Origin of the sequence: Marinobacter sp. CHS3-4, from assembly GCF_030053415.1 — a bacterium.
Taxonomy (GTDB): domain Bacteria; phylum Pseudomonadota; class Gammaproteobacteria; order Pseudomonadales; family Oleiphilaceae; genus Marinobacter.
In genome coordinates this window covers 1,557,080-1,614,750 of sequence record NZ_JASGBJ010000001.1, presented here as the reverse complement: position 1 = coordinate 1,614,750, position 57,671 = coordinate 1,557,080, and the positions used below count along the sequence as shown (strand labels likewise).

Annotated in this window: 48 protein-coding genes and 3 tRNA genes (2 of these 51 running past the window's edge); 13 read left to right on the top strand and 38 right to left on the bottom strand. The window is 54.8% G+C overall.

Annotation, left to right across the window (positions count from 1 at the left end):
• On the top strand, positions 1 to 46 hold the 3' end of the coding sequence (locus QLQ17_RS07425) for an inactive transglutaminase family protein (RefSeq protein WP_283208906.1). It extends 1,475 nt beyond the left edge of the window; only the last 46 of its 1,521 coding nucleotides appear in the window; the start codon falls outside the window, past its left edge; its stop codon occupies positions 44 to 46.
• Complete coding sequence (locus QLQ17_RS07420) at positions 46 to 1,005, top strand: alpha-L-glutamate ligase-like protein (protein WP_283208905.1); 960 nt, start codon at positions 46 to 48, stop codon at positions 1,003 to 1,005. Before QLQ17_RS07425 ends, QLQ17_RS07420 begins: the two co-directional genes overlap by 1 nt.
• Positions 1,006 to 1,073: 68 nt before the next feature.
• Here QLQ17_RS07420 and QLQ17_RS07415 read toward each other — a convergent pair whose 3' ends face one another.
• The gene (locus QLQ17_RS07415; RefSeq protein WP_283208904.1) at positions 1,074 to 2,663 is read right to left on the bottom strand and encodes a BCCT family transporter; all 1,590 of its coding nucleotides are present in this window, start codon (positions 2,661 to 2,663) and stop codon (positions 1,074 to 1,076) included.
• Positions 2,664 to 2,881: 218 nt separating this feature from the next.
• Here QLQ17_RS07415 and QLQ17_RS07410 point away from each other — a divergent pair, with 218 nt between their 5' ends.
• Positions 2,882 to 4,528, top strand: a complete 1,647-nt coding sequence (locus QLQ17_RS07410; protein ID WP_283208903.1) for an FMN-binding glutamate synthase family protein — start codon at positions 2,882 to 2,884, stop codon at positions 4,526 to 4,528.
• 123 nt (positions 4,529 to 4,651) lie between these two features.
• Positions 4,652 to 4,728 (top strand) — tRNA-Pro (locus tag QLQ17_RS07405).
• Positions 4,729 to 4,764: 36 nt separating this feature from the next.
• Here QLQ17_RS07405 and QLQ17_RS07400 read toward each other — a convergent pair.
• From QLQ17_RS07400 to QLQ17_RS07290, 23 genes are all read right to left on the bottom strand, one after another.
• On the bottom strand, positions 4,765 to 6,048 hold the full coding sequence (locus QLQ17_RS07400) for a GGDEF domain-containing protein (RefSeq protein ID WP_283208902.1): 1,284 nt from the start codon (positions 6,046 to 6,048) through the stop codon (positions 4,765 to 4,767).
• A complete protein-coding gene (locus tag QLQ17_RS07395; RefSeq protein WP_283208901.1) occupies positions 6,041 to 8,512 on the bottom strand; it encodes a sensor domain-containing phosphodiesterase in 2,472 nt (823 codons plus the stop codon). The genes QLQ17_RS07400 and QLQ17_RS07395 overlap by 8 nt, the downstream gene beginning before the upstream one ends.
• Positions 8,513 to 8,720: 208 nt before the next feature.
• Positions 8,721 to 9,086 (bottom strand): MerR family transcriptional regulator, encoded by a 366-nt coding sequence (locus QLQ17_RS07390; RefSeq protein WP_283208900.1) that lies wholly within the window; start codon positions 9,084 to 9,086, stop codon positions 8,721 to 8,723.
• Positions 9,067 to 9,369 (bottom strand): integration host factor subunit alpha, encoded by a 303-nt coding sequence (ihfA, locus tag QLQ17_RS07385; protein WP_007151838.1) that lies wholly within the window; start codon positions 9,367 to 9,369, stop codon positions 9,067 to 9,069. The genes QLQ17_RS07390 and ihfA overlap by 20 nt, the downstream gene beginning before the upstream one ends.
• Positions 9,370 to 9,372: 3 nt before the next feature.
• Positions 9,373 to 11,745, bottom strand: coding sequence for a phenylalanine--tRNA ligase subunit beta (gene pheT / locus QLQ17_RS07380; RefSeq protein WP_283208899.1), 2,373 nt, complete (start codon positions 11,743 to 11,745; stop codon positions 9,373 to 9,375).
• Between the two features lie 53 nt (positions 11,746 to 11,798).
• On the bottom strand, positions 11,799 to 12,797 hold the full coding sequence (pheS, locus tag QLQ17_RS07375) for a phenylalanine--tRNA ligase subunit alpha (RefSeq protein ID WP_283208898.1): 999 nt from the start codon (positions 12,795 to 12,797) through the stop codon (positions 11,799 to 11,801).
• A gap of 135 nt (positions 12,798 to 12,932) precedes the next feature.
• Positions 12,933 to 13,286: a 50S ribosomal protein L20 gene (gene rplT / locus QLQ17_RS07370; protein ID WP_283208897.1), complete on the bottom strand. Its 354-nt coding sequence runs from the start codon at positions 13,284 to 13,286 to the stop codon at positions 12,933 to 12,935.
• A 50-nt stretch (positions 13,287 to 13,336) separates the two neighbouring features.
• Positions 13,337 to 13,528: a 50S ribosomal protein L35 gene (gene rpmI / locus QLQ17_RS07365; protein WP_088828864.1), complete on the bottom strand. Its 192-nt coding sequence runs from the start codon at positions 13,526 to 13,528 to the stop codon at positions 13,337 to 13,339.
• Between the two features lie 93 nt (positions 13,529 to 13,621).
• Entirely contained in the window at positions 13,622 to 14,158 is a 537-nt protein-coding gene (gene infC, locus QLQ17_RS07360; RefSeq protein WP_283209059.1) for a translation initiation factor IF-3, read from the bottom strand.
• Between the two features lie 2 nt (positions 14,159 to 14,160).
• The gene (gene thrS, locus QLQ17_RS07355) at positions 14,161 to 16,086 is read right to left on the bottom strand and encodes a threonine--tRNA ligase (RefSeq protein ID WP_283208896.1); all 1,926 of its coding nucleotides are present in this window, start codon (positions 16,084 to 16,086) and stop codon (positions 14,161 to 14,163) included.
• 142 nt (positions 16,087 to 16,228) lie between these two features.
• Complete coding sequence (locus QLQ17_RS07350) at positions 16,229 to 18,826, bottom strand: TRAP transporter permease (RefSeq protein ID WP_283208895.1); 2,598 nt, start codon at positions 18,824 to 18,826, stop codon at positions 16,229 to 16,231.
• 81 nt (positions 18,827 to 18,907) lie between these two features.
• Entirely contained in the window at positions 18,908 to 19,891 is a 984-nt protein-coding gene (locus QLQ17_RS07345; RefSeq protein ID WP_283208894.1) for a TAXI family TRAP transporter solute-binding subunit, read from the bottom strand.
• Positions 19,892 to 20,071: 180 nt separating this feature from the next.
• Positions 20,072 to 22,456, bottom strand: a complete 2,385-nt coding sequence (locus QLQ17_RS07340) for an efflux RND transporter permease subunit (protein WP_283208893.1) — start codon at positions 22,454 to 22,456, stop codon at positions 20,072 to 20,074.
• Between the two features lie 45 nt (positions 22,457 to 22,501).
• Positions 22,502 to 23,650, bottom strand: a complete 1,149-nt coding sequence (locus QLQ17_RS07335; protein WP_283208892.1) for a WD40/YVTN/BNR-like repeat-containing protein — start codon at positions 23,648 to 23,650, stop codon at positions 22,502 to 22,504.
• A gap of 152 nt (positions 23,651 to 23,802) precedes the next feature.
• Positions 23,803 to 25,191, bottom strand: coding sequence for a DUF1329 domain-containing protein (locus QLQ17_RS07330; RefSeq protein ID WP_283208891.1), 1,389 nt, complete (start codon positions 25,189 to 25,191; stop codon positions 23,803 to 23,805).
• Between the two features lie 180 nt (positions 25,192 to 25,371).
• Positions 25,372 to 28,011 carry an aminopeptidase N gene (gene pepN / locus QLQ17_RS07325; RefSeq protein WP_283208890.1) on the bottom strand — a complete coding sequence of 880 codons (2,640 nt, stop codon included), beginning with the start codon at positions 28,009 to 28,011 and terminating at the stop codon, positions 25,372 to 25,374.
• A 44-nt stretch (positions 28,012 to 28,055) separates the two neighbouring features.
• Positions 28,056 to 28,859, bottom strand: a complete 804-nt coding sequence (locus QLQ17_RS07320) for a DUF2797 domain-containing protein (RefSeq protein ID WP_502867367.1) — start codon at positions 28,857 to 28,859, stop codon at positions 28,056 to 28,058.
• A 35-nt stretch (positions 28,860 to 28,894) separates the two neighbouring features.
• Positions 28,895 to 29,191, bottom strand: coding sequence for a YeaC family protein (locus tag QLQ17_RS07315; protein WP_283208888.1), 297 nt, complete (start codon positions 29,189 to 29,191; stop codon positions 28,895 to 28,897).
• Between the two features lie 138 nt (positions 29,192 to 29,329).
• Positions 29,330 to 30,205, bottom strand: a complete 876-nt coding sequence (locus QLQ17_RS07310; protein WP_283208887.1) for a rhomboid family intramembrane serine protease — start codon at positions 30,203 to 30,205, stop codon at positions 29,330 to 29,332.
• Between the two features lie 3 nt (positions 30,206 to 30,208).
• The gene (locus tag QLQ17_RS07305; RefSeq protein WP_283208886.1) at positions 30,209 to 31,222 is read right to left on the bottom strand and encodes a metallophosphoesterase; all 1,014 of its coding nucleotides are present in this window, start codon (positions 31,220 to 31,222) and stop codon (positions 30,209 to 30,211) included.
• 2 nt (positions 31,223 to 31,224) lie between these two features.
• Complete coding sequence (locus tag QLQ17_RS07300; RefSeq protein WP_283208885.1) at positions 31,225 to 32,109, bottom strand: NAD(+) kinase; 885 nt, start codon at positions 32,107 to 32,109, stop codon at positions 31,225 to 31,227.
• 128 nt (positions 32,110 to 32,237) lie between these two features.
• A complete protein-coding gene (locus QLQ17_RS07295; RefSeq protein WP_283208884.1) occupies positions 32,238 to 33,509 on the bottom strand; it encodes a DNA repair protein in 1,272 nt (423 codons plus the stop codon).
• A 197-nt stretch (positions 33,510 to 33,706) separates the two neighbouring features.
• Positions 33,707 to 35,773: an NADPH-dependent 2,4-dienoyl-CoA reductase gene (locus tag QLQ17_RS07290; protein ID WP_283208883.1), complete on the bottom strand. Its 2,067-nt coding sequence runs from the start codon at positions 35,771 to 35,773 to the stop codon at positions 33,707 to 33,709.
• Positions 35,774 to 35,908: 135 nt separating this feature from the next.
• Here QLQ17_RS07290 and QLQ17_RS07285 point away from each other — a divergent pair, with 135 nt between their 5' ends.
• Positions 35,909 to 36,967, top strand: coding sequence for an AraC family transcriptional regulator (locus tag QLQ17_RS07285; protein ID WP_283208882.1), 1,059 nt, complete (start codon positions 35,909 to 35,911; stop codon positions 36,965 to 36,967).
• 52 nt (positions 36,968 to 37,019) lie between these two features.
• On the opposite strand, the gene QLQ17_RS07280 is transcribed toward QLQ17_RS07285, so the two are convergent.
• From QLQ17_RS07280 to QLQ17_RS07260, 5 genes are all read right to left on the bottom strand, one after another.
• Positions 37,020 to 37,096: transfer RNA gene (locus tag QLQ17_RS07280), tRNA-Asp, on the bottom strand.
• Positions 37,097 to 37,170: 74 nt separating this feature from the next.
• Positions 37,171 to 37,246 (bottom strand) — tRNA-Val (locus QLQ17_RS07275).
• Positions 37,247 to 37,347: 101 nt separating this feature from the next.
• Positions 37,348 to 37,548, bottom strand: coding sequence for a hypothetical protein (locus QLQ17_RS07270; protein WP_283208881.1), 201 nt, complete (start codon positions 37,546 to 37,548; stop codon positions 37,348 to 37,350).
• 71 nt (positions 37,549 to 37,619) lie between these two features.
• The gene (locus tag QLQ17_RS07265) at positions 37,620 to 38,537 is read right to left on the bottom strand and encodes a DUF2846 domain-containing protein (protein WP_283208880.1); all 918 of its coding nucleotides are present in this window, start codon (positions 38,535 to 38,537) and stop codon (positions 37,620 to 37,622) included.
• A gap of 109 nt (positions 38,538 to 38,646) precedes the next feature.
• The gene (locus QLQ17_RS07260) at positions 38,647 to 39,549 is read right to left on the bottom strand and encodes a GumC domain-containing protein (RefSeq protein WP_283208879.1); all 903 of its coding nucleotides are present in this window, start codon (positions 39,547 to 39,549) and stop codon (positions 38,647 to 38,649) included.
• Positions 39,550 to 39,695: 146 nt separating this feature from the next.
• On the opposite strand from QLQ17_RS07260, the gene purE reads away from it, so the two are divergent.
• The 6 genes from purE (at position 39,696) to QLQ17_RS07230 (ending at position 47,081) form a co-directional block, all read left to right on the top strand.
• A complete protein-coding gene (purE, locus tag QLQ17_RS07255) occupies positions 39,696 to 40,187 on the top strand; it encodes a 5-(carboxyamino)imidazole ribonucleotide mutase (RefSeq protein WP_283208878.1) in 492 nt (163 codons plus the stop codon).
• Positions 40,188 to 40,353: 166 nt separating this feature from the next.
• Complete coding sequence (locus QLQ17_RS07250) at positions 40,354 to 41,472, top strand: 5-(carboxyamino)imidazole ribonucleotide synthase (protein ID WP_283208877.1); 1,119 nt, start codon at positions 40,354 to 40,356, stop codon at positions 41,470 to 41,472.
• 71 nt (positions 41,473 to 41,543) lie between these two features.
• Complete coding sequence (locus QLQ17_RS07245; RefSeq protein ID WP_283208876.1) at positions 41,544 to 42,122, top strand: superoxide dismutase; 579 nt, start codon at positions 41,544 to 41,546, stop codon at positions 42,120 to 42,122.
• Positions 42,123 to 42,383: 261 nt separating this feature from the next.
• Positions 42,384 to 44,450 (top strand): putative bifunctional diguanylate cyclase/phosphodiesterase, encoded by a 2,067-nt coding sequence (locus tag QLQ17_RS07240; RefSeq protein ID WP_283208875.1) that lies wholly within the window; start codon positions 42,384 to 42,386, stop codon positions 44,448 to 44,450.
• A 43-nt stretch (positions 44,451 to 44,493) separates the two neighbouring features.
• Positions 44,494 to 45,081, top strand: a complete 588-nt coding sequence (locus QLQ17_RS07235) for a LemA family protein (RefSeq protein WP_283208874.1) — start codon at positions 44,494 to 44,496, stop codon at positions 45,079 to 45,081.
• A gap of 11 nt (positions 45,082 to 45,092) precedes the next feature.
• Positions 45,093 to 47,081, top strand: coding sequence for a M48 family metallopeptidase (locus QLQ17_RS07230; protein ID WP_283208873.1), 1,989 nt, complete (start codon positions 45,093 to 45,095; stop codon positions 47,079 to 47,081).
• Between the two features lie 20 nt (positions 47,082 to 47,101).
• Here the strand turns inward: QLQ17_RS07230 and gspD are convergent, their stop codons facing one another.
• The 6 genes from gspD to QLQ17_RS07200 all read right to left on the bottom strand — a co-directional run bounded on the left by gspD (position 47,102) and on the right by QLQ17_RS07200 (position 53,604).
• Positions 47,102 to 49,054, bottom strand: coding sequence for a type II secretion system secretin GspD (gene gspD / locus QLQ17_RS07225; RefSeq protein WP_283208872.1), 1,953 nt, complete (start codon positions 49,052 to 49,054; stop codon positions 47,102 to 47,104).
• 31 nt (positions 49,055 to 49,085) lie between these two features.
• Positions 49,086 to 49,934, bottom strand: coding sequence for a type II secretion system protein N (locus QLQ17_RS07220; protein WP_283208871.1), 849 nt, complete (start codon positions 49,932 to 49,934; stop codon positions 49,086 to 49,088).
• Between the two features lie 13 nt (positions 49,935 to 49,947).
• Positions 49,948 to 50,745, bottom strand: a complete 798-nt coding sequence (gene gspN / locus QLQ17_RS07215; RefSeq protein WP_283208870.1) for a type II secretion system protein N — start codon at positions 50,743 to 50,745, stop codon at positions 49,948 to 49,950.
• Positions 50,746 to 50,889: 144 nt separating this feature from the next.
• Entirely contained in the window at positions 50,890 to 52,542 is a 1,653-nt protein-coding gene (groL, locus tag QLQ17_RS07210) for a chaperonin GroEL (RefSeq protein WP_283208869.1), read from the bottom strand.
• 64 nt (positions 52,543 to 52,606) lie between these two features.
• Positions 52,607 to 52,894 (bottom strand): co-chaperone GroES, encoded by a 288-nt coding sequence (groES, locus tag QLQ17_RS07205; protein WP_283208868.1) that lies wholly within the window; start codon positions 52,892 to 52,894, stop codon positions 52,607 to 52,609.
• A 161-nt stretch (positions 52,895 to 53,055) separates the two neighbouring features.
• Positions 53,056 to 53,604 (bottom strand): FxsA family protein, encoded by a 549-nt coding sequence (locus tag QLQ17_RS07200; protein WP_283208867.1) that lies wholly within the window; start codon positions 53,602 to 53,604, stop codon positions 53,056 to 53,058.
• Positions 53,605 to 53,710: 106 nt separating this feature from the next.
• On the opposite strand from QLQ17_RS07200, the gene QLQ17_RS07195 reads away from it, so the two are divergent.
• A complete protein-coding gene (locus QLQ17_RS07195) occupies positions 53,711 to 54,472 on the top strand; it encodes an SDR family oxidoreductase (protein ID WP_283208866.1) in 762 nt (253 codons plus the stop codon).
• Positions 54,473 to 54,638: 166 nt separating this feature from the next.
• On the opposite strand, the gene QLQ17_RS07190 is transcribed toward QLQ17_RS07195, so the two are convergent.
• The 3 genes from QLQ17_RS07190 to QLQ17_RS07180 all read right to left on the bottom strand — a co-directional run bounded on the left by QLQ17_RS07190 (position 54,639) and on the right by QLQ17_RS07180 (position 57,006).
• Positions 54,639 to 54,947, bottom strand: a complete 309-nt coding sequence (locus QLQ17_RS07190) for an MGMT family protein (protein WP_283208865.1) — start codon at positions 54,945 to 54,947, stop codon at positions 54,639 to 54,641.
• Positions 54,948 to 55,101: 154 nt separating this feature from the next.
• A complete protein-coding gene (locus QLQ17_RS07185) occupies positions 55,102 to 56,484 on the bottom strand; it encodes an AmpG family muropeptide MFS transporter (protein WP_283208864.1) in 1,383 nt (460 codons plus the stop codon).
• Between the two features lie 39 nt (positions 56,485 to 56,523).
• Entirely contained in the window at positions 56,524 to 57,006 is a 483-nt protein-coding gene (locus QLQ17_RS07180; protein WP_283208863.1) for a YajQ family cyclic di-GMP-binding protein, read from the bottom strand.
• A gap of 160 nt (positions 57,007 to 57,166) precedes the next feature.
• Here QLQ17_RS07180 and QLQ17_RS07175 point away from each other — a divergent pair, with 160 nt between their 5' ends.
• A protein-coding gene (locus QLQ17_RS07175) for a response regulator (RefSeq protein ID WP_283208862.1) crosses the window boundary here: on the top strand, positions 57,167 to 57,671 show its 5' portion. The gene runs 467 nt beyond the window's last position; only the first 505 of its 972 coding nucleotides appear in the window; it begins with the start codon at positions 57,167 to 57,169; its stop codon lies off the right edge, out of view.

Here is a 57,671-nt window from a genome sequence, read left to right as displayed (position 1 = left end):
GCTCAGTGAGCTGCGGCGCTTCAACCCGATGAAGGTCTACGACTGATGGGCTGGATATCGCCGTTCAAGCTCAACAGGCTGGGCATGCTGAATATGAACCGGCGCAATGTCGATTATATTTCCCGCTACAACAACAGAGCGTCTTACCCTCTGGTGGACAACAAGCTGAAAACCAAACTGGTCGTGGCAGAGTACGACGTGCCAACGCCAAAGCTATTGCAGGTTGTCCGCCACCAGCACGAAATATCCGGTTTCCGCTCTATGGCCGAGGGCATCAATGGTTTTGCTGTAAAACCGGCGAAAGGTTCGGGTGGTAAAGGCATTACCGTCATCTCGGGCCGGGACGGCGAGCAGTTTGTGAAAGCTTCGGGAGCCAGAGTGCCTCTCTCCTATCTGGAGCGACACCTCTCGAATATTCTGGCTGGACTCTACTCACTAGCGGGCAGCCCCGATGTTGCCATCGTGGAAGAGCTGGTGAATTCCATTCCAGGCCTTGCCAGGTACTCGTTTCAGGGTGTTCCTGATATCAGGATCGTGGTTTTTCAGGGCTATCCGGTAATGGCCATGCTTCGTCTGGCCACGCGGGCATCCGACGGCAAGGCCAATCTGCATCAAGGCGCGATTGGGGTTGGTTTAAACATCACCAATGGGCGGGGACTGAATGCGGTGCAATTCAATCGTCCGATTACGGTTCATCCGGATTTGGGTTTGGCGCTGGAAAACATTGCCATAGATGATTGGGATCAGATGCTGTCCATGGCCGCCCGATGCTATGAGGCAACGGGGCTGGGTTATATGGGTGTGGACCTGGTGGTTGATGCCGTTCGCGGACCGCTACTTCTGGAGCTCAACGCAAGGCCAGGGCTCGCAATACAGATGGCGAATGGCTGCGGTTTGTTGCCGCGCCTGAAAACCATTGAATCACTACGTCGGCCCCATTTCACACCGGATGAACGGGTAAAATTTGTAAAGGACGCGTTCGGCAACGGCCAGCGTGCAGCCTGACTCTTTGATCAAGCGCCCATAAAAAAACCGGAGCCAGAGGCTCCGGTTTTTTTTAACGCTAAAAGGGACTACATCTGACCTTTGGCGATCAGCAGCTTCCGTTCGTGGGAAAGCCCCTTCAACAGACCCCAGGTCATCACCAGCAAGATGACTGTGAAAGGCAAGCCAGCACTGATGGCGGTCGCCTGTATTGCACCCAGGGCGTCTTCGCCGCCGCCGAAGATCAGCGCCGCAGCAATGGCACCTTCCATAACAACCCAGAACACACGCTGGGCAGTCGGCGCATCGGTCTTGCCACCAGCCGTGATGCTGTCGATAACCAGCGAACCGGAATCCGAAGAGGTTACGAAGAACACCAGTACCAGGATAATGCCCACGAAAGACAGAATCTCGGAGAACGGCAGGTTAGTGAACATCTGGAACATCGCCAGCGACACATCCGTCAGGCCATTTTCGGCCAGTGCACCAATGCCATTCTGAATCTGCTGAAGTGCAGTGCCACCGAAGCCACTCATCCAGACCACTGTGATCAGAGTTGGAATCAGAAGAACCGCGGTGATGAACTCGCGAACCGTTCGACCGTTAGACACGCGCGCAATGAACATGCCGACGAACGGTGACCAGGAGATCCACCATGCCCAGTAGAAGACAGTCCAACCCTGGAACCAGGCTTCGTCTTCACGACCAAACGGGTTACTGAGAGGAACCACGTTTGCAACGTAGCTTGAAGTCGTGGTCCAAAGCGTTTGGAGGATGGCCATTGTGGGGCCCGCGAAGATCACGAAAAACAGCAGCACACCGGCAAGAGCCATGTTTACGTTACTCAGGATCTTTACACCACCGTCCAGGCCACGCAGAACGGAGATCAGCGCCAAGGCGGTGACACCCACGATGATTGCCATCTGGACGTTTGTGCCGGAACCGGTTTCAAACAGATAGTTCAGACCGGATGCTGCCTGCTGAGCACCAAAGCCAAGAGACGTTGCCAAGCCAAAGATGGTTGCTACGACGGCCAGTACGTCAATGATGTGACCGGGCCAACCCCAGACTTTGTCTTTCAAAAGCGGGAAAAAAGCCGACCGGATAGTCAGAGGCATGCCTTTGTTGAATGCAAAGAACGCCAATGACAGTGCTACGATCGCATAAATGGCCCAGGGGTGGAGACCCCAATGGTACATGGTGCCGCCCATTGCCAGGCGTTCTGCCGCCGGCGTATTGGCAGCGACGTTAAACGGTGTTTCATACCAGCCGGTGTAGTAGGCGACCGGTTCCGCAACACCCCAGAACATCAGGCCGATACCCATACCCGCGGCGAACAGCATTGAGAACCATGACAGGGTCGAGAATTCTGGCTTGGCGTCTTCGCCGCCTAGCCGAATCTTACCCATTGGCAGGAAAATCAATGCAAGACACACGATCACGAAGATGTTGGCACTTAGAAGAAAGAACCAGTCAAAAGTCGCGATAATGTCCCACTTGGCCCCATCCAGCATCTCCTTTGCCTCACCGGGGTAAATGAGAGTTCCAACCACAAACAGCACGACCAGCACTGCCGTAATCGGGAAGACGGGCGCATGGAGGTCCAATCCAAATTTCTGGATGTTATCCTGCCCCGCGACGTAGTCCGTCGAGTATTCGTCTTTCACTACTTCGCCCACGTTCTGAGCCTCCTTTAATAGCTACGGATTTGCATTCATGCTCTTTCGCTAAGTATTACAAAGCGTTTATCTTATTGGTTTGAGTTCAAAACATCAAAGCATCGCTATACTACGGATCGTCTTTAATCATAGACCAATTTCATAAATATGATTGAGTTACTGTATTAAACAGGGCCCGCTCTCAGTTCCGAATCATTTATCCCTGACCAGAGGTCGTCATGGCAAAAACAACCACCTTTCCCTTCCGCTACACCGTGTTTGTGGCCAGCGCGGCAGGACTACTGCTCTCAATACCGCTGAGCTTCTATCTAGGCGGATGGTATCTGGTACCTCTGGCATTTGCTGCGCTGACACTTCTGGGAACCTGGGATATGTTGCAGACCAAACGGACGGTGAGCCGTAACTACCCGATACTGGCCCATTTCCGTTATTTCTTTGAATCGATCGGGCCGGAAATTCGCCAGTATTTCATTCAGTCCGACACCGAGGAGCATCCTTTCTCAAGGGAGCAACGCGCGATCGTTTATCAGCGGGCGAAAGACGTGCTGGACAAGCGCCCTTTCGGCTCACAGCTTGGCATGTATGACGAAGGCTATGAGTGGATCAATCATTCAATGCGCCCCACCGAAATTGAGAACATCGATTTTCGCATTGAAATCGGCAAGCACTGCGAAAAACCCTACAACGCCAGCGTTTTCAACATTTCAGCGATGAGCTTTGGTTCGCTGTCTGCCAACGCCATTCTCAGTCTTAACGAAGGTGCCAAACTCGGCAATTTCTACCACGATACAGGCGAAGGTTCGATCTCCCGTTATCACCGCAAACCTGGCGGTGATCTGGTCTGGGAGATTGGTTCAGGATACTTCGGTTGCCGCCATCAGGACGGCACCTTCAATGAAGACATGTTTCAGCAGAATGCCACCCTTGATCAGGTAAAAATGATAGAGATCAAACTCTCTCAAGGCGCCAAGCCCGGCCATGGCGGCATTCTGCCCGGCGAGAAAGTGACGCCCGAAATCGCAGAAGCACGGGGCGTTCCTGTAGGCGAAGACGTGGTATCGCCGGCCAGTCACTCAGCGTTCTCCACGCCCCGTGAACTTCTGGAATTCATCGAGAAACTCAGGGATCTTTCAGGAGGTAAACCCGTCGGCTTCAAACTGGCAATCGGGCAGCCCTGGGAGTGGTTTGCGATCGCCAAGGCCATGCTGGAGACCGGCAAAAAACCGGACTTTATCGTTGTTGACGGCGGCGAAGGTGGTACCGGCGCGGCACCTCTGGAGTTCATTAACCGCCTGGGCACGCCCATGACAGAATCCCTGCTGCTTGTTCACAACACACTGGTCGGCATCAACCTTCGCGAGGACATCGCCATAGGCGCTGCCGGAAAAATCACGTCTGCCTTCGACATTGCCCGTACCCTGGCGCTCGGTGCTGACTGGTGCAATGCAGCAAGGGGCTATATGTTCTCCCTGGGATGCATTCAGGCGCTAAACTGCCATACCGGGCGGTGCCCCAGCGGCGTTGCCACACAGGACCCGAGGCGCGGAAATAAACTCGACGTGCAGGATAAGAGCCAACGAGTCTACAACTACCACAACAATACGCTTGAGGCACTGAGAAACCTGCTGGCGGCGTCCCGCCTCAATCATCCGTCCGAGTTAGGACCTGAGCACATCATCCGGCGCACGTCGAAAACCGAGGTCCACTCCTACCTCGACCTCTACACTTTTCTTGAACCGGGTGCCCTGCTCAAAGACGCGGAAACCGGCGACCGCACCTACGATACCTACTGGCCGGTCGCCCAAAGCGACAACTTTGAACCACCCCAGTTCATCAAAGATTTGCGAAAGACGAAATTGCACTAAAAATGGCGGTTGAGAGCGGCCGTGATGTTTATTTTTTCAGGAGGCTGGTGTAGACTTCGCTTCCGCTAAGCCACTGAGATTTCTCTCAAGTTTCCAAAGAGTATCGATGTGGCCCAAGCATTTCGGGGCGTGGCGCAGTCTGGTAGCGCACCTGTATGGGGTGCAGGTGGTCGCAGGTTCAAATCCTGCCGTCCCGACCAAACATCTAAAAAGCCAGAGGGAATCCTCTGGTTTTTTTATGGCTGATAGGTCACGGCGCGGTTCCTGCCTTCATGTTTGGCCTGATACAGCGATTTATCGCAAGCCAGCAGAAGATCTGCGACCGTCGCTAATTCGGGCCCGGAACATTCCAGTACGCCCGCGCTCAGCGTCACATGATAAGACTGCTCTTCTGAGGGTTTCAGCACGTGGTTTTGAAAGGATTCGCGAAGATCCTCCGCTAGCGTGTAAGCATCATTCAATCTGGTGTGAGGCATCAGAATCAGAAACTCTTCTCCGCCAATTCTGGCAAAACTGTCCGTCTCCCGAATCCGCGATTGAACAATCTCGGCAAACGCCCTGAGCACTTCATCACCAAAGACATGTCCGAAGTTATCGTTGGTCGATTTGAAGTGGTCAATGTCGATCGATATCAGCGAAAACGGCTGATCATAACGATGGTGGGCCTGCAATTGAGCTTCCATTTCCTTGAGAATGTATCGACGGTTAAAAGCACCTGTAAGTTCATCCGTCACAGACAGTCGCTTGAGCTCTTCCTCCAACCGCTTTTGTTGGTCGATATTGATGACCATGCCGTGCCACGTGACCGTTCCATCGGGGTCTTTTTCAGGGGTGGAAATGCCCCTTACCCATGAAGCTTTATTGCCAACAAGGACTCGGTAATCACACACCCATTCTGTCAAAGACTCGTAAGACTGCGTAATGGTTTGATTGACCATATCCAGATCTTCCGGATGTACTGCCTCGAAGACCTTGTCGGGATTCCTCACCCCGACCTCGGGCGGAAACCCATAGAAATCCTCGGTTTTCCGACTCATATAGGCGAAACTTCTTGAGCCATCAGCTTTCTGTACAAAGGTATAGATGATTCCAGGTAGCGATTCAGCGAGTTGGTCAAGCTGTTGCTGAGCTTGCTTGTATTCAGTGATGTCGCTGTGGCTTCCTACAAACCACTGATGACCGTCGTTGGGGTCGTTAAATATGACTCCTCGCGTGTGGATCCACCGCCAATCCCCTGACTTATGCCTCAATCGGACGACACAGTCATATTGGTCAGTCTTCTGTTCAAGCATGTCGGTGATCTTCTCAAGATTGGAATGTCGGTCCAGGGGGTGCAGAAGCTCCTCCCACCTCTTAACCGACATGGGGGCGACTTCGGACCATTCGTATCCGAGCATCTGAGCCCAGCGCTCGTTGATGTGAAATTCACCGGTGTCGATGTTCCATTCCCAGAGTCCGACGTTCGTGCTCTCCAGAAACGCGGCCAACCTTTCCCGGCTTTCCGACCTGACTTCAATCACCTTTTCTCACCATTGGCTCTGAATCGTTATCTGCAACCGCATCCGCGGAAATCTCCGAGGCCACTGGCGCTGGCCGATACCGGCTGAAATCCACGCCGGAAGCCCATTCCATGGCCAGATGGAACGGCAGGGGTGGACTGAATAAAAAACCCTGAAGAAAACGACAACCCATTTGCATGAGTCTTTCAGCGACTTGTACATTCTCGACCCCTTCTGCGACCACCTGCCGAGAAAAACTTTGTGACAATCCGACAATTGCCTTAACGATCAATTCGTCGTCTTCATCCTCCAGCATATCCATCACAAACGATCTGTCGATTTTAATTTCATTCACTGGTAAACGCCGAAACTGATCCAGAGAGGACACCCCGGTGCCAAAATCATCGAGTGAGATACTAACGCCCAGATCCCTGCATCGTTTCAGTTTGCCAATCACCTCGTCTGCCTCGTCCATTGCCGTGGTCTCAAGCACCTCGAGAACAAGAAGACTTCTCTGCTCCTTGGATAATGGGTTCATCGCCTGGGAGAGGTCACTGATAAACTGCCGTCCGAGAAAATGAGTCGGGCTAAGATTGATACTGATCGAATAGGATAGATTCTGCTCACTTAGCCATAGAATCTTGTTCACCGCATCAGCAATCACAAATCGACCCACCGCCGAGGCGTACTCGGTGTATTCAAGGTAATCAAGAAAGTGAGCGGGAGAAAGCAACCCCTGCTCGGGATGATTCCAACGGATCAGCGCCTCAAAACCCTCAACCGATCCGTTCAGAAGGTCTATTTTCGGTTGATAAAACATTTCCAGTTCGGCTTCCGACAGCGCCAAATCCATCTGCTCAAGCACGGTTGTCTTGAGTTTTCTGCTCTGATGCTCCTTGAGATCAAACACCTTGTAGCAATTCTTGCCAGCGTCCTTCGCTGCGTACATCGCCTGGTCTGCATGCCTCAAAAGCAAATCGGGATCCACGTTATCATCGGGGTAAATGGCAATGCCCATGCTGCCGGATAGATTCAGCACCTTTCCTTTGATCGTGATCGGTTTACAAATCGCCTCCAGGACTCGTCCATAAATTCGCTCGTCGTCAATATCGCGCATGATCGTGACGAATTCGTCGCCGCCGAGTCGCGACACAACGTCCTCGTCTCTGAGCACGCCTCTCAATCGCTCTGCGACGATCTTCAAAACGGCGTCACCGATGGAATGACCATATTCATCGTTTATGGCCTTGAAACCGTCCAGGTCCAAGAAACAGACCGAGACCCGGCCCTGGCGGTCGTTCGCCTCGGCTAACTCCTGAATAAACAACTCAGTGAGCCGTCTGCGATTAGGAAGACCGGTCAGCTCATCGAAGTTGGCTGCTTCCTCAAGTTTGCTGTGGTGAGCCAGCTTCTCCGAATACAGCTGGCTTCGATCGATGAGCAGTCCGACCGTCTGAACTAAAGGCTCAAGCTCGGCGACCAGTTCGTGGGAGTATCCGGCAACGCGATTAGCCAGGCCCACCATCCCGACGTGCTGATTGCCGCTGTATACGGGAATCGACAGGTAGGATTCCAGCGGCGGGTGTCCTGGGGGCAGTCCGCCTCTTCGAGGATCATGCCCCGGATCGTCGGAGATGAGCACCTCCCCGCTGATCATCGGTTTACCAATTAGAGTGTCAGTGCGGTCGAAAATTAGCCCACGGCGCTTCAATTGCTGATAAAGCGCCTCTGTTTCCGGACTCCAGGCAATGTTTGTTATCGCGCCAATTTTAAGAAATGGAGAGCCCTGCTGCTTTTTATGGATCTCGCCAATAAAGCCGAATTGGCTGCCCGTTAGCGACAGAAAATCCTCCAGCATGATCTCATACGCAGCCTCTTTATCTTCGCTGGTTAAGTAAACCGTCTGCGCTCTTCGAATGGCGCGACTCAAGGCCGACACCTCGACAAACTCGTTGGGTGACGCTCCCCATAACGAACGCTCCAGCTCGTCTTCCACAATGCTGGCCAGGTTCCTGAGCACATCGAGATCAACCTGAGACGCATCGCGGGGCTTGTCATCGATAATGCAGAATGAGCCGATTTTGAATCCTCCCGGCTCGCGTACGGGCACCCCAGCGTAAAACCGAACGTGAGGAGGATGAGTCACAAGGGGATTTTTCTGAAAGCGAGGGTCTTTGAGCGTGTCTTCCACAACAAAAACCCCATCGTTCCGGATGGTGTAATCGCAGAATGCAATTGATCGAGGTGTTTCCGTGACCCCCACGCCCTCCTCGGACTTTAACCACTGACGATCCATGTCAACCAGGGAAAAGAATGCGCCTTTGGCGTCGTAATATTTTCGGGCAATGCGCGTCAGCCGCTCAAAACGCTCCTCTGGCGGGGTATCGAGTAGACCCAACCGATTCAACGCAGCAAGACGACGCTGCTCAAGGTATGAGGTATCGTTCTCGCCGCCAGGCACTGAATTCGCGTTTTCCTGGACCAAATCTACTTCCTTTTAAAGGACTGAGCGGAAATCCCTGGCCTTTCCTGTACCGCCTGATGCTCACCAACTGCACTACTAAAGAATAATTGAAAGTCTCACTTATATCGAGAAATACGCTTACTTGCTTGGATTGGTTCGTAGCGCCCATCTTTCGCCAACAAAAAAACCGAAGGTGAACCTTCGGTTTTTTATCATCAATGCGGTTTGTTCACTTCACCGGCGAATTGAGTACGTCCAGTACTTCTTCCAGCTCGGTAATCATTTGCCGAATCAGCTGTTTGTACTGTGAGGTGTCATCTTTCACCTCATGGCTGCTCAACTTCTGCTTGGCGCCGCCAATGGTGTAGCCCTGGTCGTAGAGCAGACTACGGATCTGACGTATGGTGATGACGTCAGCCCGCTGGTAATAGCGACGGTTTCCACGGCGCTTAACCGGTGACAGCTGCGGAAATTCCTGCTCCCAATACCGAAGGACGTGAGCCTTCACGGCACAGAGATCAGCAACCTCACCGATCGTAAAATAACGTTTACCCGGTATCGCGGGTAACTCGTTGTTATGACTGGGTTCCAGCATACGCTTCTACTTTTTGCTTCAGTTTTTGTCCTGGACGAAACGTAACGACGCGCCGTGCACTGATGGGTATTTCTTCGCCGGTTTTGGGGTTTCTGCCCGGCCGCTGCTTCTTGTCTCGCAGGTCAAAATTGCCAAATCCGGACAACTTCACCTGCTCGTTATGGCTTAATGCGCCTCTGATCTCATCGAAAAAAGCTTCCACCATTTCCTTGGCTTCACGTTTGTTCAGACCCAATTCTTCATACAAACGCTCTGCCATTTCCGCTTTCGTCAAGGCCGCCATTGATCAACTCCTTAATGTTGCCCCCAGCTCTTGTTTCAGCGCGTCAATAACACCGTTGAAGAGCGAGTGCACCTCTTCCTCATTAAGCGTGCGCTCAGGATGCTGCCAGAACAGGCTGAGGGCGAGGCTACGATTGCCTTCACCCAGGCTTTCGCCTTCATAGACATCAAACGCACGCAATGCCGTCAGGGTGTCGCCGGCGTGCTTTTTCGCAACACGCTCAACGTCTGCAAACCCAACATCGCTTCCAATAATGATAGCCAAATCCCGTCGAACTTCCGGAAATTTCGAAATATCTTTGAAATTAGGCACATAACCAGAAACAATCGAATTCAAGAATAGCTCAAACATCAGGATCGTGCCATTAAGTTCAAGCTTTTTCTGAACTTGCGGATGCAGAGCGCCGAGCCAACCCACGGCCTCGCCGTCTCGGAACAATTCCGCAGTCTGCCCGGGGTGCAAGGCAGGGTGTTGCCCAGAAGAAAATTCAATGTCGATTCCAAGCACCCGGAATAATCCTTCCAGCTCTCCTTTTACATCAAAGAAATCGGCAGTTCTGCGACCGTTTGCCCAGTTTTCGGGTAACTGATTACCAACCACAACGCCCGCCAGCATGGGCTGCTGATCAATGGCATCGCCGTTCTTGCGGAACTTGAGGCCGGTTTCGAACAACCGAATTCGTGACTGTTGCCTGTTCTGGTTGTACGCCACAGTCTTAAGAAGACCGCTCCAGAGACTGGTGCGCATCACAGACAGATCCGACGAGATCGGGTTGGCCAGCGCAATGCCGTCGACTTCCGGATTCACCAGGGACTGCACTTTCGGGTCTACGAAGCTATAGGTGATGGCCTCCTGGTAGCCACAGTCAACAAAGTAATTCTGAATAGCCGAGACCGGTCGAACCGCTTCTTTTTGCGGACGCAGCCCCAGAGACCCTGTGGGTTCGGTAACGGGAAGATTGTTGTAACCGTAGATGCGACCGATTTCTTCGATCAGATCCTCTTCTATGCTGATATCAGGGCGAAAACTCGGCACGTGCACCCGCCAACCGTGTTTCAGCAGCTTATCAATGTGCAAGCCGAGTCGAGTCAGGATTTCCTCAAGAATGGTGCGATCGATTTCGATACCCAGCACGTCCGCCACGCGCTGCTCGCGTAGGTCGATCACCCGCTCTTGCGGCAGATCCTGTTTGCTGGCCACTTCCACAACTTCACCGGGCTCGCCGCCAATGATCTCCATCAACAATGCCGTGGCGCGCTCCATGGCATCCCAGGCCAGCTTGTAGTCAACACCACGCTCGAACCGGTGCGAGGCGTCCGTATGCAAACCGTAATGGCGGGCTTTGCCTGCCAGCGTGATCGGATCAAAATACGCCGCTTCCAGAACAAGATCCCGGGTTTTGGGGCTGACACCGGAATGCTCACCACCCATCACGCCAGCAATGGCGATTGGCTTGGCATGGTCAGCAATGATCAGAGTGTCTGCGGTGAGCTCAACTTCCTGGCCGTCCAGCAAAACCAATTTCTCGTTCGCCTTTGCCATGCGAACCACGATACCGCCTTCAATTTCCTCACGGTCGAACGCATGCATGGGCTGACCAAGCTCCAACATCACATAGTTAGTGACATCTACGGCGGCATCAATGGAGCGAACGCCACACCGACGGAGCTTTTCCTGCATCCACAGAGGCGACGGAACACTCAGATCGACGTTCTTGAGCACACGCCCGAGGTAGCGCGGACAACCTTCTGGGGCACGAACGGCAATTTCGGGTACTTCAGAATGAGTTGCTTCAACAGGCGTAATGTCCGGCTCTTCAACCAAAAGGCTGTTCAAAACGCCAACCTCACGGGCAATGCCCTTGATGGACAGGCAGTCGCTGCGGTTAGGCGTCAGATCCACGTCGATGGTAACGTCATTCAGACCTAGGTATGCATCGAGAGCCTCGCCCGTAGGTGCATCCTCAGGCAGTTCCATCAACCCTTCATGATCGTCCGACAAACCCAGCTCTGAGGCAGAACACAGCATGCCTTCTGATGGCTGACCTCTCAGCTTTGCTTTCTTGATCTTGAAATCGCCCGGCAAAACGGCGCCAACAACCGCAAACGGCACTTTCAGCCCGTCCCGAACATTGGGCGCTCCGCACACAACCTGTACATCCTGGCTGCCGTCGCTCACCTGACAAACGCGGAGCTTGTCCGCATCCGGATGGGGCGCTACAGAGCGAACCTCACCCACAACAACGCCCCTGAAATCACCGGCCACGGGCTCAAAACCATCGACTTCCAGACCCGCCATGGTGATCTGGTCCATCAATGCCTGTGTATCATTCGCCGGGTTGACCCACTCGCGGAGCCACTGCTCACTGAATTTCATGGTATCTGCCTTGTTCTGGAGCTTTTAACGGATTCTTTCTTACAGTGACGGAGTTATCGGAACTGACGCAGGAAACGCAGGTCGTTTTCGAAGAACATCCGCAGGTCATTCACGCCATAACGGAGCATGGCCAAGCGCTCAACGCCCAGGCCGAAGGCGAAGCCACGGTACTCTTCCGCATCAATGTCGCAGTATTCGAACACCTTAGGGTGAACCATCCCGCAGCCCATTACCTCAAGCCATTTGATGCTGCCGTCTTCTTCCCGACCCCATTCAATGTCAACTTCCGCAGAAGGCTCGGTAAACGGGAAATAGGATGGCCGGAAACGCACTTCCAGATCTCGCTCGAAGAACACCCGCAGGAACTCCTCGACGGTGCTCTTCAGGTCGGCAAAGCTAACGTTTTTCTCAACCAGAAGCCCCTCAACCTGGTGAAACATCGGCGTGTGAGTCATATCCGAGTCGCACCGATACACACGCCCCGGACAAATCATCCGAAATGGTGGTTTGCCAGCCTCCATGGTACGGATTTGAACCGGTGAGGTGTGGGTACGCAACAGAGTTCCGGGATTAAAATAAAACGTATCGTGCATAGCACGCGCTGGATGATGACCAGGGATATTGAGCGCCTCGAAGTTGTGGTAATCGTCTTCGATCTCAGGCCCCTGTTCCACGGTGTAGCCAGCTTTGGAGAAGAACTGTTCAATTCGCTGGAGGGTTCGGGTGACCGGGTGCAGGCCGCCAAGATCCTGGCCACGACCTGGAAGAGTAACGTCAATGGACTCGCTGGCGAGTTTCTGTTCCAGAGCTGAGCGCTCCAGATCATCCCTGCGAGCATTGATCGCCTGCTCAACCTGCCCTTTGGCTTCGTTGATTTTCTGCCCGGCGGCCGGACGCTCTTCGGCAGAAAGCTTGCCCAGGGTTTTCGCCTGCTGGGTGATCACACCTTTCTTGCCCAGGTATTCAACGCGGATCTGATCCAGTGCTTTCAGATCTTCGGCTTTTTCAACTGCTGCCAGGCCGTCCTGAACGAGTTGATCCAGGTTTTCCATTGCCCCTGCTCCAATCCAGAAATGGAATGCTCTAAACAAAAATAGGGGAAGAGCGTGCCCTTCCCCTATCACAAAGCGTCTTGATCTTACCCAAGACGCTTGAATCGATCACTGATCGATGAAAGAGCTAAGCGATCACAGTGACGCTTTGGCCTTTTCTACGACAGCAGCAAACGCCTGCTGCTCGTTCATGGCCAGGTCAGCCAGAACCTTGCGATCAATTTCGACGTTAGCCTTTTTCAGACCAGAAATCAGACGGCTGTAAGACAGGCCGTTGGCGCGGGCGCCGGCATTGATACGGGCAATCCACAGGGCGCGGAAAGCACGCTTGCGGTTGCGACGGTCGCGATACGCATATTGATGCGCCTTGATAACCGCCTGTTTGGCTACACGATAGACGCGACTACGCGCTCCGTAGTAACCCTTGGCCTGATTCATAATCTTCTTGTGACGACGACGTGCTACCACGCCACGCTTTACACGAGCCATACTATAATCCTTCTACCTTTAAACCTTTTCAGGAATCGTTAGCGGCTGATTCAGCCAGCTGTCATACGCTTGATGGAAGCCACGTCGGACTTGGCGATCAGCTTCGTACCACGGAGCTGACGCTTACGCTTGGGGCTCTTCTTGGTCAAGATATGACTGGTGAAGGACTGCTTGTGCTTGAAGCCAGTCGCGGTTTTCTTGAACCGCTTGGTGGCTCCGCTTTTGGTTTTCATCTTGGGCATTTTTTAAAACTCCGCATTCTATTTTGGATAACATAAATGTGTCCCTGAACGACAAATCCCCCGCGATCGCGGGGGACCGTGTCTAAATCAGGTTCACTTCTTCTTGCGGGGCGCCACTACCATGGTCATCTGGCGGCCTTCCATTTTCGGCCGCTGTTCTACCTGGGCAAGCTCTTCAATATCCGTTTCTATCCGGTTCATGAGCTTCATACCAATTTCCTGGTGTGCCATCTCACGTCCACGGAAGCGGATAGTAATTTTGCCGCGGTCCCCGTTTTCAAGGAAACGTATCAGGTTGCGTAGTTTGACCTGATAATCCCCTTCTTCAGTTCCTGGTCGGAACTTAAGCTCTTTGACCTGCGTCTGCTTCTGTTTCTTTTTCGCAGCCGCTTTGGCCTTCTTCTCGTCGAAGATTTTTTTGCCGTAGTCCATTATTTTACAGACGATCGGATCGGAATCCGTAACCTGAACCAGGTCAAGAGACGCTTCTTCGGCCTGCTTGAGGGCGTCTTCGATCGGCACTACGCCGACTTGGTTGCCATCCGCATCGATAAGACGGACTTCAGTTGCGTCAATGTTCTCATTGATTGGCGCCTTTGGCGCACGTCCCCGATTCGCTCGCTGTTTAATAATTAGATCTCCGTTTTGTTTCTGCCTTTACGTTCGATTTCGTCAGCCATTAGCTGTTCAAACGCGTCCAGCGATAGAGTACCCAAATCCTCCCCTTTGCGGGTTCTCACCGCAACGGCGTTGTTCTCGACCTCTTTATCGCCGACAACAACTAGAAAGGGCACTTTGTTAATAGTGTGCTCGCGGATTTTAAAGCCGATCTTCTCGTTTCTCAAGTCAGCATTAACCCTATACCCCAGAGAATCCCACTTTTTTGCCAATTTCTGGCAGTAGTCGCGCTGATTATCGGTAATATTCATCACTGCAATCTGGGTTGGTGCCAACCAGGTCGGAAACGCACCTTCGTATTCCTCGATCAGAATACCAATGAAACGCTCGAAAGAACCCAGCACCGCCCGGTGAAGCATCACCGGGGTTTTCCGCTCGGAATTGTCGGCCACATACTGGGCGCCAAGGCGGCCAGGCATGGAGAAGTCCACCTGGATGGTGCCGCACTGCCAGACCCGACCGATACAGTCTTTCAGAGAGAATTCGATCTTCGGGCCATAAAACGCACCTTCACCCGGCAACAACTCCCATTCCACCCCTTCGCGGTTCAGGGCTTCTTCCAGTGCTGCCTCCGATTTGTCCCAGACTTCGTCAGAACCCACCCGCTTTTCCGGGCGAGTCGACAACTTATAAAGAATCTGGTCAAAGCCGAAATCTGCGTAGATTTCGTGCAGCATGCCGATAAAAGCCGACACTTCCTTCTGGATGGCGTCTTCTTCACAGAAAATGTGGGCGTCATCCTGAGTAAAACCACGCACCCGCATCAGGCCATGCAATGCGCCGGACGCTTCATTCCGGTGGCAGGAACCGAATTCCGCGAGTCTCAGGGGTAGATCCTTGTAGCTTTTCAAACCCTGGTTGAACACCTGCACATGGCAGGGGCAATTCATCGGTTTGATGGCATAGTCGTGTTTCTCGGACTCGGTGGTGAACATGTCGTCCTTGAACTTGTCCCAGTGCCCTGACTTTTCCCAGAGCGAGCGGGACACCACCTGGGGCGTCTTGATTTCACGGTAGCCATAATCATGCTGCTTCTGACGCATGTACTGTTCCACTTCCTGATACAGGGACCAGCCATCCGGGTGCCAGAACACCATTCCCGGCGCTTCTTCCTGCATGTGGAAAAGATCGAGTTTCTTGCCAATTTTACGGTGATCCCGCTTCTCGGCCTCTTCGAGGCGATGCAGATACGCCTTCAGGTCTTTCTTGTTGCCCCAGGCGGTGCCGTAAACACGCTGTAACTGCTCGTTGCTGGTGTCGCCTCGCCAGTAGGCACCCGCTACCTTGGTCAGCTTGAAGGCCTTTAGCTTGCCGGTGCTCGGTACGTGTGGGCCGCGGCACAGGTCGATAAAGTCGCCCTGCTGATAAAAAGACAGGTCTTCATCACCGGGGATATCCTCGATGATGCGAACCTTGTATTCCTCGCCCATTTCATCAAAGAGTTTGACGGCTTCATCACGGGACAACACAGAACGCGAAACCGGAATGTCCTGCTTGGCCAGTTCTTCCATGCGCTTTTCGATGCGGCTCAGATCTTCGTTGGTAAACGGCCGATCGAATTTGAAATCGTAGTAAAAGCCGTTATCCACCACCGGGCCAATCGTCACCTGTGCGGATGGGAACAACTCTTTAACCGCCATGGCCATCAGATGGGCGGTGGAGTGACGAATCACGTCTACGCCTTCTTCGTCACGATCCGTGACAATCGCCAGTTCGGCATCTTCTTCAATCGGGAAACTGGTATCAACGAGCTTGCCGTTCACTTTGCCGGCAAGGGCTGCCTTGGCAAGACCGGCGCCGATATCGGCAGCAACGTCATGAACGGTAACGGCTTCGGAAAAACTGCGATGGCTGCCATCAGGCAGAGTAACAACTGGCATGATTGTCTCCTGTTAACTCAGAGGTGATCCGCACCAAAGACCACATGGGGTCGGTTCCCGTGACACACACCACGGCCCGATTCGCGAGGCAGTCTACCAGAAAAAAGCCCGGCGGGTTAATGCCGGGCTCTGCAAGGTTTATTCAGCCAGTCACTGAGGCTTCTTCCGGGGTTCGTCGCCGCAGCTGCCCCCAGGCGAGCAGCCCCAACAAACCCAGGGCAGGGATAAACATCAGCTCCTTGGGCGGGCGTTCGTTCTCAACCTGCACGGCGTCAATCGTCCAGCCGAAACTGATGCCGGCTTCCTCGGCGGCACTTCCGAAGCCAACAAAGTCCACCACCATTTGGCCGTCGTTCTCGGACAATTCCAGCCCGGCCTGCGCCAGCCTTGCTTCCGGTGTTTCAGCTTCCGGCAAGGGCAATTTGAGATAGGTGGACACGTCATCGCCGGAAAGGTTCATGCCTGACGCCTTTACCACCACCGAGCCGCCAGGCGGAACTGTTTCGACGTATTCTTCTATCACCGTACCGGGCCTATCTTCCGTTTCTGGATAGACCATGTCCCACCAGAAGCCGGGACGGAATAAGGTGAACGTGATCAGCAGCAGTAATGCGGATTCCCATTTATAGCTCTTGGTAAACCAGTAGCCCTGGGTAGCCGCAGAGAATACCAGCATGGCTGTCACCGCACTGAATATCGTCACCACCAGGTCAAACCAGCCGGTCAAGCCAATCAGCAACAGCTGGTTATTGAAGATGAACATGAACGGCAGAATGGCTGTCCGGATGTCGTAAGTGAAACCCTGAATACCCGTGCGTATGGGGTCGGCGCCGGAAATTGCGGCTGCCGCGTAGGCGGCAAGCCCCACCGGAGGCGTGTCGTCCGCCAGTATCCCGAAGTAGAACACAAACAGGTGCACGGCAATCAGCGGCACCAGGAGCCCGCTCTGCGCGCCCAGGGTCACGATAACCGGAGCCATCAACGTAGACACCACAATGTAGTTTGCGGTAGTGGGTAGCCCCATACCCAGGATCAGACTGATCAACGCGGTGAAGATCAGCATCAGCAACAGGTTGCCACCAGAGATGAACTCCACGAACTGGGTCATGACCAGTCCGATGCCGGTGAGTGTCACTGTACCGACTACGATGCCCGCGGTGGCCGTCGCCACGCCAATGCCAACCATGTTCCGCGCACCGGTCACCAGGGAATGCACGAGATCGTTCAGGCCCTGCACTGATTTCTGCACTAAACCGCGTTGGTTGCGGAAAAAAGCCTTGAGCGGGCGCTGAGTCACCACAATAAAAATCATGAAAATCGTCGCCCAGAAGGCCGACAACTGGGGTGAGAACCGCTCAACGGTTAAACACCAGACCAGAACCACCACAGGAAGCAGAAAATACAGGCCAGTCTTAACGGTGGGTCCTACTTCCGGCAATTCATCCATTGAAGAGTCAGGGTCGTCCTCTTCCAGATCGGGGAAACGGGTGGCGTAGCCAACCAGCCCTATGTAGATTGCCAGCAGAATCGGCCCCAGCACCCAGACGGCAGCCTCGCCAAGCAGCTCCTTCGTCCAGCCGATACCGTAATACACGACCAGGGTCAGAACACTCAGACCCAGCAAAATCACCACCCAGTTAAGCATCCGCTGGGCCATGGTGGGACGATTCAGCCTTTCAATGCCTTTCATCCGCAGCTTGCAGGCTTCCAGATGAACGATGTAAATCAGGGCCACGTAAGAAATCAACGCCGGAAGAATCGCGTGCTTGATAACCTCCAGATACGAAATACCAACGTACTCGACCATCAGGAAAGCCGCCGCGCCCATGATCGGCGGTGTTAGCTGGCCGTTCGTCGAGGCAGCAACTTCGACAGCACCTGCTTTGGTAGCTGGAAATCCAACGCGCTTCATCAGCGGAATGGTAAAGGTACCTGTGGTCACCACGTTAGCGATGGAGGAACCGGAAATAACACCGCTCAGGCCACTGGACACCACCGCCGCTTTGGCTGGACCGCCTCTCATATGACCGAGCATGGCATACGCGACCTTGATGAAATAGTTACCGGCACCCGCACGCTCCAGTAACGCGCCAAACAGAACGAAAAGGAAGACAAAACTGGTGGATACGCCCAGGGCAACACCAAACACCCCTTCTGTGCCCAACCACATATGCGACGACAACTTATTAAGGCTGGCGCCTTTATGGGAGATCACGTCAGGCATATAGGGGCCAGCCAGGGCATAAATAATGAACACGCCGGCAACAATCGTCAGCGGCAATCCAAGAGCACGCCGAGTCGCTTCAAGCAACAGCAAAAGGCCGCCGAGAGCGACCACCAGATCCTGAGTAGTCGGCGCACCCGGACGCGATGCCAGCTGGTCGTAGAAAAAGAAGAGATAGGACGCGGCAAATGCCGCCGCCAAAGCCAGAACCCAGTCATACACAGGCACATGATTTACGTGCGTGCCTCGAATCATTGGGTAGGCGGAAAACGCGAGAAACGTCGCAAACGCCAGGTGAATTGATCGGGTTTCAGTGGAATTGAATACCCCGATTTCCAACATGTAGGGCAGTGGCGAAGCGATCCAAAGCTGAAACAGCGACCAGACCAGAGGAACAATAAACAGAACAACCGCAGCCGGGCCAGTTGCCGCCCTGCCCCCGGTTTCCGTCTGCAGGACTTCTGAGATCTTATCGCGGTCGATGGAGGCCCCTTCATTGGGTCCGCTACTGGTCATAGCATGATCCTGAAAAATATAGGGTAGGAACAACAGCGGGACGAGCCGTCAGCCCGTCCCGCTGGCAAGTATTGAACGCTTCTAGTCCATCAAACCCGCTTCTTTATAGTATTTTGCTGCACCTGGATGGAGCGGCGCACTCAAGGCATCGCTGGCCATCTCTTCCTTCTTCAGGTTCGCAAAAGCAGGATGCAGGCGCTTGAAGCTGTCAAAGTTTTCAAAGACCGCTTTGACCACCTCATAAACGATGTCCTCTGACACGTCTGTGGAGGACACGAACGTTGCTGCCACACCGAACGTGGTGACATCGTCATCGCTACCACGGTACATGCCGCCGGGAATCGTCGCCTCCCGGTAGTATGGGTTATTGTTGATCAGCGTCTGAGTGGCTTTGTTGTCCACATTGACCAGCACACTGTCGCAGGAGGTGGTCGCTTCCTTGATGGCACCGGATGGGTGACCTACCGTGTAGAAAAACGCATCGATGTTGCCATCACACAGAGCCTGGGATTGCTCTGACGCCTTCAGCTCTGCTGGCAGGGCGAACTTGTCCATGGTCCAGCCCATTTCTTCCATCAAAACCTCTGCCGTTGCACGCTGGCCAGAGCCGGGGTTGCCCACGGAAACGCGCTTTCCGGCCAGGTCCTCGAACGTTTTGATGCCAGAGCCTTTGCTGGCGACCACAGTGAAAGGTTCAGGATGCAGTGAAAACACGGCGCGCAGCTTCTCGTTCGCGCCATCTTCCGCAAATTGACTGGTGCCATTGTAGGCATGGTACTGCCAGTCTGACTGAGCGACGGCGAGATCCAGTTCGCCCTGGCGAATGGCGTTCAGGTTATAGACTGAGCCGCCCGTGCTCTCAACGGAACAACGAATACCATGCTCTTTGCGATCCATGTTGACCAGTCGGCAGATCGCGCCACCCGCGGGATAATAGACGCCCGTCACACCACCGGTGCCGATGGTCACGAACGTCTGATCCTGTGCGTTGACTGCGGTAGAGGCTGCCCCGAGGCACACGGAGGTGGCCAATGCGAGCGCGGAAAACTTCTGTTTCAGTGCCATGACTATTCCCTTTTGCTGATTATTTTACTCTTTGGCCTCTTTTTGCTTCAGAGGCGAAGTGTCCGAAGTAAAAGATAGACCACAGCGCACCAGAAATAAAGCCTGAGGACTTACGGTAACTAATTGACATAGAACAAAAAAGCCCGCAGTGCGGGCTTTTCTGATTCAGACTTTAGTCGGCTATTTGCTGTTTCGGGCCTTGGCGACCATTCGGTCTGGCCGCAACAGGAACCGTGCCAGCGCCGGCAGCAGCCAGATGGCGCCCACCATGTTCCAGAGGAACATGAAGAACAGCAGGAAGCCCATATCCGCCTGGAACTTGATCGGCGAGAAGATCCAGGTCACAACACCCAGACCAAGAGTTACACCGGTAAAGATAACCGCTTTACCCGTGGATCGCAGGGTCTCGAAATAAGCGTCCTGAAGAGTCTTGCCCTCAAGCAGGTACTTCTCAAGTTTGGTGTAAATATAGATGCCGTAGTCGACACCGATACCCACGCCAAGTGCAATCACCGGGAGGGTCGCCACTTTGATACCGATACCGGACACCGCCATGATTGCCTCACACAGTACAGAGGTCAGGCCCAGTGGCACCACGATACACAGTACCGCACGGATCGAACGGAACGTGATCAGGCACAGACTACTGACGACGCCATAGACGAAAATCAGCATCATGTTTTTGGCGCTTGAGATTACCTCGTTGGTAGCGGCTTCAACACCCGCGTTACCAGCGGCCAACAGGAACGTGAACTCGTCGTTGTTGTGATTGCTCGCAAACTCTTCAACTCGACTGGTGACCGTCTGCAGCGTTTCCGCCTTGTGGTCTTCCAGGAAGACCAGCACCGGCGTCAGGTCACAGTTGGTGTTGATCAGACCCGCAGGTGCCTCGCGGATGGACGCATTGATGATCGTCTGGTTGCGGGAGATCTCGTACCACTTCCAGTTACCCTCGTTCAAAGCCTTGGTGACGATCTTGGAAACGTCGGCCAACGAAGCAGACGATTGCACGCCTGGCGTGTTCTGCAGTTCCCACTGCAGCTTGTCCATCGCACGCAGGACGTTGTACTGAGTACATTGCTCGACTTCCGTTTTCACCATCACAACCAACACGTCTGCACTGGTGGAGTAGTTATCAATGATGAACGCGTTGTCCAGGTTGTAGCGGGAATCGGCTCGCAATTCAGGCGCACCCTGATCAAGGTCGCCCACCTTAAGGTCCTGCTTGTAGTAAAGACCCAGGCCCAGACCAATCACGGCAATCAGCAACGAGATCGGCGCCACCCCCGGATGGGAGAAGTAGGACATGATTTTCCATTTGCGGTCCTGCTTCTCGCCCTGGTTCTGAACATTTTTAATGCCGCCCTTGGTGATACCGATATAGGACATGATCAGTGGGTGCAGTACCAGATTTGTGACGATCACGATCGCGACACCCAGGCCGGCGGCAACCGCCAGATCCTTGATGACATCAATTTCGATGAATAGCAGTGTCAGGAAGCCAAACGCGTCGGAAATAAGCGCCAACATGCCAGGTATGTACAGAGCCCGGAACGCCAGGCGAGCGGCGGTCATAGGATCAAATCCTTTTGACGCCTCGACGGCCATGGCATTCACCACCTGAACGCCATGACTGATGCCAATCGCAAAGACCAGGAACGGTACCAGCACCGAGTACGGATCCAGGCCATAGCCCATCAGGCGAAGAGCACCCAACTGCCAGAAAACGGCAATGATCGAAGAAAACACCGGAACCAGGGTTCCCGCAATGCAACGGGAGTACCAGAACAACAACAGCGTTGTCAGCAGGATGGTGATACCCGCGAAGTAGGCAATGGAACCAATACCCTCAATCAGGTCGCCCACTTTCTTGGCGAAACCAACAATATGGATATCAATGTTCGGGTTCTGGGCTTCGTACTTCTGACGAATCTTTTCTTCCAGCTGACGGGAAAATTCACCGTAATCCAGCGGCTCGCCGGTTTCCGGATTTTTCTCATACAGAGGCGCGTAAACAATCGTGGACTGGAAGTTGTCAGACACCAGACGGCCCACTTCATTAGAGCGCAACACGTTCTGGCGCAACTGCTCAAGGCTCTCGCGGGTACCGTCGTAGTTGTCAGGAATCACGGTACCGCCCTGGAAGCCCTGCTCCGTCACCTCTACCCAACGAACGTTGGACGTCCAAAGGGTTTTGAGACCCGAGCGGTCGACGCCGTCGAGATAGAACACCTCGTCGGTGATCTGCTTCAGCGTTTCCATGTATTCCTTTGTGAAGATGTCCCCTTCTTCCACTTCGACGGCTATCCGCACGAAGTTACCGAGGTTCTCGAGATCGTTCCGATGCTCGAGCATATTCACAATGTAGGGGTGTTCCAGCGGAATCATCCGCTCGAAACTGGCATCCGGCTCAATTTTGACGGCGTTGTAGCCCAAAAATAGAGTCAGGAAGAAAAAAGCAATCAGGATAAGCGCCCGATTGTTGAAGATCAGCCGTTCCAGGAACGGCTCTGCGTTCGGCGTGGTAATGTAATGTTCGCCCTTGTCATGCTTCGGGTTCGACATTAAAAAGCCCCTCTAAATTCGTTCTGTTGGTGCCGCATCAGGGCGTTATTGTAGATCTTTGCCTTTGGCGTCAGTGAAGTTCACTCCGCCTTCGCCAATAATCAATAGATTGGTGCCAGACAGCGGCACAACATCCATAACGCCTTCCCTGTCATCCCGGAAATATGGACGGAAGCTCTCGCCACCGTTGGTGCTCATTAAAACGGCACCGCCATTTCCAACCAGAGTAATGCGCCCATCATCGGCGACAGCGCCATCATTCAGCGTTGCTCCACCTTCGTTCGGAACGACTTTCCAGCTCTTGCCAAGATCCGTCGACATAAAGGTGTTACCACGCAGGCCGAATGCCAGAATTTCATTGACGTTGCCGGTGCTCATGGCACCAAACAATGAACCTTCGTAAGGGCTTTCACGCTTTTCCCAGGTGTCGCCACCGTCGACAGACACGAAAATCTGACCGGCCTCACCAACAACCACCAGAGCTCCGCCAGTGATCTGAGTAACGCTGTTCAGGTGGAAGCTTCTGGGGTTATCCAGTTGCGGCCCCCAATCCTGCCAGGTCTTTCCACCGTCCTGAGTGCGCAGGAACATGCCGTAGGCGCCCACCACAAAGCCATGGCTCTCATTCTCGAACCAGACGTCCAACAACGGGTTTACCGGGCCAATCTCCAGATCAGACTGCATGTTTTCCAGCGAGAAGATCAGATCGTCCAGCGCCCATTCAAGGTCACCGACCTCTTCTTCAGGCGCTTCTTCAATGCGTTCTTCCATCGCTGCAATTTCATCTTTGCGGGTTTCAATGGCCAGCTTGGCAGCCTCAACGCCGGTCAACTGCAGATCCCACGACTCGCCGGCATCCTCGCTGTGTAGAACCACGCCGCTATGGCCTACTGCCCAGCCATGGGTGTCGGTTCCAAAATCCACGCCCGTGAGCGTCACAGATACAGGCACTTCGCCCTGAGTCCATGAATCGCCCCCGTTGTCGGAGTAGATAATGTGGCCACGCTCACCAGCCGCCACAATCCTGTCGCCGGCGCGGTCTGCGTCGGTGAGAAGATTTTCAGGTGCGAGGGAGGTGGGCCTGGATGGAGTTTCGATGATATCTGCGAGCGCGAACACAGAGGGGGCAGACATCGCCATGGAAAGCCCCACGCAGGCCGCTCCCAAAGTGTTGCACATCAACCTTTTAGCCATTCAGATTGCCTATTTTTTTGTTGAACAGTGTCAGTCTTCAGTCGCCGGCATCCCGGTTACTGGTACGAATAAACCGGTGGCCTCTCGACCACCGGCATAATCCTCGCCATCAACCCTGGGCGCATCACGCCCTGTTACTATCGACGCCCGCTTTAGCGAACACTCCTGCGACGCAATGACGCCGGAGAGAAGTAACGACGGTTGGGCACATCGTCAGTGAATTCGCGGGTGGATGATTCTTCAGTATCAAGCCCCAGAACATGGTAACGACGTGCCTGCAGATCGTGGTACACATCCAGTGTAGTCCACACGCCGGGAAGCTCGTAATAATTCTTTGCCATGCCCATGGTGACTCGCCACAGCTCGCCGCGGCCATCGTACTGATCGACCAACAGAGTGTTCCAGCTGTCTGCATCCACATAGAATCGGCGCTTGCCGTAAATGTGTCGCTCACCCTCTTTAAGATTTGCCTCCACCACATGAACACGGTGCAGCTCCCAACGGGTCAGCTCCGGGTTAAGGTGGGCAATGCCCAGTATTTCCGAGTAAGGCGTGCCCGCCTCACCGAGCTTGTAGTTGTTGTAGGGCACGTAGATTTCACGCATGCCCTTGTAATCCCAGTTGTAACGATCCAGGGCGCCGTTGAAGATATCGGTGTCATCCGCTGTACGCAGGTTATCCGCAGCCGCAATTGGCGAGTCATACCCAAGGTTGGGCGCGCGACGCACGCGACGCTGGCCGGCGTTGTAGCCCCAGCCGTTACGCGGGTTAATGATCTGGTTGAGCGTTTCGTGGATCAAAATCGCACCGCCCGCAAGGCGGGGTGGCGACTGGGTGAAAGACAAGTAGTAGAAGATCACGTTGTCCAGATCTTCTTCACCGCCTTCCGGATTGTAGTAGTTGAAAAAAGCTTCCTGCTGCGAGGTAACCAGCGAGTAGTCGCCGTCCGTCTGAACCGCTACTTCACTTGAACGACGGGTAATGGAAATACCACGCCAGCGGGTCAGATGGTTCCACATGACCTGCCAGGCTTTCATTTCGTTGTTGCCGTGAAGAATCGGGAACGGATAACCACCAAACGCGCCGTCAATGCCCGCGCCTTTACCTACGATTTCGGCACTGGTGGCATTGTCTTTGGTGTTTTCGGCGACCCAGTCCGGAACAGCGTGGGTACGACGGCTTTTATACACCGGAATATTAAACGTGGTGGGATAGGTATCCAGCATGGCACGCTGGCCATCGGTCAGAAAATCATCAAACTGCTCAGCATTGGAAGCGTTGATCGTGAACAGCACTTCGTCTTCCGGAAACGGATTGATGTGATGCTGACCACTGCCTTCATACCCCGGAGGCGCCTCTGTCAAACCGCCAGTCCAGGCTGGGATGGTGCCAGCTTCGTTACCGGCTTTCTCTGAGCCAAACGGCGTCAAATCCTGCCCAAGCCTTGCAGCCTGGCTTTGAGACACGGCCGCCATGGCGGGCGCAGCAAGAACAGAAGCGGCAAGCAAACTGCCCAATATCACGTTTATCTTGTTGTTCATTGGTAGACCTTTAACGATGTCTGGAAGCCCTCTTCCGGGCTTTTTTTCTTGTGAAATCATGGTTTGTCGGTTGGTGACAGGTTAGACCATTGGCCACTATTGTCCATCGTTCAAAAGTGCGATTTTGTATCGTCGTGTGACAATGTAGTGGTAGCGGCTCTACAGCGGCCTGGGCCGCTCTTACCCGGCCAGACTCTTGTGAACCACCTCGTAAACGTCCCTCGACAAGCCCTGCTTGTCTCGAACCGTTTCCAGAGCCGACTTCATCTTTTGCCCATGCACTGTAGCGAACTTCCGCCAGCGCGTAAGCGGTGAAACCAGTCGTGCGGCTATTTGCGGGTTGCTGTCGTCCAGGCGGCAGATCTGCTCCGCCAGGAACTGATACCCAGACCCATCCTCGGCGTGGAAAGCAGGCAGATTCTGCCCTGCGAACGCCCCGATCACCGAACGGATTTTGTTTGGATTCTTCCAGTCGAATGCCGGGTGCTCCATCAACTGGCGAATCTGCGCCAAGCTTCCAGTGCGGGAGCTGGCCGCCTGCACTGAAAACCATTGCTCCACGACCTGCGGATCCTTCTGGAAACGTTGATAGAAGTCCGCCAGCGTGGACTCACGATCGTTTTCGAAATCGGATCCGACCAGCGCCCGGAGTGCACCCATGCGATCTGTCATGTTGTCGGCGCCCGAATACTGGGTCAGCGCAAACGAACGGGCTTCTTCGTCGCCGATATGCAGCAACCAGGCAAGCGCAGTGTTACGCAGGCTGCGGCGGGCAACATCTTCAGGGGTAACCCTGTATTCGCCGGACACTGTATTGCGGTGATAACACGCAAGGAGCTCGTCCCGAAGATCGACGGCCAATTTGCCCAGGACTTTTTCCCGAGCTGAGTGGATCGCCTGAACCGCTGGCTGAGCGGAGAGTTCGATCAGATAGGCCTCGGTCGGCAACTGCAGCATTTTGGCAACCAGCGCCTGATCCAGCGACTCGTCAGAAAGCAGGCCCCGGTATGCTTCCACCAGCCCCCCATCGACAGCCAATTCGGGGTTTTCGATCAAAGAATTAATCACGTCAATTGCCAGCTTCTGACCCGCGTCCCAACGGTTGAAACCATCTCCGTCGTGGCTCATCAGAAAGGTCAGCTGCTCACGAGTCCAGTCATACTGCACTCGAACAGGCGCCGAAAAATGCCGCAGCAAAGATGGCACTGGCCGATGCTCTAGACCATGAAACTCGAAAGTATGGGCAGAATCCGTCAGTTCCAGAATCCGCTCGGTAGGGGCATTCTGTTCATCCCGGGACAGGTTCAATGGTAATGCCTTGCCGTCGGCGCCCAGCAAACCAATCGCAAACGGAATGTGTTGGGGCTTCTTGTCGGTCTGCCCAGGCGTATCCGGTATCGACTGCTCAATCGTGAGCCGGTAAACGCCATTGTTCTCATCGAATTCATCCTGAACAGAAAGCTCCGGCGTACCCGCCTGCTCGTACCACAACCTGAACTGGCTCAGATCGCGACCGCTAGCATCCTCCATGGCACGTACAAAATCATCGGTGGTGACGGCTTGGCCATCATGACGCTCGAAATACAGGTCGCTGCCTTTGCGGAACATCTCTTCGCCCAGGAGCGTGTGGATCATGCCCACAACTTCGCAGCCCTTCTCGTATATGGTCAGCGTATAGAAGTTGGAAATTTCCATGTAGGACTGCGGGCGCACGGGATGTGCCATCGGACCAGAGTCTTCAGCGAACTGGGCTGTGCGCAGCATGGCTGCGTCCTCGATTCGCTTCACAGTCGGTGACCCCATATCCGAAGAAAACTGAGAGTCACGGAAGACGGTGAAACCTTCTTTCAGGCTCAACTGGAACCAATCGCGGCAGGTAACACGGTTACCAGACCAGTTGTGGAAATATTCGTGAGCAACAATCGATTCGATGCGCTGGAACGCCACGTCGGTCGCCGTTTCCTGACTGGCCAACACACACGACGAGTTAAAAATATTCAGGCCCTTGTTTTCCATGGCGCCCATATTGAAGTCGTCAACGGCCACGATCATAAAGATATCCAGATCGTACTCGCGGCCATAAACTTCCTCGTCCCACCGCATGGAACGCTTCAGGGAATCCATGGCGTGGTCGCATTTCTCTGAATTGCGGGGCTCAACGTACATACGTAGGTCGATATCGCGGCCGCTCATGGTACGGAAGTTGTCGGTTTTCTCGACCAGGTCACCAGCCACCAACGCAAACAGATAGGAGGGCTTCGGGAACGGATCTTCCCAGGTCACATAGTGACGGCCATTATCCAGATCGCCTTTTTCAACATCGTTGCCGTTGGACAACAGAATCGGATAGCTGGACTTGTCTGCCTCGATGCGTGTCCGGAAACGCGCCATGACGTCGGGGCGGTCCGGGAAATAGGTGATGCAACGGAAACCTTCCGCCTCACACTGGGTACAGAACATGCCCGAGGACTTATACAGCCCTTCCAGCCGGGTATTGTTCTGTGGCTCAATCCAGGTGACCACCGACAACTCGAACTGGTCCGGTACAGACGACACCACAAGCTTTTCACCGCGGTTATCGTAATCGCCTTCAGACAGCACGCGGCCGTCCAGCTGAACCGATTCGAGGGTCAGGCTGTCGCCGTCCAGTTCCAGATTCTGCTCTGTGCCATCGCTCTCCGGATTCCGGCGAACCGAAAGCAAACTGTGAACCCGGGCTCCGTCTTCAAACAGCTCAAAACGCAGGTCGACATGATCTACAACGAAAGCCGGCACCTTGTAGTCTTTCAGGTAGATGGTCTGTGGCTGGCTGGTACGCATGATATGTCTCCAGAAAACCGGACAACTCGGTCGTCGCCCCGTTTTTATTGATTGGAAAATACCCGAAAACGAACTTCGTAACCGGTGTATTTTCGAATGTTGATCACGCCCGTGTCGAGGATCAGATACTGCCCTTTTATGCCTTGCAGTATCCCCTCGGCCGCGGACGCCTTATCCAGATTGTGGGTCTTCACCTTCTCAGGCCAGACGGCCACCGGGTAATCCAGTGTCAGTCCATCCTCTGAAACAGGTTGAATGGCTTCGTCGCCGTGTTTTGATTTCAGATCCGCCAAATCGTCTTCGATCAGTGCCAGCATTCGCGAGCGTTCCTCGCGCAAGTCCAGTTCCGGCACATCACCTTTCAGCATAGCGCGCCAGTTGGTCCGATCTGCGACATGCTGCTTGCACGCGACCTCAACGAAGCCCGCCAGCTGCCTTGTGGCAACTCGCACCATGGGTATGGCATCCACCGCCCCCTGGTCAATCCAGCGGGTCGGTACCTGGGTACCCCGGGTAATGCCTACTTTCAGCCCCGAAGAATTAGCCAGATAAACAACGTGCTCAATCATGCAATGGGTTTCACCCCATTCCGGCTCTCTGCAGGTACCTTCATGAAAATGGCACTTCTCAGGACTCATGATACAGGAATCACAAGCCGCCAGCTTCTTGAAGCAAGGGTAACAGAAGCCCTGACTGAAACTTTTGTTGGTCTTGCGGTCACAGTTGATGCAGCGAATGACACCGTCAAAATCCAACCGCAGTGAGTAACCCACCAGATCGTTCAGTGGTATCCGTGTTTCACCCAGCAGCAGGCTGTATGCAACCGGGCTGGCCGCCTCGACCGGCATTTTTCGAAGTCGGCCGCTGACATCCACGACTGCGGTCAAGGCTTCACCTCAAAGTACTGGTCGGAATCACCGGCAGCATTGCCAGTACCCGCCGTGCGGCTGACACTGGGGTCACAGGCTGTTCCGGTTTTCTCTCCACGATCCAGGTATCCCGTCCGCTGCTCTTGCGGAATCTGATGATGCTCTTCGTAGTAAATAATGGCTTCCATACAAATGCCGCGCTGCTCGTCCGTCAGCTTGCGGCCATCCGGCCACTTTCCCAGCTCCAGTGAGCGCTTGAGGTTTTGATAGACCGTCGGGTCCAGCCGTTTGATCAGCTCATCGTAGGTCATTGCTCACTCCCGTAGAACACAGAGAATAAATTTCCCAAAACTGTTGACAGATAAAAATGATAATGATTATCATTAACTCACCAAATGACGAAGGTTGTGTTCATTTGGTCTCTCTCATCAGGAGCTACACGCTCTCTTTTATGCCCCACCTTTTGGTGGGGCTTTTTTTGGCACCGGCAAAACCGCTGCGAGGCCCAGGCCAGCCAGAAACCCACCAAGGTGAGCCTCGTTCGCCATTCGGCCCAGCCCAAGAACTTCGGGCAAAGGAGTATAACCCAGCACCATCCAGGCAACCGCAAAAGTGACCAGTGCAGGCGGAAACTGGAACCGGGCGCGGCGCCGCTGGCTAAGCCAGCAATACCCCAGAATGCCGTACACCACTCCCGACAAACCACCGAACAACGGGCCGGCCATCAGATACTGGAGCCCGTTTGAAAAGAGACTGACCACGACAAACAGGATCAGCAAGCGCTGACGGCCGTCAAACCATTCAACCTGACTGCCCAGAAACCAGAGCATGACGGCGTTGAAAACAATGTGTGTCCAGCTGAAATGCAGAAAATCCGGGGTCAATAATCGCCAGAATTCCCCGGCGCCCAGGGTTGCGGATAACGCCTGAATCCGCTCGGCCATGGTACCCCAGTCATAAACCCTGGGATCTATCATCATCAGGTACGTCGAGAGCGTATTCTGTCCAAGAGCTGTAAACCAGGCCAGTAACCCCGAAATAATGATGACCGAAAGAACCGCAGGTGCATGGCGAGGGGAAGGCTGCCAGCGACCACGGACGAACACAGGAGAAGCCACAACTTCATTTACCCTTTCTCTCAATTCCGGTTCCTGCACAAACCGATCCAGGGCCTGTAGCACAGGTTCGGCATGTTCCTGATGCTCCAGCCACAGAACCTGCGAGTCGCCCTCCTCCGTAATCCTGTGGCCGACGCCCTGCTCGTTCAGCCATTGGCTGAAACCGGCGAGATTAATACCGGCCTCAATCTGCTTAATCCGGTACAAGCATCACCTCGCTATGCTGTCTTCGCTGGCCGGGTAATCCGGGCATTCCGGACGCTCGACATCCACCCAGACAAACTTGTCCCGTGAAAGATGCTTTTCACCATCCAACCGATAGGCCACCAGCTTGCCGTATTTGACCGCACTGAAATCAATACAGGCGACATTGGGCTTCAATGGCGCGGGCTCCCCTTCCATCCAGTAATGCCCGACGAATACCGGGGGCGCGGAGGCGGGATAGCTGATCAGTTGACGGCGCTCATGGTCCGACAGTTCCCGCCTGGCCACCTCGGCTGGTAGCGGATCGGGCTGAAACACCACATCAGCGTAGGTTTTCGGGTTATCCGCCCAGAACTTGGTGCGGAAAAACTCCCGCACATAGCCATCACGGCCGGTAATTCTTACCCCCGGCGGCAACCGCAGATCCGTTCCCCGAAGCAGGGTATCCATGACCTGTCCGGCAAAAGACTCGATGGCCGCTGACGCGTGAAGGAAATCCTCATCAATGCAGGCCCCACCCTGATGAGCTTTGAATTTCTCAATCAGGTCGTTGTCCCAGCAGGCGTGCACGGCACGGAAGTCCGGCTCATCAATGAACAACGGAATGGTGTAGAACCACTCCAGAAAGTCATTCCATTCGTGCGGATAGTGCTCAAACTGCTCCATGGTCTCCCGGATGAGACGGTCATGCCGGGGATTGTGCTCCCTGAGCCACTTCTTCCCGCTCCCCGGCCTCGCCCGGGTACAGTAACCAAGGGCATTGTATTCGTGATTGCCCATGACAATTCGGGCAGACCCGTGTTCAACCATATCCCGGACCAGATGCAACGATTCACGAATGCGCGGTCCCCGGTCAATGATATCGCCAATGAAGATGGCCTGGCGGCTATCGTGCTGATACACGCCGTTGCGCTTGCGATAACCCATGCGGTTCAGCAAGAGCTTCAAGGTGTGGGCACACCCGTGAATGTCCCCAATAATGTCGTAACCTCGGCTGGCACTTCGCGTTTTTACTGCCATGTTCAACTCGCTGCGATTTCGCTGGCCCAGCCGAGCTTGTCGCGACAAGTGGCGTAGAAATTATGATCCACCGGGTGAATCAGGCGAACCTTAAAGGGCTTCTTGGTGATGCGAATAATGTCACCCGGAGCACAGGCGATGTTCATCTGCCCGTCGAAACTGATTTGCGGGTAGGTTTCGTTGGTTTCGCCGATCACCAGCTTAATTTCACTCTTGCCGTCTACGACGATCGGCCGGCTGCTCAAAGTGTGGGGGAACATAGGCACCAATACGACCGCATCCAGCTTTGGATGCATAATTGGTCCACCTGCAGACAATGAGTAAGCGGTAGACCCCGTAGGCGTAGCAACGATCAGGCCGTCAGAGCGCTGGCTATACACAAAATGCCCGTCGATGTAGAGGTCGAAACCGATCATGCGGGTGGATTTACCCGGGTGAAGCACCACGTCGTTGAGTGCAGCACCGAACCCCAGTGGCTGCCCATTGCGTTCAACGTGACCATCCAGAAGAAACCGGGTTTCCTCGATGTATTCACCCTGCAGGACCTTTGCCAGCCGTTCTTCCAGATCCGATGGCGAGATGTCAGTCAGAAACCCGAGCCGTCCGCGGTTGACGCCCAGTAACGGTATCTTGGATTTTGCCAGCTCGCGGGCGGCACCCAACAGGCTGCCGTCACCACCAACCACAATCACAAGATCACAGATTTCGCCCAGCAGCTTTTTGCTGGCCACCTGAAGCCCGTGCCCAGGCAGCATGGTGGACGTGTCCTCTTCAATAATTACATGGTAATTGTTGTTGATCAGATACTGTTTAAGCTGCCTTAGCGATTCGACAACCTTCACGCTGCCCATACGGCCAATGACGCCGATGTTCCTGAATTGATCCATGAACGTTCCTGTGGGTCTCTGTGTGGGGTCCGAATGAACAGGACCTTGCTGAATGGGACAATTCTAACGAATGTCGGCAGGATTCTGAAAAAGTTCGAGGAGAAATCCGTCAGAAAGCGGCTTTGATATCAGGAGTGTGCTTCAACAAGCTGGTGATGTTCACATCGATCATCCACACCCGGACGAAATTCGGAAGGCTGGCTGACCCGCATGACCGGCTCCTCGCACAGATTGCCTTTCTCACTCTTGTGGCAACAGACCGGGTTTTCATAATGTTCCAGCCACTGACGATAAGCCGGCTCATTCAAACCGCAGCGGTCAGCCGCGTAAGCAACCGGATTCTGGAAGTAAGATTCGATATCGTCATACGGAAGGGTCACATGGCCCACGCCGGGATGATAGGCCACCAGGAACACCGAATGGTTCTGCAGGTGTGCCATCACAGAGTTCTCCGCTGGCGCCTGATGTTGCAGGTCGTAATTCTCCTGCTCCAACGCCACAATTTTTTCGTCCCGCAGTTCCAGCTCCCGCTGTCGACGTTCCAGCTGCTCTTTCAGCAGAACAACCTCGGCATCGGCCGTGGCACCTTCGCGGTCTTTGCTCTCCGAGTCGCTGGTGACCTGCTCCTGTAGCGCAAGGTACTGCTCATTGCGCTCTGCCAGACGTTTTTTCAGCTGCTCGTTGGTGAGTTTCTGGCGCTCAAATTTCTGCTCAAGCTCAGAGAGCTCGTTCCGGACGGACTGCAGCTCATGGCGATTCTCGCGCTGGAGATCTGACAGTGCGTCTCTGTGGACGCTTTGAAGCGTCTTGATACGAAGCCGTTGCTCACGGATAAGCTGTGCCAGCCGCGCTCGATCTGCCGACGCATCCGTGTCGTCGCCCGATTTCGCGGATTTCGGAGCCTCGGATTCGGCCTCGAGCACCGGTATGTTTTCCTCCGAGGGCGGCTCCTGCTTCTGGAACTTCAGCGAGTTGGCCTCGACCGCGCGACGGATGGCCTGGAAATGGTTACTGCCGGGCGTCATATCCGGGTCCCAGAGATCATCCGGGTTGACGGATTTCGGGCACTGGCTTCGACAGACCAATCGAATCGGCCCACCGCCCATGTCCGGGCCTTTGCCGCCCTCGGCCGCCAGTTTGTCTATGGGCAGGTTCCAACTGGAGTCCGCTTGCCCTTCCTCGTCAAAATAGATGTTGAAAAACACCAGCGCCTGTACTTGAAGGCTGGGACTCAGGTGCAATAACACGGCTTTGACTTCGGTATCCGCCAGGTCCGACAGGCCCACATAGCCGTCAAGAAACGCCTCAAACTCCGAGGCACGCATCTGCCGCGCGACGTCGCTGCCATCCATGAAAAAGACCGCAGAATAGTTGTCACCCACCTGATCGGCAGACGCCATTGCACACTCCCAGCACACTATCAAATACCCGAAACCCGACACACTGACGAACCAGAACACGCTCTGGTTCCGCAGTCAGGCAAGAAACAGAATCCGACAAAAGCGGAGCCTGTGTCGGATTCAGTACAACCAGTATTCGGATAATAGTCTAGCCGGTCAACGACCGGCAGGTAGAGCAAATGTGCAACATTTTGTGATCAGAGCTCGGCGGCGAGCCGGCTTCCCTGATCAATCGCGCGCTTTGCATCCAGTTCTGCGGCCACGTCTGCGCCGCCGATCAGATGCACGTCAAGACCTGCATCCTCAAGGCCCTGCTGCAACTCCCGCAAGGGATCCTGGCCAGCGCAGACGATGACGGTATCCACCGGCAGAATGCGGTCTTCGCCCTGCTCTGCGCCTTTTTGCGTGATGGTGACATGCAGACCCTCGTCATCGATTTTACGATAGGAAACACCCGGCACCATCTGAACATTACGATGCTTCAACGATGTGCGATGAATCCAGCCTGTTGTTTTCCCGAGGTTTTTACCCACTTTGGAGGTTTTGCGCTGGAGCAGGTAAACCTCTCGAGCGGGTTCTGGCAGTTCCGGCTCCATGCCTTTGATGCCGCCGCGGTGTTCAACGGTCAGATCCACGCCCCACTCGCGCATGAAATGCTCTGTATCCAGAGCAGCCGACGTGCCTTTGTGAACGATATACTCGGACACATCAAAGCCAATGCCGCCGGCGCCAATCACCGCCACCTTCTGACCCACCGGCTTGCGATCCAGCAGGGCGTCCAGGTAACCGATCACTTTCGGATGATCGATGCCCTCAATGTCCGGAGTTCTCGGGCGCACGCCGGTGGCAAGTACAACATGGTCGTACCCAGCGGCCTTCAGATCGTCGGCGCTCACGCGCGTGTTCAGACGTACATCCACGCCGTGCTTATCCAGCATTACCCGGAAATAACGCAAGGTTTCGTAAAACTCTTCCTTGCCCGGAATAAGCTTGGCCACGTTGAACTGACCACCGACTTCCTTGGCGTCGTCGTAAAGCGTGACCGCATGACCTCTCTCCGCAGCGACTGTGGCAAAGGCCAGACCCGCGGGACCACCGCCAACCACCGCAATCTTCTTCGGCGCGGCGGTTTTGACGTAGGTAAGCTCGGTTTCGTGACATGCACGCGGGTTCACCAGGCAAGACGTCAGTTTGCCGCTGAAGGTATGATCCAGGCAGGCCTGATTACATCCGATGCAGGTGTTGATTTCCTGGGCACGATCTTCCGCCGCTTTTTTCACCAGTTCGGCATCGGCCAGGAACGGGCGCGCCATCGACACCATGTCCGCATCGCCCTCAGAAAGGATTTTTTCTGCCACATCCGGCATGTTGATCCGGTTGGTGGTTACCAGAGGAACGCTGACATGGTCTTTCAGTCGTTTGGTGACTTTGGTAAAGGCTCCGCGGGGGACAGAGGTCGCGATCGTGGGAACGCGGGCCTCGTGCCAGCCAATACCGGTGTTGATAATGGTCGCACCCGCCTTTTCAATTTCTTTCGCCAGCTGAACCACTTCTTCCCAGGTACTGCCGTCTTCGATCAGATCCAGCATCGACAGGCGGTAGATCAGAATGAAATCGCTGCCGACCCGCTCGCGAACCCGGCGAACAATCTCGATGGGCAGGCGAATACGGTTCTCGTAACTTCCACCCCAGCGGTCGGTGCGATCGTTGGTGTGCTTCACAATGAACTGATTGATGAAGTAGCCCTCGGAGCCCATGATCTCCACGCCGTCATAGCCTGCCTGGCGGGCAAGATCGGCGCAGTTCACGTAATCGTCGATCTGCTTTTCAATGCCTTCTTCATCCAGCGCCACTGGCTTGAGCGGATTGATCGGCGCCTGGATGGCAGAAGGTGCCACCAGCTTCGGATGATAGGCATAACGACCCGCATGAAGAATCTGCATACAGATGCGCCCGTCCGCTTCATGGACCGCACGGGTGATCACCTTGTGCTGCTCCACTTCTTCCGGGGTGCTCATTTTGGCCGCGTGCTGAAAAACCGCACCTTCTTCGTTGGGTGAAATACCCCCTGTGACGATCAGGCCTACGCCGCCCCGAGCCCGATCAGCATAGAATGCCGCCAGACGCTCGAACCCATTTTTGGCTTCTTCCAGCCCGGTGTGCATCGAGCCCATCAGCGCCCGGTTTTTCAGTTTTACAAAGCCCAGATCCAGTGGCTCCAACAACGTTGGGTATTTTGCGACGCCCTGTTCAGATGTATTCATGATCTCTCCGGAATGTCGTTATCTGTTTTATGGCAGTTCAATGATGGGATTAACTTATCGGGACTTTCGAAGCGATCCAATATCCTGAAACAACCTTTTATTGTCTTTAGATTACTTGTCTGACAATATTTGGCCATGAAAACCAACCCGCGCCGCCCCAATTCGCTTGGCGAACTCAGCGTGCTCTACGCCTCGGTGATGTCTCGCGCCGTTCTGGCAGAGGGCCAGAATCCAGCGCCATTGTTCGAGCGCTTCGGCCTGAGCAACCAGACCCTGAGTACTCCCGAAACCAGAATCAGCATTCCCAGATTCATGCGGCTGGGCGAAGCGGCTATCCGTTTGACCGGCAATCCCGCTCTGGGTTTGACCATGGGCGAACTGTCACGGCCTGTTGATGCAGGCTTTGCCGGGCTTGCGGCCCAGTCTGCGCCCACCGTTGGTGAAGCTCTGCGCACGCTCATCCATTTCGCACTATTGACCAGCCACAACAGCCGCGGCGCCCCCTGGGTGGCCGACCAGAATCTGACAGCTCACTTCTACTCCATTCGGCCCTACAACGTGTTCAACTACTTTGTAGTGGACTCGGTTCTGGCAGCCTGGACCCAATTCCTGAGGACTGTGTCTGGCCAGCGCGACGTCCTGGAACGGGTCAGTATCGAATACGAATCCCTTGGCCTGGAGAGTGAGTTCGAATCCTGGTTCAGGTGCCCTGTAAGATTTGGATCTGCCAGCAACGCAATAGAGCTTCGCAAGGACGTGAGAGACATGGTTCCCAGACAGGCCCAACCAGGCATGTTCGAGGTGCTGGCGAAGCAGTGTGAAAGACAACTGCTGAGAATACGCACTCACTGGACGATGGGTGATCGGGTCAAGGATATGCTCGCACCGCTGCTGCAGGGTGACACGCCAACGCTTGCAGTCATTTCCAATCGCCTTGGAATCGCGCCTTGGACGCTACAACGTCAGCTCAACGAAGAAGGCACAGGGTTTCGAGAACTATTGGATGAAACCCGCAAGGAACTGGCCAGTGAGTATATCCGCGAAACAAGGACATCAATTGCGGAAATCGCCTGGCTACTGGGGTTTGCAAATCCGGCCGCTTTTCACAAAGCCTGGAAACGATGGTATGGGACCAGCCCGGCGGAGCACCGAAAGCGCTTCCGATCAGAGCAGAGGAAAAAGGGAATCGTCTGAGGCCTCAAAAGTCTAAAAAAACTTAGTGAGGAATGATCAATCTGAAAGGAAATGGCGGAGCGGACGGGACTCGAACCCGCGACCCCCGGCGTGACAGGCCGGTATTCTAACCAGCTGAACTACCGCTCCGCATCGACTCGGCAACATAGTTCACCGAATCCAGACCGGATGGGGTTATCCGGCACTGCGACAGATTGTGAAAGTGGTGGGCGGTACTGGGATCGAACCAGTGACCCTCGCCTTGTAAGGGCGATGCTCTCCCAGCTGAGCTAACCGCCCACTTTCACAACACACTTAAAATCAACGTTTCCAGGTAGCTGGTCGTCATCAATCAAGTGCGACGCGCATTTTAAGCATTTGGCCGGCAGTGTCAAATATTTTCAGGATTTATTCGGCGTTTTCTTCGCCCGCTTTTTGACTGCTTTCTGGCCAGCTTTCAGTGCCTTATCCTGAAGCGACAATTCGCTGACTGTGCGCCGTCGGTTATCCGGCAGTGCTCTGTCCGCCAGCGAACAATTGAAGTCATCCCAACGCTTTATAAGCCCGGCAATCCGCCGCTCCGCTTCTTCTTTCAAAGACATGCCTGTTTCCTGTCAAAGAACACTCAGGCAGAGTCTAGTCTGGCCATTGCGTCAGGACAATCTGCGGGTGATCAGAAAATCCACCAGCCATCACCTGATTCGGCCGCCTCTTTGCGCTCGCGCTCTCTTTCCAGCGCGGCATAATCGCTCTCGAGCTCTTGCAGCTTCTTGTCGCTTTCAAGCTCCACTGTCGGGCCACCACCAAAGGGCCAGAACCAGGAAGGCTCGTTATATTTTCCTTCAGCCTTCAGACGCTCAATCTCTGCCTCACGCTCTTCTTCAAGAATGTCCACCCGACGTTCGTAATCGTCGTCCTCGTTGGTCTCAACAATGGATACCGCCGCATGATTGGGCGCCAGGAGATCGCTGTTCAGGAATCGAGTTGAAACAATTTCCTCGGCTTGCATGGCGTATTCGCGCGTGACCAGCTGCAGGTCGCCAGAGCGTAGCGGGTGATCCTCTGCCAACTCGGGATGATTAGATTCCGGCGGTTCCACTTCACTGTATCGCAAATAGTAGATTCGACCCGGCTCCACGTTCAGTTTCGCATCAACAATCATGCTCAAGCTGAATGAGCCCAGGCCTTCCAGACCCAGAAGCGGCCGACGCATCTGGATGTGGCGGGAGCCAGGGCTGACTTCCAGCCAGGTAAAACTATCGTTGCGGAAATTGAAGTAATGCGCGTCATCGATGTAAACGCTGGGAGACTCGATTTCTTCCGACGCCCACTGGGAGTGGGGACGATAGAAATACAGCAGCGCATTGTCGCGCTCCCACTGGTCATTCTCGATATGGACGAAATCGTGCCCGGATACCGGATGCACAAAACCACCCACACTCTTACCAATCGAAATATAGGGTTTGCAGCCTGAGAGACCCAGAAGCAGCGACAACAGGGTGATACCCGCCAGTGCCCGGCCGGATCTCCAGCGCTGAACTGGCCGCTGTTGATTGAGAGGTAGACGGAAGAAAGAATACCGATTCGTCATTGTTCTTCACTCTTCATCCTGTGGTGACTGAGCGGATATTAACAACAACGAATCGTCAGAACTGAGAGCTACCGCAAGAGATCGCTACAAACTGTTACATGAGCAGCCACTACTGGCCGCTCACCCGGGATCGCAACTGGGCCACCTCCTCAGACAGCCTCACAAGCCTGGAGGTAAGCTGAGCGCGGGACGCGTCTATCGAGGACACCGTCTGCTTGAGATTTGAAAGCTCCGAACGAAGTGACGCCAACTCCGACCCTGAAAGGTTCTGCGTCGTCTTTTCCAGAGTCTCGATACGCCCCTCAAGGCCATCTATGGTCAGCTTCTGCTCTCGCTTAAAGCGAGTGAGTCGAGAGTCGATCTGCTCGTCAACAGACGCCAGCGCCTCCTCCACCTTCCCCAAGGCAGCCGCCTGACGTTCAAGTCTCTCACCCTGAGACGACAACGTTGAGGTAACTGACTGGATCTCAGAAGCAAGCGAGGACTCAAGCTGATTGACCGATCCGGATAATTGGTCCTGTTTTGTGGTGACTGTCGCTAACGAATTCCTGAGCGATTCAAGCTGTGACTCATGGTCATTCAGGCGGGCCTTATTACGATCGTTGGCAACCCCCCACAGTTTGCGAATTTCACTGTCAGCGGTATCCAACCTTTCGGTCAGAGAGGTCAAGCGCTGCTCAATAGACTGACCGGCTTCCTGAAGGTCTTCACCGGTTTCTGACAACTCCCCCTCAAATCGAGCGAGCGCCAGCTTGCTTTGCCTCGCCCAGAAATCGGCCTCCTCCAGCTGACTTTCCATCTGCACAATCCGCTGGCTTTGCTGATACCAGCCGAACGCCCCCGCGCCAGCGACGACCAGAAGCATGATCAAAGACACCATCCCGGAAGGCCCACCGGTGGTTTTGCTGACTTTTTTGGTGGCCTTTGGCTTCTCCTTCCTGGGTTTCTGTTCCTGGCGCTGCTCGCCTCGGTTGGCTCGCAACTCATCATCATCGGGTCGGATAGGCTCCATTACAGCTCCGGTCTATGGACGTTGATTAGCTTGAGCCCTGATAATACCCGTATGCCCGGACGCTTCAAATGCCCGTGTGCCAGTTTGCATGGCTTGATGGCGTTTCATACAATGGCCGGCTTTCCAACGATTCAGGACTGTTTTATATGCAGCCTCTTGTAGGTCTAATCATGGGCTCGAAGTCTGACTGGCCCACCATGGAACATGCGGCGAACATGCTGGAAAAGCTGGGCGTTCCCTACGAGACCAAAGTGGTCTCTGCCCATCGCACGCCCGACCTTTTGTTCGATTACGCCAAGTCGGCGTCTGATCGGGGGCTGAAGGCCATCATCGCTGGCGCCGGTGGCGCTGCCCATCTTCCGGGCATGGTTGCGTCACAGACTTCCTTGCCGGTGCTCGGCGTGCCTGTGCAGTCCAAGGCGCTGAACGGTCTGGACTCACTGTTGTCGATCGTCCAGATGCCGGGCGGCATTGCCGTTGGCACACTGGCCATCGGTAAAGCTGGCGCAACCAATGCCGGACTCCTGGCTGCACAGATTATTGGCACGTTCGACGAGCAGGTTCGCAAGGCAGTGGACGAATTCAGGTCAACACAAACCCAAACGATTCTGGACAACCCTGATCCCCGTGATCAGTGACTGAAATCCGGTGCAAGAGCAGGTGGGGAGCCTTTCCCAAAACACGCTATAAATACGTCCATGTACGCTTGGGCTCCGCCATCCATGGCTCCGCACAGTTTTGGGAAAGGCTCCCCACCTGCTCACCGACCATTTATAATTGCCTCCAAACTGTAGGAGACGACGAATGAGAATTGGTGTTCTCGGAGCTGGCCAGCTCGGACGCATGTTGGCACTGGCTGGCTACCCGCTGGCCAAGACTTTTGTTTTCTATGACATGTCCGGCAGCCCTAGTGCTGGTCTGGGCGAAGTAATGGTCGACCGCGAGGGGCAGTATCTAAACGATTTTCTGTCCCGGGTTGATCGCGTGACCTACGAATTCGAACACCTTCCCGTCGACGTGGCGGAAAAGATCGCTGCCGAGAAACCTGTGCACCCTCGCCCGCGCGCCCTTCAGATCTGCCAGAATCGTGAAGCCGAGAAGACCCTGTTCGGTGACCTCGGTATTCCAACCCCCAACTGGAAAATCGCCACCGATGCAAAGTCCCTTCGGGAAGCGGCTGAAACCCTTGGTTGCCCAGTCGTGGCGAAGTCCAACACCGAAGGTTATGACGGCAAGGGCCAGGCCGTGCTGCGTTCTCCGGAAGACGCCGAAGAGGCGTGGAGTTCGATCAATCACTCGCGACTGATCGTGGAAAAGTTCGTCGAATTCCGCCGCGAAGTATCCATCATCGCCGTGCGTTCAGAGTCCGGTGAACTGGCTTTCTACCCCATGGCGGAGAACACTCACCACGACGGTATTCTGCGCTATTCCATTGCCCCGGCCCCGGACCTCGCGATCGACGTGCAGGAAGATGCAGAGCGCTACATGAAAGCGCTGTTGAACGAAATGGACTACGTCGGCGTATTGACTCTTGAACTGTTCGAAACCGCCGACGGCCTGGTTGCCAACGAGATGGCGCCAAGAGTTCACAACTCCGGCCACTGGACCATCGAGGGCGCCATGACCAGTCAGTTTGAGAACCACATACGTGCCGTTAGTGGCCATCCGCTGGGAAATGTAGCGGCCCGTGGTGTCAGCTGTATGATCAACATCATCGGCGAACACGGCGAGATCGATCGTATTCTTGAGCTTCCCTATGCGCATGTTCATCTTTACAACAAGGGCGAGCGGCCAGGGCGCAAACTGGGGCATGTCAACATCCTTGCCGACAGCTACGAAGAGCTGGTCTGGCGGGTAAAAAACTGCGCGCAGTTTCTGCCGGGAAGCCCCGAGTTTCAAAGTTCGTTGACTTCAAAGGGTTGATATAGCGAATGTCAGCCTTATATTGAAGTGTTGTCATTCACATAAATCAGAGAGACAGGGAGAACAACCTCATGGCATTTGAACTTCCCCCACTGCCGTACGAAAAAGATGCACTTGAGCCACACATGTCCAAAGAGACGCTGGACTATCACTATGGCAAGCATCACAACACCTACGTCACGAAACTGAATGGCCTGGTTGAAGGTACGGACGACGCCAACAAGCCCCTGGAAGACATCATCAAAAGCGCCAGCGGCCCACTGTTTAACAACGCTGCGCAGATCTGGAACCACACCTTTTTCTGGCATTGCCTGAGCCCGAACGGTGGTGGCGAGCCTACCGGCGCTGCGAAGGACGCCATTGAAAAAGCCTTCGGTTCGTTTGAAGATTTCAAGAAAGAATTTAATGACAAGGCCGCAAACAACTTCGGCTCTGGCTGGACCTGGCTGGTCAAGAAACCAGACGGCAGTGTTGCCATTGTGAACACCAGCAACGCGGAAACCCCGCTGACAGGCGCAGACAAGCCTGTACTGACCGTTGATGTGTGGGAGCACGCCTACTACATTGATTATCGGAACAGCCGTCCAAACTACCTGGAAGCCTACTGGAACTTGGTAAACTGGGACTTCGTCAACGAAAACCTGGCCTGATATCGATTGCTGGCGCAGTATCAGCCTCATTAGCCACAAAAACGCCCGCAAATTTGCGGGCGTTTTTGTATCTGAGGTATAACTGGTCTTACAAAAATTCACATCAGATCCCTGAATTATCTGAAAGAATTGCGGATACTGGATGCAGAGTCAGAAATCTCATCCATACTGAGACAAGAACAAATACAGACTAGGGACCGACCACTCTCACTCGCAAGAGACTCGGGCCCAAGAACCTGGAATGGATCATAACGGACCTTCATGCAGAACTCTTTTGAGCTAGAACATCGCCTGGGGTATCGAGTTCTTCGCTGGATACTCGCCGTCGCGTTGATCAGTGGCGTTATCGTGAGTTCGGTTCAGGTGATCCTGGACGCCGCCAGAGTGTCTGACTTGCTGGATGCTCAAGCCAGCCAGACCATGGAACTGGTTGAGGATGCCTCGACGCAGGCTGTATTCAGTATCGACAGTGATTTGGCGCAGCAGGTGGTGGATGGCCTATTCGCTCAGGAGGCCATTCATCTGGCCAGAATAACCCATCCTGACGGCGAGCCCCTGGGTGAGCGAAACCGCCCGCTGCAGACCATGTCGTTTCGTCCTTTGACGGATGCCATTTTCGATGCCGACCGTCACTACACCCGCGAACTGACTCGCGAATCTGACCCGGAAAGCATCTACGGGTACCTGGAGCTTCACTACGACACCGGCCCCATCGCCTACACCTGGCTTGAGCGCGCCACCGTTACCTTCGCATCTGTTATAGCCACTGCCGTCATACTGGGCATGGTGCTGTTCGTTGTTTTCCACCTTTTGCTGACCCGCCCTCTGCTGCGGATTGTTGAATCGGTAAAACAGGTGGATCCGGATCGGCCGGATGACAAGCTTATCGACCTGCCTCCCGGCCACAAAGACGACGAACTCGGCCTGTGGGTGAATGCCACCAACAATCTATTGGTGGCCATCGGTGACAGCCAGACCCGTCATCGCGAAGCGGAAGATCGCGTAAACCGATTAGCCCGCTACGACCAACTGACAGGTCTACCCAGCCGTGACACCTTTATGGAGCTGCTTCAGGCGGACATCGAAGAATGCCAGAAAGAGAATACGGTGCTGTCTCTTACCTGCTGCGGCATTGATGACTTCAAGTCCATTAACGAACAGTGTGGGTTCCGAACCGGCGACCAGATTCTTCAAACCGTCGCAGACCGGCTCACCCACAACCTGACCGGCACCCGTTACACCTTCGGCCGCCTGGGAAGTGACCAGTTTGTTATCGTCGAAAAAGGCCTTCGTGATGGATTCCAGGCAGCTGACACAGGCGATCGTATTCTTAATTGCCTGAGCAAACCCATGGTCTTCGAGGATCAGACCATTTCCATGACGGTAACGCTGGGTATTGCCCTGTTCCCCGGGGACGCCGAGAAGGCCGACCGCCTCCTTCAGAGCGCAGAGCAGACCATGGCTCTTGCCAAAGAAGACGGCCATAACTATTTCCAATTTTTCGTTGCCAGTGTCGATCAGGAAATCCGCGAACGGAAGCAACTTGAAAAAGATCTCTCCATTGCTCTGGAAAAGGACGAGTTCCATCTTGTTTATCAGCCGCAGATCAACCTTGCAACACACCGTGTCATTGGTGCTGAAGCACTGATCCGTTGGGAACATCCTGAACGCGGGCTGGTGCCACCGGACGATTTTATCCCTGCCGCCGAAATGAATGGCCGCATTGTTGAAATTGGCCAATGGGTGCTGGACCAGGCCTGCGAGCAGGCCTCGAAATGGGCAAGCGGTGGTATGCCACTGCGAATTGCCATTAACCTCTCAGCGGTTCAGCTGCGTCAGGAAACCATTGTTGATGATATTCTGAACACTCTGCACCGCCACAATATCCCGGCGGGGCGTCTTGAGCTGGAAGTTACCGAAACCAGCTTCATGACCAACCTAGAAGAGGCGGTGGACAAGCTGAAACGTCTGCATTCGGCCGGCATCAGCATTGCTGTGGACGACTTTGGTACCGGCTATTCGTCCCTGACTTACCTCAAACGGATGCCCGTACAGCACCTGAAAATCGACAAACAGTTTATTCGTGACCTGCTGGTCAATGAGGAAGACACCCGAATTGCCAATACCATCATTGACCTCGGCAAGAGTCTGAACCTGACCGTCGTTGCAGAAGGTGTCGAAACCGCCGAACAGGAATACTATCTGGCCCAGAGAGGCTGCCAGCTTGCTCAGGGGTATTTCTTCAGCAAGCCTCTGAAATCACAGGATTTCGAAAAGTTTGTTGAGACTTTCCACAGCAAGATCACTGAACAATCGCACGGTCTTTGACCTGCACTGATACTCACTACCGAATACCCTGAAAGGAGTCGCTATGGGGACCACGATTATTGGCTTAATCGTCATTGCCGTTGTTGTTTTTTACCTGGTGTTTATCTACAACCGACTGGTATCCCTGCGAAATCAGTTCAAAAACGGGTTCGCCCAGATTGACGTGCAGCTTCAGCGTCGCCACGATCTGATTCCAAACCTGGTGGAGTCCACCAAGGCCTACATGAGCCACGAACGCAATACCCTGACCGAAGTCATGCAGGCCAGAAATAATGCCGTGGATGCCCAGAAAGACGCTGCCAGCGATCCTGCCGATGGTGGCAAGATCCAGAAGCTGGGCAGCGCAGAGAACATGCTGACGAGAGCCCTGGCAAACTTTTACGCCGTCGCAGAAAACTATCCGGAGCTGAAAGCCAACGAAACGGTTCAGCAATTGATGGAAGAATTGGCCAGCACGGAGAATCGCGTCTCGTTTGCCCGTCAGGCCTACAATGATTCGGTCATGACCTACAACACCTTCCGCGAGCAGTTCCCGAACAACATTATCTCCGGCATGTTTGCCTTCAAGCCTACCTCTCAGCTGGAGCTGGAAAATCCGGAAGCCCGTCAGGCTCCAAAAGTCTCTTTCTAGGCTAACGCACAGTGGCTCACCAAGGTTTTTTCGAACGACAGGCCAGTGCCCGACGCAACACCGGCCTGCTCGTTCTTTTGTTCTTGACAGCCGTCGCGCTGATAACTCTGGCCGTCTGTGCAGTGGCGTACTTCACGACCCGTAGTGAGTCCTCTCACCTTCCGTTTCTGGACTGGCTCGTAAGCAAACATGGGCTCTATACCGCACTGGCTATCGTCGGCGTCATCATTGCCGGTTCTCTGTTTCGCTGGATGGACTTGTCCGGAGGCGGACAGCGAGTGGCAAAAATGGTGGGGGCCAGGCCCGTTGACCCGGCCACCCAGGATCTCGAGGAGCGAAGGCTCCGCAATGTAGTCGAAGAAATGGCCATTGCCAGCGGCATCAGCGTACCCGATCTCTACGTCATGGACAGAGAAACCGGCATCAACGCCTTCGTGGCCGGGTACTCTCCTGGCGAAGCCGTGATGGTGGTTACCCATGGCACCCTCACCAACCTGAGTCGCGATGAGCTTCAAGGCGTGGTGGCCCATGAATTCAGCCACATCCTTAACGGCGACATGCGCCTGAACGTTCGCCTGATTGCGATCCTCGCCGGCATTCTGATGATAGGCCAGATTGGTACTTATCTGGCTCAAGCTTCTTTTATGCGCCGTCGTCGCTATTCATCACGAGACAGCCGCGGCCAGGCTGCCTTTGGGTTGGTCGGATTGGCGCTGATGGCCATAGGCTATATTGGGGTTTTCTTCGGCAGGCTGATCCAATCCGCCGTATCCCGCCAGCGCGAGATGCTGGCCGATGCATCGTCCGTTCAGTTCACCCGTAACCCCGAGGGCATTGCCGGGGCCCTGTTTAAAATTGGCGCCAAGGGCGGTTTTCTGGACACCACAACCCACGCAAGCGACATGAATCACATGTGCTTTGGCGAGGCAGCGCGCATGCAACTGTCATCATTACTGGCCTCGCACCCGCCTATCGAAAAACGGATTGAAGCCATTGGACCAGGCTTACTGCCTCGATTGAGGAGTCGCTTCAGGAACATGCAGCCGGATGAATCGGTCAGGGACACATCTCCCAGCGATGGATCCGGTCAGGCAACCAGCCCCATGCCCGAAGCCGCCGCCGGGTTTTCCGCAGCCACGGGCGCCGCGCAGGGACAGCCATCAAAAGGAGAGCCCACAGAAACTGAGAAGGACACCCGGCGATTTTCCGACAGCGTCGGCACCGCCAATAGAGCCAGTGAAGAATACGCACAGGCGCTACTGAAGCAACTGCCTTCCAGTTTCCGTGGTCTGCTCTACACTCGAGCCGGCGCAATACAGTTCTGTTACGCACTGCTGATCAGTGGCCTTTCAACCGCCAACCAAAAGCAACATCTTGCTCTGATTCACGCTGAGTCTATTTTCTCCCCGAATCCGGATCTGTTGGAGAAGCTGCTTACGGCACTGGACAATCTTGGTCCTGGTATTCGTTTGCCAGCGCTCGAGTTGGCCATGCCGGCCTTACGAAAACTGGATCCCGAAGAGCGGCATACCTTGATTGACGCCTGCGAAACACTGATCAAAGCGGATAAGCGCGTCAGCCTTTTTGAGCTGACGATTCTTAGCTTTCTGCGCAAGCACCTGGCTGGCGACGCTCAGGCCGTGGTGCCGGTACGTCACAAAAGCTATCGCTCGGTTCAGAAGCATCTGCTGGTGCTATTCAGCTTGCTGGCAAGAACGGGAACCGACCAGCCCGACCAACAGCAGGCGCTGTTGGAGGAAGCCATGGCGAGCTTCCATTCCGGCAAATCGCGATTACCCCTGCTGGACAAGATCTCGTTGACACAACTTCGGGACGCACTCTGGCATCTCAACCGGCTGTCGCCTTTGCTCAAGCCGGGCATTCTGGATGCAAGTTGTCACTGCGTTCTGGCAGACGGAGAAGTCAAACCCAGAGAATACGAGATGATCCGGCTGATTGCTGATCAGATGGATTGCCCCATGCCGCCGCTACAGACCTGAGCGGCGGCTTAAGGGTCAAATCAATTCTCTTCATCCACACTCGGACGGAACAGGGAATCTTTAGTAGGAGGGTTCTCAGGGTCTGGAAGGCCGAGTTTCTTGCGAACACCCAGGTTCACTTCCCAAAGGTCGTTAAACTTCTCGTCTGTTGCTGCGATAGACTCTGCTTTCCCCAGCATGATCTGTGGACGCAGGAAAACCAGCAGATTACGCTTCACACGGCGCTCAGACTCTGACGAAAATAACCGCCCCAGAAACGGAATGTCGCCCAGCAGGGGCACCTTACTTTTGTTGACCTGAAGGTTATCCGTGGTCAGGCCACCCAGAACAATGGTCTCACCATCGTCCGCAAGCACAGTGGTCTTGATTTCACGCTTGTTGGTGATGATGTCCGAAGCAGATTCGATACTGTCACCAATGTTCTCGGTGCTCTGCTCAACCACCAGTCGAACCAGCCCATCAGCGCTGATGGTTGGGGTTACCTTGAGCGTCAAGCCGATGTCGCGGCGCTCGATCGTCGTAAACGGATTGGTGGTGCCGTCCCCCGTAACCGTCGATTGTCCGGTTCTGAATGGGACATTCTGGCCAACGATGATTTCAGATTCCTGATTGTCCAGCGTGATAATGCTGGGCGTGGACAGCAGGTTTGCCGCAGCAGACGTCGAGAGTGCTTGAATCAGAACGCCCCATGACACGCCATTTTCATTCCGTTCCCCGGCACCAATGGTGACACCACCTGTCGCCGGGGCGATCACCGAGTCCGACAAAATGGCGCCCAGTACATCGCCAAGGCTACGGCCGACATTGCCAAAGTTGGTGCCCACAACCGGCGTGGATTCGCCAGATTCGTCACCAGCAGCCACCTGAACACCAAGGTCCTGCCCCAACTCATCGCTGATCTCAACGATCGCCGCCTCAATCATGACCTGAGCACGACGGATATCCAGTGCCGCGACAATCTGCTCAGCCTCCTGCATGATCGACGGTTCGCCACGAACCACCAGCGCATTCAGACCTTCATCGGCGAATACTGAAAAGCCACTTCGGCCACCGCTGGAACCACCACCAGAGGCATTGCCACCGGCAGATTCAGCAACGACCTCACCCATTACGCCCTTGAGGATTTCCGTCAGATTTTCCGCATCCGCATGCTTCAGGCGAATCACCTTGGTGGTACCACCGGTCGCCGAGGGCTGATCCAGCTGATTAATCAAAGCGCGCATCTTGTCCCGAAAGCTTTCGTCGCCTCGTAGGATCAGACGGTTGCTGCGCTCGTCGGCCGTTACACTGTATTTGCGGGCCGCATTGTCGCCGCCACCACGGCCGAGTTCTCCCGGCGCCAGCTCCTGGAGCAATTCAACCATATCGCCCACCCAGGCTTCTTCCAGCTGAATCACTTCCACTTCGTACTTTGACGGGCTGTCCAGCTCCCGCACGATCTGTTCGATTCGGCGGATATTGGACGCATGATCGCTGATGATCAGCGCGTTCGCAGCGGCAACCCCGGCCAGATGACCGTACTTGGCCACCAGCGGGCGCAAAATGGGGACCATCTCAAGGGCGTTGGCGTTGTCGATCTGAATCACACGGGTGATCAGCTGCTCAGACGGGGTTTCTGAAAACCGGTCAAGGGATTCCGCAGACTGCTTGGCATCCACCTGCTGAACGACCTTGATCACTTCCTCGCCAGGTATCGCTGTGAAGCCATGCACCTGGAGCACCGCCAGAAACAGATCGTATATCTCGTCCCGATTCATGGGGGCACTGGAAAGCACGGTCACTTTGCCCTTTACCCGTGGGTCCACAACAAAACTGTAACCGGTGATGTCAGCCACCTGAGTGACAAACGCGCGAATGTCCGCGTCCTTCAGGTTCAGCCGCCAGGTCTCTTCCTGCGCATGCGCTAATGACATCAGCGGGAGCAGCAAAGCCAACATCAGGGCCTGGAATCGTTTTGTTTTGTGGTTAAACATCTGGCCTTTTTATCCTGTATTGATTGTTCATTCAGCGCCACTGTTCCGGTATTGCATAGCTTACGCTAAGAATGGCGCCGTCACGTTCAATTTCGATGTCAATCTGTGACTCGTTGCGCCAGTTTTCCAGCAACGCTTTGTCCTGTTCAAAATCCCCGAGCCGCTGACCGTTGATGGCCGTGATCATGTCGCCGGACTGAAGACCTACGGCGCTCAGCATGGCATTGGAACCGTCATAAACGTAACCCGACCCCATGCCGTCTTCAGCGGGGCGCAACCCGAAGGCTGCCAGCGCGGCAACGCCCTGAGATTCAAGCCGATCCCGCGCCGACGCTACAAAATCGTCAGCAGAGCCGCTTTGTTCCTGAGGGACATCTTCGATCAGATCCGTACTGAGCTTCTCTTCAAAACTCAGGCTCTCGTACTGACCGTTTCGGCGGATCAGCACCCTGTTCGGTTCCACTTCCGCCAATTCCGCATTCCCCGGCAAAGTATCCCCGACCCGATAATGTTCGGTCACGCCGTTGCTTCCCGCTACTATAGCACCGGAGTCCTCCGGACGTTGCGCAACCATAACGCCTTCCAGCGACAGGTTCAGGCGGGTTTCAGGCGCCGAACGCTTGACGACTTCAGCCACGGGTTGCTGACGGGTTGGTTGACCGAACATTTTGTGGGCAGCCATGGGCTGCAAACGCCCGGCCGCTCCGGCCAGGCCCTGATTTGCTGAATCCGGGGCCGCGACCATCGGACGCTCGTTCCAGGCGATCATCCAGGTAACGCGGGCCATGGTCAGCCCTCCGTATACCACGAGCGCAACCAGCAAAAGATTTGCCAACAGTCGAGCGACGCGACTCTGAGTGGCGAGAGATACCGCTTTCATAACCAGAGGTCCGTCATCGTAATGCCCCACCCGGAATCAATGGTTGGCGAACCCTGAAGATAACATCATCCGGCTTTGCTGAATCTGGCCATGGCTGCTGAGCGAGGTCAACCATTCGCTTGTAGACCCGGATGTCCATCATCCCCGTCCAGCGGATCGTCGCCGTCGCGGCTGGGCCATCCCCCGCTTCTTCAGAAACCAACAGATTGATACCCTCTGACGTGCTGTCCAGAGTCGCTCGCATGGCAGGAAACTCTGCTTGCCCCTGGCCATTGCCCATCGGCCAGGTCACGTTTCCGCCAGCCCACCGACCCAGACCGTCGGCCCTGGTAAGGCGCTGATCTGCCCAGGCCAGCGTTAACCGTTCGATAGAGACGTCGCCTTCAATTACGGCGCCACCGCTGCGGCGAATCAACGATTCAAACTCTGACACTGCGATGCGTCCTTGCGCGTTGACCTGACCGTTGCCCTGCCAGTCTACCCGCAAATCTCCGGATACCGTGGAAGCACCGGTCGACAATGAAAAGTCGATGGGAAGTGTCAAAGAGGAGAATGACGGCGCACTCAATCGCCATTCACAGCGCACCGGAAAGCCAGCAATAACGAGACCGGCAACCCCTTCCCAGAGGTGACCATTGATTTGCTGGACCTGAACTTCAGGAGGCAGCGGTACCTGAGACTGGGCTTGTTGCCAAAGCCATCCTGCAGGCACCAGAAACACGAGGGCACCCAGGTAGACCAACACACCGGCCAGCGTCAGTAGAAACACCTTGCCGGGCCGCAGGAACGCTTTTTTTGGAGATTCCGTCATTCCGTGTCACTAAGATCGTTGAACGGTTGCCGAGTCTAGCAAAGCCATATCCCAAGTTCATGACAAAAAAACAAAAACCCCGCGTCAGTGTGAACCAACGCGGGGTTTTCAGGGTTTCGGAAGGTCAGTGAAGACCGGCCGGCATTACATCATGCCGCCCATGCCTCCCATTCCGCCCATGCCACCCATGTCTGGCATACCGCCGCCAGCGCCTTCTTCTTCAGGCTCGTCTGCAACCATCGCCTCAGTGGTGATGATCAGAGAAGCCACAGAAGCCGCCGCCTGCAGCGCAGAACGGGTTACTTTGGCCGGGTCCAGAATACCCATTTCCAGCATGTCGCCGTATTCTTCAGTGGCGGCATTGTAACCGAACGAGCCTTCGCCGTCGGCGATCTTGTTCAGCACAACTGACGCTTCACCACCAGCGTTGGTGACGATCTGGCGCAGCGGCGCTTCCATCGCACGACGCAGGATGTTAACACCTGCTTTCTGCTCTTCGTTGATCGCGTCAACTTTCTCAAGAGCGGCAATCGCACGAACCAGAGTCACGCCACCGCCAGGCACGATGCCTTCTTCTACCGCAGCGCGGGTAGAGTGCAGCGCGTCTTCAACGCGGGCCTTCTTCTCTTTCATTTCCACTTCAGAACCAGCGCCCACCTTGATGACGGCCACACCGCCAGCCAGCTTGGCAACACGTTCCTGGAGCTTCTCTTTATCGTATTCAGATGAGCTTTCCTCAATCTGCTTACGGATCTGCTCGACGCGGGCTTCAATGTCTGCGTTGGCACCGGCACCGCCAATGATGGTGGTGTTTTCCTTGGTGACGTTGACACGTTTGGCTGTGCCCAGGTCATCAATGGTGGTGTTTTCCAGGGACAGACCCACCTCTTCGGAAATCACAGTACCGCCGCTCAGAATGGCGATGTCCTGCAGCATTTCCTTGCGACGATCACCGAAGCCAGGCGCCTTCACAGCGTTGACCTTCACAATGCCACGCATGTTGTTTACAACCAGAGTCGCCAGAGCCTCGCCTTCGATGTCCTCGGCGATGATCTGCAGGGGTTTGCCTGCTTTGGCTACAGATTCCAGCACCGGCAGCAGTTCGCGGATGTTGGAAATCTTCTTGTCGACCAGCAGGATGTAAGGGTCATCCAGCTCGGCGGACATGTTGTCGTTGTTGTTGATGAAGTAAGGCGACAGGTAGCCGCGATCAAACTGCATACCTTCAACAACATCCAGCTCATCATCCAGGCCGCGGCCTTCTTCAACGGTGATGACGCCTTCTTTGCCCACTTTTTCCATCGCATCGGCGATCAGCTGACCGATGGTTTCGTCGCCATTGGCGGAAATGGTGCCAACCTGCGCGATATTGCGGCTGTCGTCGCAAGGCTTGGACAGATCACGAATTGCCTGCACGGCGGCGATGGTGGCCTTGTCGATACCACGCTTCAGATCCATCGGGTTCATGCCGGCAGTGACGGCTTTGATGCCCTCGCGAACGATGGCCTGAGCCAGAACAGTTGCGGTAGTCGTACCGTCACCGGCTGTGTCGTTGGCCTGGGACGCCACTTCTTTCACCATCTGGGCGCCCATGTTTTCGAACTTGTCTTTCAGCTCGATTTCCTTGGCGACGGAAACGCCGTCTTTGGTGACGGTCGGCGCGCCGAAGGACTTGTCCAGAACCACGTTACGGCCTTTCGGGCCAAGCGTTACTTTTACTGCGTCCGCCAGGGTGTTTACACCCTGAACCATACGTTTACGGGCGCTGTCACCGAATCTAACGTCTTTTGCTGCCATGTCTCTTATTCCTGTTCGTTTAACCCAATGTCAATGATTGATCGGATTGTTGCATTCCGAGGTGTTACTCAAGAACGCCGAAAATGTCGTTTTCGCTCATAATGAGCAGGTCTTCACCGTCGATCTTTACGGTGCTACCGGCATACTGGCCAAACACCACGGTGTCACCTACCTTGACCGCGAGCGCGCGGGTCTCGCCGTTATCGAGAATGCGGCCGTTGCCAACAGCGATCACTTCGCCTTGGGACGGCTTCTCTTTTGCATTGCCCGGCAGCACGATGCCACCAGCAGTTTTCTCTTCTTCTTCCTTACGGCGTACGACGACACGATCGTGTAGCGGACGAATTTTCATTGCTCGGTATCTCCATTGTCAGGTTAGGTTTGGCAATGATGGTTGCGTTAAATGCCGGAGCCGTTAACCGTCTGTTTTAAGGCGGTTATTGGCCCACAGCGATCTTGTGAAGTCTATGTGGGGCTGGCCAATCGGTTTTCAACACCCGCAGAGAAAAATTTTTAGGGTTTCGGGCCATTTTCGTCGCTGGGGTCATCATCGCGATTGATCTGACGATAGTCGCGCCGCGTTTCGTCGCGATACTCGCCCTCAATGACATCGTCCTGATCAAAAGGACTTCGGCCAAACGGGTTCTGACCGCCACCCGGGCCAAATGGGCCGGAGCCAGCGCGGAAAGTGAAGCTCTGTGACTGACCGGCAACAACCATACGCTTCAGGGCCTGACCCGCAAGCCAGTGGCGGGAGCCTGGCAGCAGGCACAGGAAACCAATGGCATCTGTCACAAAGCCAGGCGTAAGCAGCAAAGCCCCGCCCACTGCCAGGATGAGCCCTTCAGCCACCTCTCTGGCCGGCAGCTCACCGCTGTTGAGTCGCTGATTGGCTCGCAACAGCGTGGACAGCCCCTGTTGGCGCAGCAACGCGGCGCCAATCACAGCCGTCAGCAGGACCAGGCCGACCGTGTTCAGCGCGCCAATCACCGCACCCACCTTGATAAGAATGGTCATCTCCACAATGGGCATGACAATGAAAAGAAACAGAAAAACGCCCAAAAGAGCCTCCGGACATCCAAAACTTCCGACTTTACGCGGTCAGCAAAACTGCTCTGGACCTCTGATATACTGCCCGCCTCGCTTAAAACAGAGTTTAGGGCAAAACATGAAACTTCAAGATTCCGTGATTGCAATTACCGGCGGAGGTCAGGGACTCGGCCGCGCAATGGCAGAATATCTGGCGGCAAAAGGTGCGCGCCTGGCGCTGATCGACCTGATTCCCGAGAAACTGGACGAAGCTGCTGAAGCTTGTAAACAAGCAGGCGGTGACGCCAGAACCTACGAGTGCAACGTAACCAGAGAATCCGATGTTGAGGCTACCTTTGAAGCGATTATGAAGGATTTCGGGCAGTTGAACGGCCTGATCAACAACGCGGGTATTCTGCGGGATGGATTGATAGTTAAGGTGAAAGACGGGAAGGTGGAAAAGCGCATGGAGCTTTCACAGTGGCAGTCGGTCATTGACGTGAATCTGACCGGTGTTTTTCTGTGCGGTCGCGAAGCGTCGACCCAGATGATCAATAATGGTGATCAGGGGGTAATTATTAATGTCGCTTCTCTTTCCCGCGCTGGAAACATGGGCCAGAGCAATTATTCCGCGTCGAAAGCAGGCGTATCTGCGTTAGTGCCGGTGTGGGCAAAGGAGCTGGCCCGATACGGCATTCGTTGTATGGGGATAGCGCCGGGCATGATTGAAACCGAGATGACGGACTCAATGAAGCCGGAAGCTCTGGAAAGGATGACGGCGGGTATTCCGCTGAAGCGGATGGGTAAGCCAGAGGAGATTGCTTCGGCGGCGGCGTTTATTTTCGAGAACGACTATCTGTCTGGGCGGATGATTGAGGTGGATGGGGCGCTTCGGCTCTAACCTCGATAGCCCTCATTTCAGGGTGCCTGGCGCAGGGGGTGGTAGAAATTTTCTTTGGAAAAAGAACTCGCTGCGCTCAGACACCTTTATTCCGGCAGAAAATTCCTACCACCCCCTACGCCGACTCGACGAACGCGAGAGCTTTTCCGAAATACGGTTCGGCCGCTCAAGGATTCCACTGGAAGGTTTTCATGTGGACTCGTCCATCACGAACAACGACGCCTTCTTCGGTGAGACGCTGACGCTGTTCTTCGAACTTTTCGGAGCCCAGCGGGAAAGCGATCTGACCGTTCGACCTTATAACCCGGTGCCACGGCACCGAATGCCCTTCCGGTAACATCCCCAGTGCCCGACCCACAAACCTAGCCTGTCGACCCAACCCCGCCATATCGGCAACCTGACCATAACTGGAAACACAGCCCGGTGGGATAGCGACCACAACGCGCCATATTTTCTGTTCCCGAGATTGCTCCACAAAAACCTCAAGCAAATGTCGCTAATCGATTCCGAGTCAGTGTAATCGGTCTGGGGCCGGGTTTGTTTTTTCTGCCGGAACAAAGATGTCTGAGCGAAGCGAGTTCTTTTTCCAAAGAAAAAACAAACCCGGTCCCGGACCAGCCCCCAAACCGTCAGGCTCCCCGGTCAGACTCCGAAGATTCAGTAGACTCCGCAGCCCGAGGCGCCAAGGCATCCAGACGCTTCCCATGGCGAATCATGAACAGCGCCAGCAGGATCGCCGGAATGCCCATCAACCCGGCAACCAGGAAAAACTCAGCATAGCCGTAGCCCGCCACCACGATGCCAGAGAATCCGCCCAGGAACTTGCCGGGAAGCGTCATAAGGGAGCTGAACAGGGCGTATTGAGTCGCCGTGAACGATGCACTGGTCATGCTGGACAGCCAAGCGATCAGCGCCACGTTGGCGACGCCACCGCTGAGGTTATCGGCGCTGACCACCAGGGCCAGGGTCGCGAGGTTTGGTGGATACTGGGCGAGGACGACGAACAGCAGGTTGGTTGCTGCGGTCATGATGGCGCCAGCCAAGAGGATTCGGCGAACGCCGTATCTTACCGTGAGTACGCCACCGGCCAACGAGCCAAGGATGGTCATGAAGAAGCCGAAGATCTTGGTGACATCGGCCACTTCGGTCTTGGAGAACCCCATGAAATCCAGATAGAACGGATTTGCCATCACACCCATGGCGATGTCAGAAATCCGGTAGACCGCCACCGTAATCAGAATGATGATAGCCAACTCTTTGTAGCGCCTGAAGAAATCCAGAAACGGACCGGCAACGGCAGCGTAGAACCAGCCAACCAGCCTGGCCAGTCGGGGGTTCAAATGCCCTCGCTTGCTGGCTTCAAGTTCTATTTTCTGGGCAATGTCCTGCGCCACCGCAAAGTGGTTAATCTGGGGTTCGCGCACGATCAGCACCGTGGCGATGCCGACGCCGACGAGCAGGGCCATGACTTCATAGGACACCTGCCAGGACCAGAACTCGGCCAGGTACAAGGCCCCTGCGCCGGCGACCAGCAAGGCCAACCGGTATCCAAAGATGTAGGTCGCGGCCAACGCAGCCTGCAGCCGCTCCTCGGCTATCTCGATTCGATAGGCATCAATGGCAACGTCCTGAGTTGCGGAGGAAAACGCCACAAGCAGGCCAAAATAGGCCATCATTTCAGGCGCTTTGGTGGCATCCACTTGAGCCATGAAATACAGGCCGGCGGCGATACCGGATTGTGCCAGCAGCATCCAGCTGCGCCGCTTGCCAAGCAGCCTGTCCAGAATCGGCAACCTCAGCCGATCCACCACCGGCGCCCAGAAGACTTTGATGGAATAGGTAATACCCAGCCAGCTAAAAAAACCAATGGTTGCGGTTTCGACACCGACATCCGCCAGCCGCGCATTCAGAGTGGAAAACACCAGCAAAAACGGCAAGCCGGCCGAGAACCCCAGAAACAGCAGGGCAATGACCTGCCAGCGCGTGTAGGTGTGCAGGGTTTCCTTGAGCAACGCCTGATTGATGCCGGAAAAGATGGTGTCGCCCCCGATTCAGTCGCGGAAATTATTGAACTGCAATGGAATATCCAGCTCAGATTCTTTCAGTAACGCGATGGCGGACTGAAGGTCGTCGCGTTTCTTGCCGGTGACTCGCACCTTATCGCCCTGGATGCTCGCCTGAACTTTCAGCTTGGCTTCCTTGATCATTTTCACGATCTTCTTGGCCATGTCGGTTTCAATCCCCTGCTTCAACTGCAAGTGTTGCTTGACCAGCTTTCCGGCTTTGCTGTCGCCATCCTCCGCGAGTGCACGAGTGTCGATGTTTCGTTTGGCAAACGCCATGCGAAGCATGTCCAACAGTTGCTCCAGCTGAAACTCCTGCTCGGCACTGATCGTCAGCGAATTGCTGTCCAGCTCAATATCCGCTTCGACGTTCTTGAAGTCCCACCGATTACCCAGCTCCCGCTTGGCCTGGTCCACGGCATTAGTGACTTCGTGCATGTCAATTTCAGAAACTATGTCAAAAGAAGGCATGGTGGGTTCTCACTTTTTACATTTATCCACGTCAGAGAGGCCGCAAAACGTTATACTGACGCCCATCTGATTGCACAAGATGCGAAAGCATACCAATACCCGGTCTGCCCCGCATCCGACAATGGCATCCGACAATATACAGGTAAGTAGTAGACAACAAATGCCAAATCTAGACCTTCCCATCCTCGTCGTAGACGACGCCAAGTTCAGCAGCATGGTTGTTGGCCGCACTCTTCGCAACGCCGGGTACCGTGACGTTCGCATCGCCAACAACGCAACGGCTGCGCTTGAATTCATTGAGCAGCGCCCTGTAAGCGTTCTGATTGCCGACTGGCTGATGCCGGAAATGGACGGCCTGGAACTGACGGATCAGGTTAGACAACAGGACGAGCAGGATAATCATTACACCTATGTGATTCTGCTGACGGCCCGTGAAAGCGTCGAAGCCCTGTCAGAAGCGTTTGATCGTGGAGTGGATGATTTCATCTACAAGTCTGACATGACCAAGCAGCTGATTCCGCGCATCTTTGCGGCGGACCGGATGGCGGATCGCCAGAACACGTTGCTGAAGGCCAATTCTTTGCTCATTGAAAACAATCGGGAACTGGAATCCACGAACATCATCGATCTGGAAACCGGGCTCTGCAACAACCGTTACGCGCGCG

Bases quoted from the DNA above. Each gene is read 5' to 3' on its own strand.
- QLQ17_RS07420 (WP_283208905.1), top strand. From the start codon at position 46: ATGGGCTGGATATCGCCGTTCAAGCTCAACAGGCTGGGCATGCTGAAT.
- QLQ17_RS07410 (WP_283208903.1), top strand. From the start codon at position 2,882: ATGGCAAAAACAACCACCTTTCCCTTCCGCTACACCGTGTTTGTGGCC.
- QLQ17_RS07390 (WP_283208900.1), bottom strand. From the start codon at position 9,086: ATGCTGGAACCCAGTCATAACAACGAGTTACCCGCGATACCGGGTAAA.
- ihfA (WP_007151838.1), bottom strand. From the start codon at position 9,369: ATGGCGGCCTTGACGAAAGCGGAAATGGCAGAGCGTTTGTATGAAGAA.
- pheT (WP_283208899.1), bottom strand. From the start codon at position 11,745: ATGAAATTCAGTGAGCAGTGGCTCCGCGAGTGGGTCAACCCGGCGAAT.
- pheS (WP_283208898.1), bottom strand. From the start codon at position 12,797: ATGGAAAACCTGGATCAACTCGTTCAGGACGGCCTGGCAGCAGTTGAA.
- rplT (WP_283208897.1), bottom strand. From the start codon at position 13,286: ATGGCTCGTGTAAAGCGTGGCGTGGTAGCACGTCGTCGTCACAAGAAG.
- rpmI (WP_088828864.1), bottom strand. From the start codon at position 13,528: ATGCCCAAGATGAAAACCAAAAGCGGAGCCACCAAGCGGTTCAAGAAA.
- thrS (WP_283208896.1), bottom strand. From the start codon at position 16,086: ATGCCAGTTGTTACTCTGCCTGATGGCAGCCATCGCAGTTTTTCCGAA.
- QLQ17_RS07350 (WP_283208895.1), bottom strand. From the start codon at position 18,826: ATGACCAGTAGCGGACCCAATGAAGGGGCCTCCATCGACCGCGATAAG.
- QLQ17_RS07345 (WP_283208894.1), bottom strand. From the start codon at position 19,891: ATGGCACTGAAACAGAAGTTTTCCGCGCTCGCATTGGCCACCTCCGTG.
- QLQ17_RS07340 (WP_283208893.1), bottom strand. From the start codon at position 22,456: ATGTCGAACCCGAAGCATGACAAGGGCGAACATTACATTACCACGCCG.
- QLQ17_RS07335 (WP_283208892.1), bottom strand. From the start codon at position 23,650: ATGGCTAAAAGGTTGATGTGCAACACTTTGGGAGCGGCCTGCGTGGGG.
- QLQ17_RS07330 (WP_283208891.1), bottom strand. From the start codon at position 25,191: ATGAACAACAAGATAAACGTGATATTGGGCAGTTTGCTTGCCGCTTCT.
- pepN (WP_283208890.1), bottom strand. From the start codon at position 28,011: ATGCGTACCAGCCAGCCACAGACCATCTACCTGAAAGACTACAAGGTG.
- QLQ17_RS07320 (WP_502867367.1), bottom strand. From the start codon at position 28,859: ATGCCGGTCGAGGCGGCCAGCCCGGTTGCATACAGCCTGCTGCTGGGT.
- QLQ17_RS07315 (WP_283208888.1), bottom strand. From the start codon at position 29,191: ATGACCTACGATGAGCTGATCAAACGGCTGGACCCGACGGTCTATCAA.
- QLQ17_RS07305 (WP_283208886.1), bottom strand. From the start codon at position 31,222: ATGGCAGTAAAAACGCGAAGTGCCAGCCGAGGTTACGACATTATTGGG.
- QLQ17_RS07300 (WP_283208885.1), bottom strand. From the start codon at position 32,109: ATGGATCAATTCAGGAACATCGGCGTCATTGGCCGTATGGGCAGCGTG.
- QLQ17_RS07295 (WP_283208884.1), bottom strand. From the start codon at position 33,509: ATGGCGTCTGCCGATCAGGTGGGTGACAACTATTCTGCGGTCTTTTTC.
- QLQ17_RS07290 (WP_283208883.1), bottom strand. From the start codon at position 35,773: ATGAATACATCTGAACAGGGCGTCGCAAAATACCCAACGTTGTTGGAG.
- QLQ17_RS07285 (WP_283208882.1), top strand. From the start codon at position 35,909: ATGAAAACCAACCCGCGCCGCCCCAATTCGCTTGGCGAACTCAGCGTG.
- QLQ17_RS07270 (WP_283208881.1), bottom strand. From the start codon at position 37,548: ATGTCTTTGAAAGAAGAAGCGGAGCGGCGGATTGCCGGGCTTATAAAG.
- QLQ17_RS07265 (WP_283208880.1), bottom strand. From the start codon at position 38,537: ATGACGAATCGGTATTCTTTCTTCCGTCTACCTCTCAATCAACAGCGG.
- QLQ17_RS07260 (WP_283208879.1), bottom strand. From the start codon at position 39,549: ATGGAGCCTATCCGACCCGATGATGATGAGTTGCGAGCCAACCGAGGC.
- purE (WP_283208878.1), top strand. From the start codon at position 39,696: ATGCAGCCTCTTGTAGGTCTAATCATGGGCTCGAAGTCTGACTGGCCC.
- QLQ17_RS07250 (WP_283208877.1), top strand. From the start codon at position 40,354: ATGAGAATTGGTGTTCTCGGAGCTGGCCAGCTCGGACGCATGTTGGCA.
- QLQ17_RS07245 (WP_283208876.1), top strand. From the start codon at position 41,544: ATGGCATTTGAACTTCCCCCACTGCCGTACGAAAAAGATGCACTTGAG.
- QLQ17_RS07240 (WP_283208875.1), top strand. From the start codon at position 42,384: ATGCAGAACTCTTTTGAGCTAGAACATCGCCTGGGGTATCGAGTTCTT.
- QLQ17_RS07235 (WP_283208874.1), top strand. From the start codon at position 44,494: ATGGGGACCACGATTATTGGCTTAATCGTCATTGCCGTTGTTGTTTTT.
- gspD (WP_283208872.1), bottom strand. From the start codon at position 49,054: ATGTTTAACCACAAAACAAAACGATTCCAGGCCCTGATGTTGGCTTTG.
- QLQ17_RS07220 (WP_283208871.1), bottom strand. From the start codon at position 49,934: ATGAAAGCGGTATCTCTCGCCACTCAGAGTCGCGTCGCTCGACTGTTG.
- gspN (WP_283208870.1), bottom strand. From the start codon at position 50,745: ATGACGGAATCTCCAAAAAAAGCGTTCCTGCGGCCCGGCAAGGTGTTT.
- groL (WP_283208869.1), bottom strand. From the start codon at position 52,542: ATGGCAGCAAAAGACGTTAGATTCGGTGACAGCGCCCGTAAACGTATG.
- groES (WP_283208868.1), bottom strand. From the start codon at position 52,894: ATGAAAATTCGTCCGCTACACGATCGTGTCGTCGTACGCCGTAAGGAA.
- QLQ17_RS07195 (WP_283208866.1), top strand. From the start codon at position 53,711: ATGAAACTTCAAGATTCCGTGATTGCAATTACCGGCGGAGGTCAGGGA.
- QLQ17_RS07180 (WP_283208863.1), bottom strand. From the start codon at position 57,006: ATGCCTTCTTTTGACATAGTTTCTGAAATTGACATGCACGAAGTCACT.